The following is a 55,973-nucleotide window of genomic DNA, read 5'->3' as shown; positions in this document are numbered from 1 at the left end:
GCACGAAATTGAAATCATAGAGCCGCCCGGCCCAGCTTTCGATCTCGTCGCGCAGGTACAGGTCCGCCTCGGTGCGCAGGCCCCAATACAGCGTCACGGGCGGGCAGTCCTCGTTGTCCAGCAGCGACTCGAGAATCGCCTTGATGGGCGCAATGCCGGTGCCGGTGGCCATCATGATGAGCGGGCGCCAATCTTCCTCGTGATAGCTGAAGACGCCAAGCGGCGCCTCGATCTCCACCGGCGCGCCGGCGCTGGCCTGCCCCAGCCACTGGTCGGTGTAGCGGCCGCCGGGAATGCGGCGCACGTGGAAGTCGATCAGGTTGCCCGTAGGCGCCGACGCCATGGAAAAGCTGCGCGTCTCGCCGTCGGGGAGCACCACGTTCATATACTGTCCCGGCACGTAATCCAGGCCGTCGCCGGGCAGCGCCAGGGTCAGGTGGATGACGTCGTCACAGAACGCGGCGATGCGATGGATCGTGGCGGGCATGCGGCGGGGGGGAGGAAAGGTCTGCCGGCTGCTCGCCACGCTGATGCACAGGTCGGCCGTCGGACGGGCCTGGCACGCCAGCGCGTAGCCCTGCTCGGCCTCTTCCGGGGTCAGCGCCATGGGGAATTCGTCATACCGGACAGTGCCCGATTCGAGTTTGATGCGGCAGGTGCCGCAGCCGCCGAACGTGCATTCGTGCGGCAGCTTCACCGCCGAACGCTCCGCGGCTTCCAGCACGGATTCGCCTTCATCGACGACAAAGGCTTCTGCGGTTTCCAGGATGTGCACGCGGTATGCCATGGCGCCCTCGCCTATTTCTTGATGTCCGCTTCCACCAGCACTTTCATGCCGCGCGGCTCCAGCAGTTCGCCCAGCGCAGCCAGTGCCGCAAGACCTGCTTTGGTGTCTTGCTCACCGTTGCCGCCGCTCAGGCCCACGCCGCCGATCACCTCGCCATTCACCACGATGGGAAAGCCGCCGACGAACACCGCAAACTTGCCGTCGAAGCTCCACTGGATGCCGAAGGCTTCGTTGCCGGGCAGCGCGGGGCCGTTGGGCGGCGTATTGAAAAGGTGCGTCGAGCGCTTGTGCCCGGCGGCGGTGAACGCCTTGTTCCAGGCGATCTGCGGACCCGTGATGCGGGCGCCGTCCATGCGCTCCAGCGCAATCGGATAGCCGCCGTCGTCCACGATGCAGATCGACTCCAGCACGCCGATTTCCTGCGACTTGGCGATGGCGGCGCGCACCATGACGCGCGCCTCTTCAAGTTCCAGCCGATAGATCTGTTTCATGTGCAAAGCCTCTTTGGATGGATGAGCCGTCAGCCGGCGCGGTAGACGGTTTTGATCTGCGTGTAGAACTCCAGGCCCACGCGACCCGATTCGCGGAACGTGGAGGTGCTGGAATGCTTTAAGCCGCCGAACGGCGCGTTGATCAGGTTGCCGGTAGTGGTGCGGTTGATCTTCACGGTGCCTGCCTGGATATCGCGGGCGAAGCGGTGCGCGTAGCGCGCGTCGGTGGTGGCAATGGCGGCCGACAGGCCGTATTCCGTGTCGTTGGCCTGCGCGATGGCGTCTTCATAGCCGTCGACCTCGATCAGCGCGATCACGGGGCCGAAGATCTCTTCGCGGGCAATGCGCATCTGCTGCGTCACGCCGGCAAAGAGCGCGGGCGTGACGTAATAGCCGCGGTCGAAACCCGCGCCCGTCAGGCGATCACCGCCGTACAGGTGCGTGGCTTCCTGCTTGCCCACTTCGATATAGCCCAGCACGTTGTCGAGCTGGCGGGCGGTGGCCAGGGGGCCCAGGTCGAAATTGCCGTCCAGGCCGTTGCCGATGGTCAGCGTCTTGATCTTGGCGAGCAGCTTTTCCGTATAGGCGCCGCTGACCTTGCGGTCGACCAGCACGCGGCTGGTGCCGGTGCACGCCTGGCCGCTCAGCGAGAAACCGCCTTTGACTGCCAGGTCCACCGCGCGGTCCAGGTCGGCGTCGGCCAGCACGATCAAGGGATTCTTGCCGCCCAGTTCCATCTGCGTCCGGGTGGTCAGACCGGCCGTGCGATGGATCTGCTCGCCGGCGGCGGTGGAGCCGGTGAACGAAATGGCGCGCACCTGGCTCGCCCCCGTGATGCCTTCGCCCACCGCTCCTGCCGGGCCCGTCAGGAAGTTCAGCACGCCGGCCGGCAATCCGGCCTGCACGAAGGCCTCGGTCAGGCGATAGCCCGACATCGGCGCGTCGGACGAGGGCTTGAACACCACCGTGTTGCCCGTGATGAGGGCCGGTGCGATCTTGCGCGCCGGAATCGAGATGGGGAAATTCCAGGGCGAGATAACCGTCACCACGCCCAGCGGTTCGCGCTGGCTGTAGACGATCATGTCCGGATCGTCGTTGGGATAGGTCTCGCCGGTGAATGACTGGCCTTCGACCGCATAGAAACGGATCGTCTGCGCCGAACGCAAGACCTCGTCCTTGGCCAGGTTCAGGCCCTTGCCTTCTTCACGGGTCAGTTCGCGCGCGATCGACGCGGCGTTGTCTTCCAGATGCTGGGCCGCCTTGAACAGGATGGCCGCGCGCTTGGAGATCGGCGTGTCGCGCCACGCGGCAAACGCCGCCTCGGCCGCCAGGACCGCCTGCCGGGCGTCTTCGGCGTTGGAGACCTGGAATTGCCCGACGACGTCGTCCGTGTCGGCCGGGTTGCGGTTCGGCGCGGTTTTACCCGACACGCTGGGCGTCCACTTGCCGCCGATGTAGTTCAAAAAGGTCTGCTGCGAGAGATCGTTCACGGGAGCGCTTCCTTGATTGAGTCTGGGCGGGCGCGGCAAGCGCAAGGCGCCTGGGCTACGTTCAGAACATTGTATACTTTAATCATTAGGCGACGATCCGTGGAAACCCCACCTGAAGCGTCAGCAAAAAGGCTCCCGCGCGGGAGCCTTTTCGCGTCAGGTCGCGCCGTTCAACTCCAGATCAGCACAGCGCAGATCGTCGAGACGAAGAGCGCCAGCAGCACGGGCAGCAGCAGCGCGCGCACCAGCGACAGCACATTCACCCGCGCAAACCCCGCCACCGCGATCAGCGAGGACCAGGCGATCAGCGTGCCGCCGCCCGTCCAGACGGCGCCCATCTGGCCGACCGCCGCCAGCGTCGCGGGGTCTACGCCGACGACCGGACCCAGCGCGCCGGATAACGTGCCCGTGAGCGGCAGGCCTGCGAAGCCCGAGCCGTCGATGCCGGTGATCATGCCGACCAGCAGCACACCGAAGGCAACGAGGAAGTGGTTTTCCGGGATGAGATGCTGTGCGGCGGAGATCACCTCGAAGAGCAGGCCGGGCGCCTGCGCCGCCGGCACGCCCAGGATCTGCGCGGCCGTCTCATTGGCGCCCACGAAGAAGAAGCCCGCGATGGGCAGCACGGAACCCATCGCCTTGAAGGCGAACACGAAGCCGTCGGTCACGTGTTCCGGACAGACGTCCAGCATCTTGCGAGGGCCTTCGGCGGCCAGCGTCACCAGCATCATCACCACGAAGGCGACGCCGCCGACCAGCGCCGCCGCATCGCCGCCGCGCAGGGCGGGCAGCGACGGGAACAGCCGGGGCAGCACCATCACGGCGATCACGGCCAGGAATGCCAGCGGCGTCACCACCGCAAACACCTTCGACCAGCGGACACGGCGCTGCTCTTCCTCGCTCAGCGCGGGGCCGGCGGGCAGCGCGGGATCGGCGCCCATCGTGCCGCGGGCAAGTTCCGCCTTGTCGAACGACCCGGCCTGTTCCATGCGCGCCAGACTGCCGTCCTGCGCGCGGGCCTGCCAGGCCGTCAGCAGCGCGGGATCGGCCGGCACGATGTGACGGCGCACCAGCAGGTAGGCCGCCACCAGCGCGATCCCGCCGGTGATCAAGGACAACACGAGCGCGCGGTCGGCCACGACGGCGGCGCTGACGGCCGCCCCCGCCGCCTTGGCGCTGATGCTCGGCGCCACGCCGATCACGTAATCCGACGACAAGGCCATCCCCTGCCCCGCGATCGCGATGGCCATGGCGCCGGCCAGCGGCGGCAGCCCGGCCGCGATGGCCGCCGGCAGCAGGATGGCGGACACCAGCGGCACGGCGGGCGTGGGCCAGAAGAACAGCGAGATTACATAGGTACAGAGGGCGATGATCACGAACGACGAATGCCCGCCCCGCATGACCCGCCGAAATGGCTGGACCATGCGCACGTCCGCCTGCAGCGTCTTCAGGGAATTGAGAAGCGCCGTCATGAAGGTGATGACGAGAAAGATGTTGAAGAGCTCTTTGGCGGCGACGAAGCTGGCGGAAAAGATGCCGATCAGCCCGCTGATCGGATTGCCCGTGATCGCCAGCACGACCAGGAATGTACCGATGACGGAAGGCACCACGACATTGGCGCGCAGGATCATCGTCAGGATGATGGCGGCCACACTGATCAGGTAAATCCAATGAGCGGCAGTGAGCACGACGTCGGATTGCATGCGCTATTCCCCTTGTATGCGTGGCTGTTGGGTCGCCACACTCGGTATACTATATTTCGTTAGAAGCCATACCAACCGAAATATGCGCCGCCTAGGGAAATCGATAGTGCGGGTTTCAGCCTGATTTTCAGCTGAAAATCAAGGGATTACCCGGAGTTTTTGGAAATTTGCGATCAAGGTCCGAATTCACCGATAGACTATCGTATACATAAATTACAAAGCCCTCAGGCATGTTGTCCTCCCTGATAACCACCGATCTGTGGCATTACGCGGCCATGGCAGCCGTCGTGTTCGGCGCGGCCGTCGCCCAAGGCGTGGGCGGCGTGGGGTTTGCCATGTTCGCCGCACCCGTCGCCGCCATGTTCTTCCCGCAATTGGCGCCTGGCCCGCTTCTGACCCTGGGCGGCTTCATTTCGCTCTTGACCGCCCTGCGCGAGCGGGGCGCCATCGATTGGCCCGCCGTCTCCTACGCCCTGGCCGGGCGCGCCGTCGGCACCCTGATCGCGATCTACGCCATGGCGCGCTTTGCGCCCCAGGCGCTGGGCGTGCTTTTTGCCTGCATGATCCTGGCCGCCGTCGCGCTCAGCGTGGCGGGACTGAAGTTCTCCGCGACGCCGGGCCGGGTGTCCGGGGCGGGCGTGGCCTCGGGGATCATGGGCACGATGACGTCGGTGGGCGCCCCGCCCATCGCCATCGTGCTGCAGCACGCCGCGCCGCCGCGGCTGCGCGCCACGCTCGGCATGGTGCTGTTCCTGGGTTCCATTTTTTCGCTCGCCATGCTGGCGCTGGCCAAGCGCTACACGGGTTATCACGCCGGGTTGGCGCTCAGCCTGGCGCCGTTTCTGCTGGCCGGATTCGCCGTCTCCAGCCGGCTGCGCACCCTGCTGCCTCCCCGCGCGGTGCGCGGTGTGCTGCTCGTCGCCTGCGCCATGGGCGCGGTGGGCGTGCTGGTGAAGTCATTCTGGGTGCACTGATGCGGCAAACCGCCAGCGACGGACGGCTACACCCGGTAATACAATGCCGACTATATCCATTACGCCAAACCTGCTCGCCATGACAACCTCCCCCGTCAGCCCGCAAGCCGTCGAGACGCAGCATTCCTCCCCGCTGAAGATCGGCGAGCAGCACCCGCAGTTGTTTGCCGTCATCCGCGACAAGCTGCGCGAACGCATCCTGAGCGGCGAGTTCACGCCCGGCGACCGCCTGGTGGAAGGCCGCCTGTCCGAAGAAATGGGTGTATCCCGTATCCCGGTGCGCGAGGCATTGCGGGCGCTGGCCGCCGAAGGCCTGGTCACAATCGAGCCGCGGCGCGGCGCGTCGGTGTCGGTGCTGTCCGATGCCGTGGCCTACGACATGGTGGAAGTGCGCGCCACGCTGGAAGGCCTGAACGCCAAGCTGGCCGCGCAGCGCCGCGACGAAAAGACGGTGGAGCGCCTGCAGGCGTTTCTGCGCGAAGGCACGGAAGCCGCGCGCGACGAGAAACTGGACAAGTTCCTGGCGCTCAATTCGCAGTTCCATGAAATGCTGGCCACGATCGGCGGCAACGTGGTGCTGACCGACCTGATGCGCTCGCTGCGCGATCGCACCGCCCTGCTGTTCGCGCCCAGCAACATGCGCCGCGCCAAGCAGAACTGGGACGAGCATTCGCAGATCCTGAATGCCGTCATCGCGGGCAACGGCGATCTGGCGGCGCTGCTGGCCAGCCAGCACGTGCACAACGCGGCCAAGGCCTACACCGAAGCGCAGCAGCCGCCGCAGCAGGCGTCGGTGGCCTGAGCGCCTGACCCCTGACGAGCGGCTGTCACCGCCGCCGCGCCGGCGCCGGGGCGCCCCCGCCATCCGCTCATCCCGACGTGGCCGTTTCCACCGCGCCCGGCGCCGCGCCGACCACGATCCCCTTGCCGTTCTGCACCACCCACGACACCTTCACGTCGCCATTCACGAACGTCTGGCAGGCCATGCGGTAGCCGGCCTCGAAATCTTCCGGCCGCAGGTGCTTGCGCTCCTTTGGCTTGATGGCGTCGGTGTTTTCCAGCCCCTCTTCGATCCGGCATTTGCAGGTGCCGCACAGGCCGCCCCCACACTTGAACGGGATGCCGCCCTTTTCCTTGAGCGACACGCGCAACAGGTTGCTGTTTTCCGGCGCGGTGGCGACCATGCCGCCGTTGGATAGGAACGTGATCTGGACCATATATTCAGTGCTCCGCGGCGCGCACGCCGGACCGCAGCGTCAGCGTCGACGCCATGCTGCCAAAACGCGTCAGGTGCGCCAGCTCCTTGCGGGCCGCGTCCACCGACGAGAACTTCTCCAGGAATTTGGACGGCACGTGGTTGACCACGTAGGGCGGCGTTTCCTCGGTGACCACCAGCTTGATCTCACGGTCCAGGCGGGCAATGCTGAACACCGCCAGCGCGCGCCCGTAGAACACGTAGTCGTAGGTCTCGATGATGTCGGCGCCATCGCCCGCCTCGGTGCGGAAGACGCCGGGCTTGGAGGTCAGGATCACATAGGTGGATTGCGCCGCCATCATGCCTCCACGTCCTGCGACAGCTCGATGTCGCTGCTCAGCCAAAGCTGGCATGCCAGCCGGTAGCCCTGGTCGACACGGTCGCCCAGCTGCTTCTTTTCCTTCCAGTTCACCGGCGGCAGATGCTCGGCGCCGGCGATGATGCGGCACGCGCACTTGGCGCACTTGCCCATGCCGCATTCATAGCGCAGATGCGGAAACGGAAACTGCTTGATGCCGGCCCGCACCACCAGGTTGGTGTTGTCCTTCACCACGTCGGTGTAGGTCTGGCCGCCTTTATGAAACACAACGGTAGGCATGAGGTCTTCGTCCAGGTTCTGCGGTGCGGCCACCGCCCGGCCGGGCCGGGCGGGCCGGGCGGGTTCGGGCGATCAGGCGGCAAGGCCCAGTTCGGGCAGCTTGATCTCGTCCTGCACGTAGTCGGTGTAGAGCGCCGTGGTGTACAGCAGCCGCATCTGCGCGCCGATTTCGCAGATCTTCAGGCAGCGCTGCTGCAGGTCCACCGTGTTGGCGTGCTCCAGCACGATCTGGTAGCCGCGTTCGCCATGGATCTCGTCGGACACGATGTGCAGGTCGAAGAACTCCACTTCCTCGTCGGTGAAGCCGTACTTCTCGCGCAGGGTCGGCGTCTGCTTGCGGTAGATGGAGGGCACCTGCGATTCCAGACCCACCACCAGGCCGGCCACCGCGACGATCGGATCCTCGCGCATGGCCACGGCATAACACCAGCTTTGCAGCGCGCGCGTCGTGGGCGACATGTTGTCCGGATTGGTGACCCGTTCGCGGGTGGTGCCGCAGGCTTCGGCAAAGCGGATCAGCAGGTCGGTGTGGCGGTCGCCGCCGATCTCCTCTTCGTACATGTTGGCCAGCAGGAAATCCTTGGCCTCGGTATAGGTGTCCGGCGTGCGGGCGTACAGGTAGCCCAGGTAGTCGGCAAAGGGGCCGACATAGTGATAGTGGTTCTCGGCCCAGCGCGACAGATGCTCGCGGCTCAGCTTGCCTTCGGCCCAGGCGATCGAAAAGGGCGACGCGTTGGCGCTCTTGCCCTTGATCGCGTTTTCCAGCGCCGTGCGGAATTCATCTCGGTTCATCAGTTCTGCCATGACTCGCTCCAGGTCCAGTGGGAGAAATTCCAGGCCTGTGTCAGCCCGGGCATGATGAACATTGTATACCGTCTACTGTTTTGAGCCGCTAGGGCAATCCCGGAGTTCCTCGCTTAAAGAGGGACAGTTTCAACCAGATCAAGCACTTACCATCCGTGAGGCGAATTGGACCGGAGCGCGCCGAAGGCGTACAATGAATACAATTTCAACGCAATACGGAAATACCATGAACACCCGCCACCCGCTGGGCGACACCCCGATCGGTCAACAACTGCTCACCCACTACGCTCGCCGCGACGCCGTGCGCCACGCCACGCCGCTGTTCCCGTCGTCCTGGGCCGAATTGCTGGCCCCGTTCCGCAACGCGCGTCTGCAACCACTACGCGCAGCCGCACCCGCCGCACGCACGCAACGCGACGACACCGTCTGCCAAGCTGGCTGAAGGAAAAGCCCGGGACAGAGCGTCCTGGCTTGAAAAGGCCGGGATTGAAACACCCCGGCTTGAACGCCCGGGACGTCTTCCCGGACGAGCGAAGCGCCGTCAGCGCTGTTAGCCCCGTCAGCGCCGTGCGCGCAGACTGACCTGCATCCGGGCGTTCTGCTGCGCCGCATTCCGCTGACGCCGGGCATTGCCGCCGGCAAGCATCAGCACAATCGCAAAGCCTACGGAATAGGCCAGCACGTCCCACCAATCCGGCACGCTGCCGAACACCACGCGCAACACCGGCTGCTCGATGCGCCAGCCAAAGTGCCGCGCCAGGTATTGGCCCAGTTCGACCGCATACCCCGTGAACAGCGCCGCCAGCGCCAGCGGCAGCACGCCCGCTCGAACAAAGCTGCGGTACAGCAGATAGGCCCAGCCCACCGCCACCACGTCCCCCACGAATCCACGCAGGAAGGGATAGGGCGCGCCCACGGTGGCGATCAGCGCCAGCACGGCGGTCACGGCAAGCAGGGCGGCGAACGCGCGCCCGTTGAAAGTCAGAGTCATTGAATCAGCAAACGTAAATAGTGAAACAGGGAGGGGCGCGGCTGCGTTCGCGGCGGCTGCGCATCGCTGCCTGAATTCGCGCAAGAATCCGCACACGCAGCGCTGCTACGCCCGCGCGCCGGCCGGTAACAAGGCCAGCGCGCAGGTTACCGGAAAAGCGCGGGCCGCCCTCCTCGGCCGCCTGCCTTGGGCGTACCATGGAGCGACCCCGACCCAGCCCAGAACGGGCGCGATCCTCGCGTCCGGCCACGTTCCCATGCTGCAGCCCGTTTCGGCTTCGACCGATCTGCCGGCGGCCCCTCCGGCCGCGCCCGCGCCTGTCCTCCAGGTCAGCACGCTTTCCCCCCTCGCCTTTCCCGCCTTTCGCATCATCTGGATCGCCAACCTGTTTGCCAACCTGGGCACCTGGGCGCAATCGGTGGCCGCCGCGTGGGTCATCACCACGGAGCAGAGCAGCCCGCTGATGGTCGCGATGATCCAGGTGGCGGCGGCGTTTCCGCTGGTCGCCCTGTCGATCCTGACCGGGGTGCTGGCCGACAACCACGACCGGCGCCGCGTCATGCTTGCGGGCATGCTGCTGGAGCTGGCGGGCGGCGTCTTCATCACCATCCTGGCCTTCGCGGGGCTGCTGCACCCCATCACGCTGATTGCATCCGTGTTCTGCATCGCCATCGGCAGCGCGATCGTCACGCCCGCATGGCAGGCCGCCGTGGGCGAACAGGTGCCGCGCGAGCACGTCGGCAGCGCCGTGCTGCTGAACAGCGTCAACTTCAACGTCGCGCGGGCGGTGGGGCCGGCCATCGGCGGCCTGCTGCTGGGCGCGTTGGGCACGTCCTGGGTCTTTCTGCTGAACTGTTTCTGCTACGCCGGGCTGATCTGGGCGATCTGGCGCTGGAAGCGCGACCTGCCCGTGCGCCGGCTGCCGCCCGAAGGCCTCTTTGAAGGCGTGGTCGCCGCGCTGCGCTACACGCAGCATTCGACGGTGACGCGCGTGGTGATGCTGCGCTCGTTCGCCTTCGGCCTGTCCGCCAGCGCGCTGTGGGCGTTGTTGCCGCTCTTGGCGCACGAGCACGAAAGCGGCAGCGCGCTGCTTTACGGCTACATGCTTGGCGCGCTGGGCGTGGGCGCCATCCTGGCCAGCGTGGTGGTGCGCCGGGCGCGCGCGGCGTGGGGATCCAGCGGCCTGATCAGCGTGGCCGCCGCGCTCCTGGCCGCCTGTCTGCTGGCGCTGGGCCTCACCGATACGCTGTGGGTTGCGTTTCCGGCGCTGCTCCTGTCGGGCGGCTGCTGGATCGGCGTGCTGGCCACCTACAACACGACCGTGCAGCTTCTGGTGCCGGACTGGGTGAAGGCGCGCGCGCTGGCGCTGTATCAGACCGCGATCTTCGGCGGCCTGGCGGCGGGCTCGTTCATGTGGGGTCACTTCGCGGGCACGATGGGCGTGTCCGGCGCGATGTCGGCCGCCGGCATCATGCTGGGCGTGACCGTGGCGCTGCTGTACCGCTCGCGTCTGCCGGAACAGGTGGACGCGCGGTCGCTGACGCGCGCCGACGACACCGAACCGGCCATGGCCGCCGCCGGCTTCAATACGCAGCGCGGCGCGGTGCTGGTTGCCGTCGAATACCTGGTCACCGCAGACAAGCTTGCCGCGCTGATCCACGCCGCCCGGCCGCTGCGCCTCTTGCGGCTGCGCAATGGCGCGCAGCAGTGGCAGCTGTTCCGCGACCTGGAGCGCGAGGGCGTCTGGCGCGAGGTCTTTCTGGTGGAAAGCTGGATGCAGTACCTGCGGATGATCGACCGCATGACGCTGGCCGACAAGATGGTGCTGGACGAGGTGCGCGCCTTGCACGCGGGCGACAAGCCGCCGGTGGTGTCGCGCAACGTCAGCTATCTGGCCATGAACGAGGCGCAGGGTTTCTCGCTGCGCCGCGCCCCCGATTCCCGATGACGCGCGAGGCCCGACCATGCTTACCTCTCTGTGGCGCAATTGGCGGACCTGGCGGCGTGGCGGGTCGCAGCTTGACGTCATCCTGTCCAACGCCGACCCCCAAGCCCCGCTGGCCGAACGGAATCTGTGGCTGGTCGACCTTGGCCGCTGGCTGAACCGTCCGGACGGCGAACCGGCACGGGAAGACGGGCGCGACCCGCGTCACGCCCGCCTGCGCTACCTGTTGCAGGTGCTGGAACGCAATCCCGCTGTCGCGGCCCGCACGGCGGCCACGCTGCGCTCGGTGCTGGTGGACAACGACCCCACCGCGCTCCTGTGCGACACCGGCGTGGCGTCACGCCCCGGATTCTGGGGCGAGTTGTGGCGCCGCGTCGTCGCCTGGATGCTGCCGCCGACCGTCAATCAGGGCGATATGTCGGGCCTCTTCACGCTGCTGTTTCGCCGCGCCGGCGACGCGCAATGGATCGAATCGCTGGACGACGAGACGCTGGCGCGCGTGCGCGCGCTGCTGCGTCTGAAAGAGGACGACCCGGCAAAAGAACCCGATGCGTTGTCAGTCCCCACGCCCGAGGCGCTTGCCCGGCGGCTGGACCAGGCACTGACCAGCAGCATGCAGGTGCTCGTCAGCCAGGTGGGCGCCGTCGGACTCAGCCAGGATATCCGCTCCCGTGTGCCGGGCCGCGTCGAAGTATCGCCGTTTTTCACGCTGGAGGGCACCGCGGCAGAACTCTTCGACAGCACACCGGACACGCCGCACGAGGTGGTGGGCCAGCGCCTGAACGTGCTGCGCGCCTTGCTGGACGACTGCCGCGCGGCCGGCGACGCCGTCTATGAAGAACTCAAGCGCAATGGCGTCGCGGTCGACGTGGTCTACCAGATCGAGTGCATGAAGCTGCGCCTGGCGCGCATCGAACTGCTGCTGGGCGTGTGGATCGACCCCACCCAACGCCACCGGTACGCGCACCTGATGGCCGAGCTGATCCGGTGCACATTGGCCCGCAGCAGCATCCGGCATCTGGCGGCGTCGTCGCTCTTGCAGTTGGCGCGCCGCGTGATGGACCGCAGCGCGGAGACCGGCGAACACTACATCGCCCGCGACACGCTGGAATACATGGACATGCTGAAGGCGTCCATGGGCGGCGGCTTCGTCGTGGCGTTCACGGTGTACGTCAAGTTCATCATCACGTCGGCCCACCTGGACAAATGGGTGGAAGGCCTGCTGAACGCACTGAACTACGCCGGCAGTTTTCTGGTGATCCAGTTCGCGCATTTCACACTGGCCACCAAGCAGCCGGCCATGACCGGGCCTGCGCTTGCCCGCCGGCTGGACGCGGCCTACTCGCCCGACGGGCGCGAGGCCTTCGTCGACGACACGCTGGCGATGCTGCGTTCGAACGCCGCCGCGATCGCGGGCAACCTGGCCGTGGTGTTTCCGCTGGCCTGGGCGATTCAATGGTTGGCCATGCGGTTTCTGGAACAGCCTTTGATCGATGCCGACAAGGCGCAAGACACGCTGCAATCGTTGTCGTTCTGGGGACCGACGCCGCTGTATGCCGCGGTGACCGGCGCATTGATCTGGGTGTCCAGCCTGATCGCAGGTTGGGCCGACAACTGGTTCGCGCTGCATCGCGTGCACGACGTGATGGCGTACGGCCGGCGCACGCGCTACCTGCTCGGGGCGCGCGGCGCCGTTCGGTGGGCGGGCTTCTGGCGGCGCAACGTTTCGCAGATCGCCGCCAACGTTTCGCTGGGACTGATGCTGGGCCTGCTGCCGGCCCTTGTCAGCGCGCTGGGATCGACGCTGGAGGTCCGCCACGTGTCGCTCAGCGCCGGCCAGATCGCGGCCGCGATTGCGACGCTGGGCTGGGAGCTCGTGCATACGCAGATGTTCTGGCTGGCCGTGGCGGGCACGGTGGCGACGGGCGCGCTGAACGTCATCGTCAGTTTTGCGCTGGCCTTCAACGTGGCGCTGGCGTCGCGCGACATGCGCCGCGACGATCGCGTGTCGCTGACTGCCGGGGTGCGCCGCCGCATCCTGCGGCGGCCGGCGGCGCTATTCTGGCCGGTCAAGCCGCGCGCCACGCCCGTGCAATCCTGACGCGCTGCGCTGGGCAGGCCTGACTGACATGGTGCGCCTGAACGGACGCGGCTGCGGCGCCGCGTGTTCAGAACGTGATCGTGGCGGTGACCACGTCGCGGTACGTGCCGGGCCGGGGCGTCGTCTGCGCAGGCACGCGGCCATAGACCGTGAAGGTCTGATTGGCGCCCGTGCCCACGCCCGCCCGCGGCGCGCCGCCCGAGGCATCGCCCCACACCGTGCCGTAGGCCGCATCCTGGTAGAGCTGATAGCTCACGGTGTCGGCGGCGGTCGTGTGCTTCATTTTGCGCGCCAGCACGTTGCCGGCGACCGAGCCGCCATTCAACGCCAGGGAGAAGGCGTTGGCGTTGGTGCAGCGGACGGTGATCTGGCTGTTGGCCGTGACCGCAGCGCTCAACACGCCGCGCGGGGGAAACGCCATGTCCGTCGCGTTGATGGTGCAGTTCTTCTGCACGGTCGTGCGCACCACCAGCGGAATCGTGATGCGCTGCGTCGGCGCCGCCAGCGGGCAGTTGGACAGGCCCGACAGCAGGCCGAACAGCACGTCCAGGCGGCCGGTCGTCGCATAGGTTTCGCTGTAGACGGTATTGGCGTTGCCGACCGTCGGCACCGTAGACTGCCCGCCCGGCAGCTTGCCGTAGAACCGGAAGGTGGTCGACACGTTGCCGCCCCCCAGCAGCGGGCCGGTGAGCGTCTGCGACGTCGGTTGCCCGGCCGTCGCCGCGCCCCATATCTGCGTCCGCGCCGCGTCCGTGTACAGGTTGTAGTTCATGCGGTTCGTGCCCGCGCCCAGGGCGCGCGCCGCGATGGACGGACTGGTGTTGCCCACGCCCAGGCTGAAGCACAGCCGCGCGCCGATGGCGAGCAGCGAAAAATTGCAGGTCACGGCAACCGTTCCGTCCGCCACCGTGTCGCCCGGCAGCAGCGGATTGACCGTGCCGAAGTCCAGCGTGGCAGTCGTGCCGGCCGACAGCGCGCAGGTGTTTGCCTGCGCCGAGCCGGCGTAGCCCGCGCAGACGCCCATGGCGGCAAGCAGCAGGGCGATTCTCATGGTTGCCCCCTTTCCAACGGCTCGCACACGATCGGTCCCAGCGTCGGCAGCGGATCGGCATCCGAGTGCGCGTAATCGAACACGGCCTCGCACGACACGCCACCACCGCGCACCCGCAACCGGTTGGTCGCTGCCACGTCCTCCACGAACGTCAGGCCGTCGTAGCCCACCACCGTGCGCTTGCCGCTTTCGATGTGCGCAACCTCGGCCCCGACTGGCACGAAGGCCCCGTCCGGCAGCGTCAGGATCACCGAGGCCGCGTCGTACTTTTCCACCTTGAACGTGGTCAGCACGCCGGCGCCGGACTGCGGCACGACGACCGCCCGCGTCGAGTCCAGCCGCACGTCCACGGGCAGGTCTTCCGGGTCGATGGAGATGCGGTTGGTCTGGTAGGCGTTCAGGTCGGGCACCAGCAGATGACCGCTGCCGTTCGTGCGGCCCAGCCGGCGGTTTTCGTGCAGCACCGCGACGTCGGCCGTGCCATCGGTGGAGACCAGCGCGAAGCTGTCGTTGATGCGGCGCGACGGGATCACCGTGCTGTCCATCATCACCAGCGACCCCGAGGCCTGCACCGACGCCTGCGTGCGGCCGCCATAGTCCTGCACCAGCCCGCTGACCAACCCGTACTGGCCCAGATACTGAAGTTGGCCCTGGTTGAGCTGCATGCCGCCGCTGCGGCCGTTCTGCACTGCCCACCCCCAGCCGCCCTCGTACGGCACGCTGCTCTGCGCGTTGACGCTGTAGGTGTCCTCGCCGCCTTGGCGGCCGACAGACACGCCGGCCTGCGCGCGCTCGCCCAGCATCACCGCCAGACCCAGGAACACGCCTTCCGAATTCGATTGCGAAAAGTCCTTGTACGCGCTCAGCGTCAGGACCACGCGGCTGTGCAGGTTGGCCGTGTACGAGGCCGACCCCAGCTTTGCCATCGGCACGTCCGGCATGCGGTAGCCGATGTAGCTGAGCGCCACGCTTTGCGAGCGGCCCAGCGGCATCGACACCGTCACGCGGTCGGTCTGGCGCGGCACCGGCGCGTCCTCGCGCGAGCCCAGGTCGCCGTAGTTGCCGATCAGGCGCGTGACCTGCGTGTCCACGCTGAATTCGGGCCGCACGTACTGGTACCCCAGGCTGACCTGTCCGCCGCTGTAGTCCCCGGCGCTGCCGGAAAGCGAGCTGCTCAGCACGCCAAGCTGCCCCATCTTCACCATCGCGCCGGCGCCCGCGTTGTACAGCCCCGGGCCGGCCTCGGTGTGCGCCTCCAGCGTCAGGTTGTCGGTGTAGCCGTAACGCCCAGACGCCGTCAGCACCGGCTTGCTGTCGTAGTCGAACGAGCGCACGCTGAACTGGCGGCGCACGAAGCCCGCCTCGACCGACCAGCTGGACAGCCCCGCCGCAAGCATCCGCGGGTCGATGTACAAGGGGACCGACGTGCTGACGGTGCGGCCCAGCGCGTCGCGCGTGATCAAGGTTGCCTGGCCCGCGCCGGTGATGCCCGGAATCTGGTTGACCACGAACGGCCCCGGCGGCACGTTGCCCGAGTACTGCTGCACGCCATTGACGAACAGCGACACCGACGACGGCACGACCGACGACGCGCTCAGCGACGACACGGGAAAGGTGACCAGGTCCGGACGCAGCGCGAAGTTGCGCCCCCATTGCACGCCGGCCACGCGTACCGAGCGCGACCAGTTCAGCGACGAGGTGATCGTGTCGCCCAGGCGCAGCGTGCGCAGCGTCTCCTGATCCGAGCGCGTCCAGAATGTGTCGTAGCGCACGTATTCATCGCCGCGGCCGCCGAAGTAGGCCGTGCCCGAATTGCTGAACACGCCATTCGAATCGAAGTAACGCTGTTCGGAATACAGCGACAGCCCGTACTCGTAGTCGGTCTGCGCATAGGCGTCGTAGTTCACCACCACGCCGCGCCCGGCCGTCGCCAGCGGCGTGGCCGGCAGTCCGCGGGTATTCACCTCGTACGGCACGCGCAACGTGTCGGGCAGCACCAGATCCACCGACTGCGCCGCCGGGTTGTACACGTAGCGCAGGCCGGCCACGGCATCCAGGCTGACTTCGCGCGTCGCGGACATGCCGATCACGGACAGGTTCACGCCCAGCGAACGCAGCGCGGCGCCGCTGACGGACAGGCGGCCATGCGTGTCGTGAAAGCGCAATAGCTGGGATGTGTTGACGCCGTTGATGCTGACCTCCAGGTACACGTCACGCTCGGCGATGCTGCCGAACGAGACCAGTTGACCGGGCACATCCGCCGCCTGGGCAGGCGCACCCAGCAGGAAGAGTGCGACACCCAAGGCGCGTTGCCCGCGGAGACGGGTAGCGCGCACTGCCATAGACTGCCCTTCTGTGGTTGCCGGCGGGCCGAGCGGCAAGCCGGAACGCGGTCATGCCGTCAACGCGGGCTGACGGTGACCGTGTCGCCGTTGATCATTGCCCTGATCTTTACCGGCCCGGCCGCGTCCTGCTTTGCCGGAATGCTCCATTGGCGCGCCCGGTTGGCCAGCGCATAGCCCAGCAGCCCCTCCACCTCGGCCACGGGCTTGCCCGCCGCATTCAGGATCTGCAGCGCGGCCACCTGCGCATAGCGGCTGCCGCTGTTGGACAGCCTCACCACCCAGTCGCCGCCAGCGCGTTCCGCGCGCCACGCCAGCTCGGGTTCCGGAGATGGCGTCGTGCCGGACACGAACACCGGCACCGAATAACGCAAGCGCAGCACCACGCCATTCACGCCGGGCGAGGACGGGTCAGGAATTTCGTCGATGATGAGGCGGAACCCCTGCTGCAGCGACGGCGCGTTCTTGGACACGCGCACCAGCCGGACGAGCTGCTCGCCGCCAGGCGGCACCTGGATGATGGGTGGACTGGCCTGGATGTCGTCGGTTGGCGAGAGCACGTCGTCGCCGTCCGCCTGTTCCCAGCCGTAGATGCGCACCTGCCCGTAGATCGGCGTGGACCCGGGATTGCGCAGCATGATGCCGCTTGCACCCTGCGTGGGCGCAAGCTCGACGAGCACCGGAGAGATCTGCAGGGCAGCCGCCACCGCTGCGCCGCCCCAGCCTGCCAGGCAGGCGGCAAGCAGCGCCCGAAAAAGCATCCGCATCGGGCGGCCCCCTTAGAAGTAGACCGTCGCGGTAACCGTGGAAGAGTAGGTGCCGGGCGCCGGCGTGGTCTGCGCGGGCACGACGCCGTTCACCTGGATGGGCTGCGCGGCGCCGGTGCCGGTGCCGCCCACTCGCGCTGCAACGTCGGCATCGCCCCACACGACGGTCGTGCTGCCCGGTTTGTACAACTGATAAGCCACCGTCGCGGTATTGGCGCCGGTGCCGCTCAGAAATCGCTGGGCTTCCGTCGACCCCGTGCCCGTGCCCGCATTCAGGCCGACGGTATACGGGGTGGTATTGCTGCACGTAACTGACAGGTTGGTATTGCCGGTAACCGCGGTATTCAGCACGCCCTGACTGCCGAAACTGAGGTCAGTCGCGGAAATGACGCAATTGGCCGTAATGGTAAGCGTGACGTTGAAATTGGCGGTGGCGGTCTGAGCGAGCGCTATGCCGGGCGCTGCACCACCGATAAACAAACACAGCGTCGCTGCGCGCAAGGTCGGGCGTTTCATGAGGTATGCCTCCACGATATACGGTTGCACCATCAATCCTGCTGCGGATAATCGTACGTCCAAATATTGGTATGCGGCACCAAATAGTTTCATATACCAGGGGCATTTATTACGATTATTAACGAATCGGCCTGGGATACCGCACCGCAATAATTAACCTCTTCTTAGAAACCGTGGGAATTTCCGCTGTACATATTGTTGTGATTGAATTTCCATAGCAGTTTCATTAAGTGACAATTACCGCCTGATTATCCAATCGGATAATCGCCGCGCATGACAGGTTTAATCGGGCGCGCACATCCTGAATTGCCGCCCTGACCCGAGCCCACCCTGGCGCGCATGCCGTCAGACGAAAAGCCCGAATTCAAACAGCGCATTAGAATCAGTGCCTACGAATCCGGACGCACCGGCCGGACGCCCTCGCAGCGCAGCCCATTCATGCTCTCGTTCTCCCGCAGCACCGTCTATCCGGCCGGCGTCGGCCTGCCCGCCGCCGAACGGCTGGGCGCACTCATCGCCGTCATGCTGGCGGTCTGCATGGCCAGCCTGGATACGGCCATCGCCAATACCGCACTGCCGACCATCGCGCGCGACCTGCAGGCCAGCGAGGCGGGTTCCATCTGGGTCATCAGCGGCTATCAGCTGGCGATGGTGGCCGGCTTGCTGCCGGCGGCCGCGCTGGGCGAAATCCTGGGTCACCGGCGCGTCTACATCGTCGGGCTCGCGGTATTCACGCTGGCCTCGCTGGCAAGCGGCCTGGCGCCGTCGCTGCCCGTGCTGGTGGCCACGCGCATTCTGCAAGGGCTGGGCGCGGCGGGCGTGATGAGCGTGAACGGCGCGCTGCTGCGCTTCATCTACCCCTCGCACATGCTGGGCCGCGGCCTGGGCCTGAACGCCATGGTGGTGGGACTGTCGTTTGCCGGGGGGCCGACCGTGGCGTCGGCCATCCTGCTGCTCGGGTCCTGGCACTGGCTGTTTCTGGTCAATTTCCCCATCGGCATCCTGGCGGCGGTGCTGGCCCTGCGCGGCCTGCCCGACACCACGCGCTCCGGTCACGGATTCGACGGCCTGGCCGCGCTGCTGTGCGCGATGGCGCTGGGGCTGCTTGTCCTGGCGACCAATGAACTTGCGCACGGCGCCCCGTGGCCGCGCGTGGCGCTGGAGGGCGGCTTGGCAGCGGCCAGCCTCTGGCTGCTGATGCGGCGCCAGGCCGGTCACCCCGCGCCCATCCTGGCAGTGGACCTGCTGCGCCGCCCCCTCTTTGCGTTGTCCGCGGCCACCGCCGTGTGCGCGTTCGCCGCCCAGGCGCTGGCCTTCGTGTCGCTGCCGTTCCTGTTCCAGTCGGTGCTGGGCTACAGCCAGGTCCAGACGGGTTTTCTCATCACGCCATGGCCCGTCGTCGTGGCCATCATGGCGCCGATCGCGGGGCGGCTGTCCGACAGCTATCCGGCGGGCATGCTGGGCGGCGTAGGGCTTGCTTTGCTGGCGCTGGGCATGGCGTTGCTGGCGCTGATGCCGGCCGACCCGTCGGTGCTGGACATCTCATGGCGCATGGCGATCTGCGGCGCGGGCTTTGGTTTTTTCCAGTCCCCCAACCTGCGCGCCATCATGACCTCGGCCCCGGCGTCGCGGGCGGGCGGCGCCAGCGGGATGATCGGCACGGTGCGCCTGCTGGGCCAAGCCACGGGTGCGGCCTTGGTCGCTGCGTGCTTCAACGTCTCGACCACGCACGGCGCCATCGCGGCCCTGTGGCTGGGCGGCCTGTGCGCCGGGCTGGCCTGCATCGCCAGCTTTGCCCGCCTGCGGTTCGACGCGAGTGAACCGGTGCAGACTACGGCGTCGCGCTGATACGCCAGCAGTCCGATGACAACGTCATCACGCAACACTATTGCCGTTCGTGTCGATATATTCGGGCGGTGCGACGTCATATTCGTAAGATGTGCAACATCCGCTAAATAAGGTTCTGGCGGGGCCGTTGTCCTTATGCAGGCTTGCTGCACCTTTGGGACGACGCGCATGACACAGTTTCTGAAAGACATCACCATCCGCCGCATGATCCTGGGCACCTTGCTCGTGATCAGCCTCTTCATCGCCGGTTTGTCGGCCATCAGCGTCCATGGGCTGCGCAGCGCAGAGGAAGCGCTCGCAGCCAGCAACGAACTCCTGCACGAGGTATCGGCGCTTTCCCGCGTCAACGACCAGATCATGCGCGCGCGGCTGCGGCTGTCGCGCCAGCTGGAATACGTGGCCGGCGGCCAGAAAGACCAGGCCGCGGCCGAAGGGCGCAGCATCGACACCGCGCTGACCGAAGCGAAGAAGCATCAGGCGCAATTCATCGAGCTGGCCCGGCGCGACGCCCCGGCGGCGTTGCTGGACGCCATGCGTTCGGGATTTGACGCGCTGGCCGACGGCATTGCCGTGCAGCGCCGGCATCTGGATGCGGGCGAGGTCGACAAGGCGCGCGCCCAGGCGTCCGGGCCGGTGGTCACCGCCAGCCGCAGCTTCGGCAAGAGCATGGAGGAATACGAGGCGTACGCGCAGGCGCGCGAAGTCCAGCTGCTGGCCAATTCCGACGCCAACCGCCGCCAGGCCTATATCGGCATGGGTGTGGTGCTGGGCATCTGCCTGCTGCTGCTGATCCTGGGCGACCGCTACGTCGTGTATTTCGTCAAGCGTCCGCTGGATTCGCTGAAGGGCCACTTCCAGCGCATCGCGGGCGGCGACCTGACCACGCCGATTCCGTCGTTCGGCAGGAACTGCGTGGGCCAGATCATCCCGTTCCTTCAGGACATGCAGGCGAGCCTGGTGCGCACCGTGCACGCCGTGCGCGACGGCGTCGTCGAGATCAACACGGGTTCCAGCGAGATCGCGGCGGGCAACCAGGACCTGTCCAGCCGCACGGAACAGCAGGCAGCGTCGCTGGAGGAAACCGCGGCCAGCATGGAACAACTGCTATCCACCGTGACCAGCAACGCTGAAAATGCCCGCATGGCCAACGAGATGGCCGCCACCGCGTCCGAGGTGGTGCAGCGCGGCGGCGACGCCGTACAGGCCGCGGTCAGCACGATGCGCAAGATCGCGCAGGATTCCAGCCGCATCGAGGACATCGTCGGCGTGATCGACGGGATTGCGTTCCAGACCAACATCCTGGCGCTGAACGCGGCGGTGGAAGCGGCCCGCGCGGGCGAGGAAGGCAAGGGCTTTGCCGTGGTGGCCGCCGAGGTCCGGTCGCTGGCGCAGCGCAGCGCCAGCGCCGCCAAGGAGATCAAGCAATTGCTGGACGCCTCGGGCGCCACGGTGCAGGCCGGCTCGGCGCAGGTCGAGGCGGCGGGCCTGACGATGACCGAGATCCTGGAGACCATCGAGCGGCTGACGATGCTGGTGAACGACATCGCCACCGCGTCCAACGAGCAGGTGACCGGAATCGACCAGGTCAATACCGCCGTCACGCAGATGGACCAGGTCACGCAGCAGAACGCGGCGCTGGTCGAGGAAGCCGCGGCGGCCGCGTCGTCGCTGGAAACGCAGGCGCAGCGGCTGCAGGCGGCGGTCAGCGCATTCCGGCTGCCGGCGCAGGGACAGGGCGCCGCGCAGCAGGCGGTGCCTGCCTACGGCCAGCCGGCGCTATTGCCGGCCTGATGGGTTATTCCTTCACGTAGCAGGGATACAGCGCCTGCTGCGCCCGCGACCGGGCGGGGTCCACCTCGAACGCAACGATGGACTCCGTATCGGTGCTTTGCGCCAGCGGCTCGCCCCCTGGCTGGAACGCAAACGCCACGCCGCCGAACACCTGTCCCTCGGGCGTGCGCCCGGCGCGGTTCGAACTGACAACATAGCAGCCGGACACCAGCGCGGCCATGGCGCCCGCCGTCAGCCAGCGGCCGCTAGACGCGCCGCTGGCGCGCGGCACGACGATCAGCTCGGCGCCGTCTCGGCCATAGCGGCGCGCGCGTTCGTTGAACATCAGCTCGGTGCACAGCAGCACGCCGACGCGAATGCCGCCCACGTCGGCGACCTCGAACCCGTCGCGCGCGCTGTGAAACCAGGCCGCCTCGAAAAACCCCGGTTCCTGCGGAAAATACTGTTTGTGATGCAGCGCCGCATAGTGTCCGTCCTGCAACGCGAACGCTTCATTGGCAAGCCGTCCGCCGGCAAACACGGGGCGGGACGACACGATGGCTGGCACGTTCAGCGCCGCCAGCGCGGCAAGACCGGCCTCGTGGATACGCACGGACTCGGCAGCCAGCGCGGCGTCATAGGACGGCAACGCCGCCAGCCAGGGGCCGAACGGCATCTCGTTGGTGACCAGCAGGTCGGGCGCCAACTCATGGATGCGCTCGGCGATGCCTTCCCAGTTCGCGCCTTCCGGCATCAAGCCGGCCGGGCCTTCCATCATGCAGATCCGCATGCACACCCCTTTTTCGAAGCGCCGTTGATGCGCTGTTGTCGTGGCTTTGGTGGCGCTGATGCGTTGTTTACATCCACGCGGCGCGCATCAGCCCGCGCGCGGCGACAGTTCAATGACACACGCGTCGACGCCGCGTTCCGCGCTAAGACGATACTGGCCAAACCCATCCCGTCCTTCGGCGTGCAGGCAATCGTAGCGCGAGGCCAGCCGATGCTGCGCGCCGTCCAGCTCCACCGTCAGGTCTCCGCCGGCATTGAACACCAGCACGCTCGTCGCGCTGCTGTGAAACACCCAGGGCCCTACGCCACTCACCCATTGCAGACGGGCGTGCCAGAGGTTGGGCGCGTAGATCAGGTTGAAGTCGCGGATGGGGCCGTCGAGCAGGCGGCACGCCACCTGCGCGTCACCGGAAAACGCATACGCGACGCGCGGCGCCAAAGGCGGCTGGCGCTGCCCGTCCACCGTCAGCTCGATACCGCGGCCTTCCAGCACGGTGATGATCCGCTGATATCCGCCAAAGGCAGAAAAACTGCCATCCTGCGCTACGTCGGCCAGCGAGAGACGCCAGCCGAACGACGCGGTATGGCCGCCCGGATTGCAGGCGACTTCCTGGGTCGTCCCGCCGCCGTTGCGCCAAGGCATGCGGGGATAGTCCGCGGCCCGGTACAGCCGCACGTCAGAGGGGATCATGGCCACGGATTATTCCTGTTGGATCGGGCGGAAGACAGGCGAAATTATAGGTGGCCGATGCGGGTGGCCGACGCAGGCGACGGCGTCGGCCCGCGCTCCGCCTGGACGCGCCCCCTCGAAATCCGTATACTCCCCCCCTGTATCGAATCGGAGCCTGCCGTGCCGCACTCCCCAGAAGAAAAGAAACGCGTTGTCACGCGCCTGCGCCGCATTCAGGGGCAGGCGTTAGCATTGGAACGCGCGGTGAACGAAGGCACGGAATGCGGCGCGCTGCTGCAGCAGCTGGCGGCGCTGCGCGGCGCCACGAACGGCCTGATGGCCGAAGTGCTGGAAAGCCATCTGCGGGAAACCTTCCTGCAGTCTACTCAGGCGAATCCGCCCGACCCCAGGCCAGAGACCGAATCGCAGATCGATGACCTCATGCGCATCGTCCGTTCCTATCTGAAATAACCCCATCTACGTGGAGCATCGCTATGAAATCACGCGCAGCAGTCGCATTCGGCCCCGGCAAGCCCCTGGAAATCGTTGAAATCGACGTCGCGCCGCCGCAGCGCGGTGAAGTGCTGGTGCAGATCACGCACACGGGCGTCTGCCACACGGACGCCTTCACGCTGAGCGGCGACGATCCCGAAGGCCTGTTCCCGGCCGTGCTGGGTCACGAAGGCGCGGGCGTGGTGGTGGAAGTGGGCGAAGGCGTGACGTCGCTGAAACCCGGCGATCACGTGATTCCGCTCTACACGGCCGAATGCCGCGAGTGCAAGTTCTGCCTGTCGGGCAAGACCAACCTGTGCCAGAAAGTGCGCGCCACGCAGGGCAAGGGCGTCATGCCGGACGGCACCTCGCGCTTCAGCTACGAAGGCAAGCCGCTTTATCACTACATGGGCTGCTCGACGTTCAGCGAATACACCGTCGTCAACGAAATCTCGCTGGCCAAGATCAACCCCGCCGCCCCGCATGAAAAAGTCTGCCTGCTGGGTTGCGGCGTGACCACCGGCATCGGCGCGGTGCACAACACCGCCAAGGTCAAGGAAGGCGACACCGTTGCGGTGTTCGGGCTGGGCGGCATCGGCCTGGCGGTCATCCAGGGCGCAGTGCAGGCCAAGGCCGGCCGCATCATCGCCGTCGACACCAACCCGAACAAATTTGTGCTGGCCAGCGCCATGGGCGCGACTGATTGCATCAATCCCAAGGACTACGACAAGCCCATCCAGGAAGTCATCGTCGAACTGACCGACGGCGGCGTGGACTTCTCGTTCGAATGCATCGGCAACGTGCACGTGATGCGCGCCGCGCTGGAATGCTGCCACAAGGGCTGGGGCGAAAGCATCATCATCGGCGTGGCCGGCGCCGGTCAGGAAATCAGCACGCGTCCGTTCCAGCTGGTGACGGGCCGCGTGTGGCGCGGCTCAGCGTTCGGCGGCGTCAAGGGCCGCACGCAGCTGCCGGGCATGGTCGAAGACGCAATGAGCGGCAAGATCGACCTCGACCCCTTTGTCACGCACACGCTGCCCCTGGACCGTATCAACGAAGCCTTCGATCTGATGCATGAAGGTAAGTCGATCCGGACGGTGATCCACTACTGACGTAAGCGTTCTCGCGGTAGACGCGTTCGGTATTGCCGACGAAGGTCGCCAGCGAGAACTCCTTGAGCGCCGTGCTGCGCGCATCCACGCCCATGGCGTGCAGCACGCCGCGGTTCGCCAGGATGTCCGACAGCGTCCGGGCCACCGATTCCGGGGACCCGGGCGGCACGATCCAGCCATTGCGGCCCTCGGTGACGTTCTCCGTCAGGCCGCCCACGCTCGACACGATGACCGGCTTGCCCGCGGCCATCATCTCGCGGCACGCGAACGAAATCGTCTCCAGCCGGGACGACAGCACAAATCCCACATCCAGCGCCGCCAGCACGGGCTCCACGTTGTCGAGCAGGCCGGTGAAGACCACCTGATCCTGCATGCCCAGCTCGGCCACCCGGTTGAGCATGTCATCGCCCGGCATCGCGCCGGCAATCAGGACGGCGACCTGGCTGCGCTGGCCGGCGGGCAGCAGCGACACCGCAGCCACCATGTCGATCCAGCTCTTGTAGTCCGCCGTGCCGGCATTGCTGCCGATCACCAGCCGGTCGCGCAGCGCGGGCGGAAGAAAACGCGCGCGCGCCTGGGCAGTTTCCGTGCGGCAGGCCGGACGGTATTTCTCGGTGTCCACGCCGTTGTGCACCACGCGCAGATCCTCGTTGCGGAACACCGACTGCTTCATGCGCCGGAACGTGTGGCTGCACACGCAGATGACGCGGTTCGTGCCCCACTTGGCGCGCAGGCGCACGCCCAGGCTGTTGGCATCGCGGTCGTTATGCTGCGTGTACACGATGAACGGGCGCTTGCGTCCCATGCCCATGGTGGCCAGCATGCAGAGCCGGTGATCGGCCGAACCATTGACGTGGATGACATCGAACTGTTCCTGGCGGACCAGGTTGCGCAGGCGGCGCAGCGCGGCAAGCTGTTCGAACAGCTTGCCCTTGAATTCGAGATCAACGGTGCGCAGACCGGGCAGGGCCTCGGCTTCGGCCAGCAGGCGGCTCTTGCGCGGCGCGCCGATCGTTACCTGCGATTTCTGGCACAGGATGCGGGCCAGCGACATCACGTACGTCGTGTGACCGCCGCCATCGCCCTGGTGGAAATTGGTGTAGAGGATCTTCATGATTCTGGTCTCGTCGGCGGTTGCGAGGAGGGGTCTTCCAGCAAACAACTCCAATGCCGTTTTTCAAATATGTCGTCGCCCAGCCGGCTCAGCAGCGACAGGTTGTAGACCTGGACACCGCGCGCCCGCAGCAGCTTGCCGGCCTGCCGGAACGCGGGTTCGATGTGTCCCGCAAACTGGCGGTCCAGCGCGGTGGGCAACTGCGCGCCGGCGCTTTCGTAGAAACGCGGGCCCGCCGTGGCCGTCAGGTCCAGCCCATGCAGGTACACCGTCTTGGCGCCCAGCCAGGCCAGCAGCTGCAACGCCGTGTAGGCCACCGTTCCGCCGCCAAACAGGCCGCGGGCGGCATTCAGGCTGAAGCCGTGCGCGTGCATCGGATGATGCGCATCGAACAACACCAGTTCCTCGTCAGCGCGCAGTTGCGCCTCAAGCGCCGCAGGTTGCGCACGCGGCCGTTGCGCGCGCTGATGCACTTCCTCGAACAGTGCGATGCGGCAACGCACTGCCCGATCGTCGAACAGCAGCGCAATCCAGCGGTAGACCTCGGGCGTCACAAATAGCACCAGGTCCTGCGCCAGCACCTCGGCCACCAGGTCGCGGCGCTTCTTCACGAACCCCGCGTCCAGCATGGCGTAATAGTCAAACCGCAGCGCCGGATGGCGGGCGCGCAGCGCGATCGAGCCATTTACGCCCATCACGGTACGCATGCGGCACTGGGCGTAGTCGATCTGCGCGACAGAAGGGCCGCTGAGAATCAGGTGCGCATCGCCGCCGATGCCTCGCGGCAATTCGGCCAGCGGGAGGGTCTTGGGGCCGCGCACCCCATGCAGATTGCAGCCGGTCAGACGTTCCGGCCCGTCGCGGCGCACGGTCACGAAGGGCCAAAGCGTTTCGTTATGACGGTCCGCCCTGGACCGCGTGTAGCGGTACAAGTAGCGCAGCCCCTTGGTCACGGGGCGCGAGCGCAGCAAGCGGGGGACGAGCGCAAGACGGTGCATGATGGTTGCGCGGGTGCCGCGGCGTAGCCTTACAACGGGCTGATTCTACGCAGCGCCATTTGGGAAAGCGCGAGGGGATTATGTGAGATGTAACCCTTTGAAGACTTGGACAATCCGCCCCCAAATATTCCTGATGCGGCGTCTGCTGCGACCCCTTCTTTTACGGCAGGAAAAAATCCCACTCGCCCCCACGGGATGCCTAGGCGGCATGAGTGACATGACTCGTGCCGATGGCGTCCCCCGTATGGACGACACGTTTGGCGGCGATTACGTTTTGCGCCAAAGAAGTCGTCGTCTGATATTGTTCCGCCATCCTTCCTTCGCTTTCCTTGTTCCCTCATGAGCGCCATCCGCCCCGACCACCCCGACCTGCAGGACGCCATCGCGGATGCCATCAGCACGGCCACGCGCGGCGCCGGCCGCGTCAACATCCTGGTTGCCGGCAAGACGGGCGTGGGCAAGAGCACGCTGCTCAACGCGGTGTTCCGCGGCGATCTTGCCCGGACGGGCGCGGGCAAGCCCGTCACCCAGACCACGCAGGAATTCACCCGGCCGGGCCATCCGCTCACGATCATCGACACGCGCGGCCTGGAAGTCGGCGACTACGAGGGTTCGCGCGCGCAGCTTGCCGAGCTGATCCAGGAACGCTCGGCATCCGACGACCAGGACCGGCACCTGCACGTGGCGTGGCTGTGCATCCAGGACAGCAGCCACCGCGTCGAGGACGCGGAAATCGAGCTGTGCGACATGCTGGACAAGGCCGGCATCCCTGTCGTGGCCGTGCTGACCAAAGCGCGCAAGAACAGTCCGTTTGTCGACGAGGCGCGCAAGCTGTTGCCGCGCGCCCGGCAGGTCGTCGCCGTGCGCGCGTTGCCGGAATGGATCGACGAACTGGACGCCGAACTGCCGCCCATGGGGCTGGACCGCCTGATCGAGGTAACGGCCGAGCACGTGCCCGAGGCGCAGCAGCGCGCTTACGCCAACGCGCTATCCACCCGCAACAAGAAGGCCCTGGAAGTAAAAAAAAAGCGGGCTGAGATCGAGGTGAACGTGGCGGCGGGCCTGGCCGCCTCAGCCGCCGCCGCACCCATTCCGTTCTCGGACGCCTTTGCGCTGGTGCCGATCCAGGTCGGCATGATCGCCAAGATCGGCATCACCTTCGGCATGGAACTGAACACCACCGCGATCACCACGCTGGTCACGTCCACGCTGGGCGCGTCGGCCGCCACGCTCATCGGCCGCTCGGTGGTCTCGGGCATGCTGAAGTTCATCCCCGGCGCAGGCAGCGCCGTCGGCGGCACCATCGCGGCCACCACGGCCGGCGCCATCACCAAGCTGCTGGGCAATGCCTACATCGCGGTGCTGCACGACTTCTGCCTGAAGAACCCAGGCAAGGACATCGACGTCGCCATGATCGCGCAGGCATTGAAGCAACGCGTCAAATTCTGATCGCGGACCGATGCAATGAAATGCGTTTGTACGACACGATTCGATAGATTGGTCTTTTTCGTGACAGTAAGGTAAATATTGCCGGCTTCACGACGTAAATCCGTATAACCCCTAGTTCTTCAGGGCACACCCGCGCAGACGCGTTGCCCCAACGCGGCCGGAGCGCGAGCCCGCCGCATCCAATGATCCTCGCCAATTCCGACGTCATGTACCGCCACTTGGTGCAAGGCGTCGTCGACTACGCCATCTACATGCTCAACCCGGATGGCACCGTCGCCAACTGGAACGCCGGCGCGCAGCGCGCCAAGGGCTACACCGCCGCCGAAATCGTCGGCCGCCACTTTTCCTGCTTCTACACCGAGGAAGACCAGGCACGCGGCGTTCCGCAGCGCGGCCTGGCCACCGCGCGTGAAACCGGCAAGTTCGAAGCCGAAGGCTGGCGCGTGCGCAAGGACGGCACGCTGTTCTGGGCGCACGTCGTCATCGACGCCATCCACGACGACACGGGCACGCTGATCGGCTTTGCCAAGGTCACGCGCGACAACACCGAACGCCGCGAACGCGAACAGCAGTTGTTGAAGGCCAAGCAATTGGTCGAGCACTACAACAGCGAGCTCACGTCCATGTCGACCTTTCTGCAGGCGGTGGTGTCGCACATCCCCTCCTGCGTGCTGGTGCTGGATGCCGTGTCGCGCAAGTTCCTGCTGGCGAACCGGCAGGCCGAAGAAACGTTTGGCGGCAAGCCCGGCGGCCTGCAGGGCCAGACCGCGCAAGAAGCCCTGCCTGAACTGGTGTGCGCGTTCTTCGACCGCCTGACCAACGACGCGCTGCGTTCGGACGGCGCCATGCGCGAAGAGGAAGAAGAACTGGCGACCGCGCGCGGCCCGCGCACGCTGCATACCAAGACGCTGGCGTTTCACAGCAACGACCCGCGCTCGCGCTACGTGCTGCTGATCGCGGACGACGTCACCGACGAGAATGCCGCGCACGCGCAGGTGCGCTACATGGCGCACCACGACACGCTGACGGGCATGCCCAACCGCCGCCTGTTCCGCGACCGGCTGCTGAGCGCGCTGGGCGCAAGCCGCGAGCGTTCGACCGCGGTGCTGTGCCTGGATCTGGACAACTTCAAGAGCGTGAACGACACGCTGGGCCACCAATACGGCGACGAACTGCTGCGCCTGTTGGCCAAGCGCCTGCCCAAGCACCTGCGCGAACAGGACACGCTGGCGCGGCTGGGCGGCGACGAATTCGCCATCGTGCTGCCCAACATCGCCGAACAGGACGACGTGCGCAAGCTGGCCGAGCGCCTGATCGAGGCGGTGCGCCAGCCGTTCGAGATCGCCGGGCACACCGTGCCCGTCAGCGTGAGCATCGGCATCGCCATATCCGAATCACAGGCGCTGTCGGCCGACCACCTGCTGCGCTACGCGGACATGGCGCTGTACGAGGCCAAGCGCAACGGCCGCAACTGCCTGGCTTTCTTCGAGCCTGAAATGGAAGCCGCCGCGCTGCGGCGCCACGAGGTCGAGATGGATCTGCGCCAGGCGATCATCTCGCATCAGCTGCAGCTCTATTACCAGCCCATCATGGACGTGAGCCACGTGCGCATCGTGGGCCGCGAGGCGCTGATGCGCTGGCAGCATCCGAAAAAGGGTCTGATCATGCCGCAGGACTTCATCCCCATCGCGGAAGAAACCGGCCTGATCCACGAACTGGGCGCCTTCACGCTGCACGAGGCCTGCGTCGAGGCGATGCGCTGGGACGACCACGAAACCGTGGCGGTCAACCTGTCGGCCAGCCAGTTCACCAACGGCGCGCTGGTGTCGTTGGTGGAGTCCGCGCTGACCAAGTCCGGGCTGCCCGCGCGCCGGCTGGAACTTGAGATCACCGAATCGGTGCTGCTCACCAATTCCTCCGGCAACCTGGCAACGCTGCACCGCTTGAAGGAACTGGGCGTCAAGGTGGCGCTGGACGACTTCGGAACGGGTTATTCGTCGCTGGGTTACCTGCGCACCTTCGAGTTCGACAAGATCAAGATCGACAAGTCGTTCACGCAGGACGTCGAATCCAGCCGCGAGGCGCTGGCCATCATCCGCGCCATCAACGGTATCGGCCGCAGTCTGGACATTCCGACGACGGCCGAGGGTGTGGAAACACCGGCGCAGCTGGAACGCCTGACGGCGGAGGGCTGCTCGCACTTCCAGGGCTATCTGCTGGGTCGACCCGTATCGCACGGCGACACCGCCGCCGATGCGGCGCCGGCGAGGAATGGACCCGGTGCGGCCCCCTGAAATAAGACGTCTGCGGCGGGCGCCGCAGACCTATACTTTGAAAACACCGGCCGCGATGCGACGCGCCATCGCGCCGGTGTGTTGCGCCTGGCGCGCCGGCTGTTCAAGCACGCAATGCCTTTGCAGGCATGCGCGGGGAGAGCCCCATGACACGCAAATACATCGATTGCCGCGAGTATCCGAGCGAGATGAACTGCTCGGTCGCCTTGTCCGCGGACTCGGACGAGGAGTTGCTGGAAGCCGCGGTGCAGCACGCCACCACGGTGCACAAGCACGCTGACTCGCCCGAACTGCGCTCGCAGCTCAAGTCCCTGTTCCACAACGGCACGCCGCCCGCCGAAGCGCCCCGCCGAGGCTGACGGCAACGCCTGCGGGCGCGCCGGGGCCGGCAATTTCTGTCCGGTACGGCGCGCCCGCCTTCCTTCCCCGTATTGCGACGGCGTTACGCCGACCGCGCTACTCGTTCTGACCCGCCTCGGCCACCCAGCACAGCGTGTTGACCAGCGCCATCTGTTCCGGCGTCTGGCAGCGCACCGACAACAGGGCGGGGCTGGCGACCAGGATCGCCAGCGCCTTGGCCCGCGACACCGCCACGTTCAGGCGGTTCCTGCTGAACAGAAACTCCATGTCGCGCGGCATGGTCTCGCCGCTGGAGGTGGCCATGGAAATGATCACCACCTGCGCTTCCTGGCCCTGGAACTTGTCGACGGTGCCTACTCGCGCACCCTCGGGCAGCGCCTGCCGCAAGGTGTTGACCTGCACGTTGTAGGGCGCCACCACCAGCACGTCGTCGGGCGTCATCGGCACCGCGCGCCCGTGCTTGTCCAGATAGCGCTGCCGCATCAGGCTGGCGTACAGCGCGGCGACTTCGCGCGCTTCCTCGTCGCTGGACTGCGCGTTGCCCTCGTGCACGACCGGCACGTACCGGATGCCGCTGGCGGCCAGCGCGTCCGCAGCGTCCGCGCCCAGCACCAGGCCCTGGCCAGCGGCCGATTCCGCGGCGCGCAGCCGGCCGTCGTAGATGGCGTCGGAAATGAAGCCGCAGATCGCCGGGTGCATGCGATAGGACGTGTCCAGGAAGATGCCCCGATCGGCCGCGATCGTGGCGTGGCCGTTCAAGAGGTATTCCAGCGTGGATTCGCCCGAGCGGCCAGGGTGCGTGCCCTTGGTCGGCTGGCCAAGCTGCATCTGGTCGCCCAGCAGCACGATGTTGCGCGCGCATTGGCCCAGCGCCACCAGATTCGCCAGGCTGACCTGTCCGGCCTCGTCCACGAACAGGTAATCGAACTGCTGCTGGAAGTCGGCCCGGCTGAACAGCCACGCCGTGCCCGCCACCAGTTGATGGCGCGCCAGGTCGATCTTGTCGTTGGCAAAGACGTCTTCGATGAAGTCGCCGTTGAAGCAGGAGTCGTCGCCCTCCTTGCCCGACTTCTTGGCGCCGGTAAACGAAAGGCCGGCCTCGCGCGCCGCGCGTTCCAGGCCGGCCAGCAGGTTGTTGATGGCGTGATGGCTGTTGGATGTGACCGCGATGCGCTTGCCCTGGCGCAGCAGGTTCACCAGCACGCGCGAGCCGGTGTAGGTCTTGCCCGCGCCGGGTGGGCCTTGCAGGAAGAGGGTGGTCTGGTCCATGCGGCCGACGATGTCCACGACCTGATCCAGCAGCGTCGCGCCCGGGTCGGCCAGCGGGGTGCCGGGCGGTACGCCGTCAATGCGCGGCGGTTCGTGCTTGAGCAGCGCATCCACCGCGCGAAACGGCGTGCTGGCGCCATCGTCCGAGGCGAGCAGCGCGTCGCCGTAGCGGAACATGGCGTTGGCCAGTTCGTCGATGCTGACCGGCCTGCCCGGCCCGAGCGACAGGCGCTGCGGCGGCGTCGCCTTGCGCGACAGGGTGAAGGTGGCGACGCCGGCCGCAGGATCCACCGTCAGCCGGCTGATCGCCGGCCCGCCGCGCACGTCCGTACAGGCCGACCCGGTGCGCAGCTTGGTCTGCTGCGCGGGAAACCGGTAGGTGTAGCGCAGTGACTGCGCCACCGGTTCGGGCGCCACAGTGTCGTCACGCACCAGTCCGGCCAGGCATTCGTTGTCTTCCATCAGTTCGGCATCGGTGGCCTCCATGCGGGCGAACATGGCCCACCATTCCGGCTTCTGTTCGCGGCGATGAAAATCCAGCAACTGGTAGACCAGCGCGCGATAGCGGTCGCGCGCTGACCAGTCCAGCTCGTCGGCGGGCAGGGAGCCAAGCAGCGCGGCGCGGTACGGCTCCAGGCGCAGTTCGGCTGCGGTCTTTTCGCCGACCTGAAACCGGGCGGCGTCGATCTGCTGCTGCGAGTCTCGGCGGTTCGCCCACGGCATGCCGTCAGGACGCAGCGCGCACAGCCATTCGCGCAGCTTGTACGTGGACAGCACGTCGTCGCGGTTGTAGTCGGCGATGTCCTGCAGCAATTGCGCCTCGCCGGTGCGCTTCCAGCGCTCGTAGTAGACGATGCTGGCGCCGGCGTTGGTCACGCCGCCCTCGCGCTGCGGCAGGTAGAAATGTTCGATGTTCTTGATGGAGTACCCAGGCTCGGACACGCGCACGCCTTCGCGCACGACCTGGTACAGATCCACCAGCTTGTTCATGCGCAGCAGGTTGTCGACCTCTGCCTCGCGCGTGGCGTGCACGGACATCAGCTTCTTGATCGCCGTCGCCTCGTAGGGCGCGTAGTGATAGATGTGCGCATCGGGATGGCGGTGCAGCCGCGCCACGACGTAATCGATGAAGGCCTCGAAGGCCAGCTTCTCTTCGCCGCGGTTATGCGCCCAGAACGGCACGAAACGCTCTTGGCCGTCGTCGATGACGTACAGTCCGAACAGGTACTCCAGCCCGCCTTCCTCCAGCGGATCGCCTTCCATGTCGAAGAACATGTCGCCCGCGTCGGGCTGCGGCATGCGTTCAAAGCCGCGCAGCGCGGTGTCGTCCGGGTCTTTGGCGATGCGGTCCCAATGGCGGCCGCCGTCGGTCCGGGCGCGCAGCTGCAGCGCCGCCTGCGATCGCAGCTTGGAGAGGATGGCGGGCTCCAGGCGCGCCACGGCCGCATCGGGCGCCAGCGTGCCCAGTTGTTCCAGCGTGCGGATGCCCTGCGCGTTCAGCTTGCGGATCTGCTGCCGCGTGATGTTGGCGACCAGCGACAGGTGATCGTCGTCCGCGCGGCGCGCCTTGCACAGCGGATCCCAGCGGCACTGGGCGCATTTCTCACAGGGGTCGGGATACGTGGACGCAGCGTCCCGCTGATCGACGTGCGCCTCGAAGCGGCGCATGACCTGGCGGAAGTAATGGGCATAGTCGGCCACGCGCAGGGACACCTCGCGGCCGCTGCCCAGCACCACGTGCATGTGCAGCGGCGCCGCGCCCTGTTCCAGGCCCAGCAGCCATGAATAGAACGAGAGCTGGATCGCGAACTTGGCGCGCGCCGACCGCGCCAGCTTGGTGTCGCTGGCCTCGTAGCTGTAATCGCCCAGGCGTGAAGGGCGTTCGGTCTTAAGCAGGAAATCGGCATGGCCGATGTATTGGCCATGCCGAAACGCCGCCTGGTAGATGACATCCGCGCCGTCGGCCATGGCCTCGCGCGTCCGGGCCTGGCGCGCGGTCAGCCCGTCGCCCGCATCGCTGACGTCGACGATGTGCCGGCCGCTCGCGCGCAGCCGTTCAAGATACGCGCGCTCGTGGTCCAGCCCCTTCTGCTGGATCAGTTCGAGCTGCTCGTCCTCTGGCGCGGCCGGCAACGGCGATTCGAGGTTGAGCAGATCCAGCGTGGTGAGGTGCTCGCATTCCAGGAAACCGACCAGGTCGGAGGCGGAAAACAACAGGCGGTCGCCGGTTTTTTGCATGGTGCGTAAATAGGCCGGGCGCAATTTGCGGAGGCCAAGAATAGCAAAACAAGAATTTGGACATTATCCGGCCAATACCTGAGTAATCCCTTGAAATCCGTTCCGATTAATTCAACCCTGAATTGTCCGAATGCAGTTTCATAATCCAGGCTGTTTCAGTAAATGGAAGCGACATGCCTGGTTTGTTCGATACGTTTAACTGCAGCCTTGGCCGCGCCGCGGCCCATTCAAACGGCGGGCGGTTCGCATGAAACTTCGCTCCCTCGATATCCCTGATCCCTTGGTGGAAACGCTGCGCGCGGCGCGCCTGATCGTCGTCGTGACGGGATCGGGCCTGAACCCCGCCAGCCGCCTGCCACAAACCCGCGATGGCATGCGCGGCCTGTGGGCGCGCTACGATGCCGCGGCCCTGGCGACCGATGCCGGCTACCGCAACGATCCGTCGCTGGTGTGGGCCTGGCACGAGGAACGGCGGCGCCGCGCGCTGCTGGCCACGCCCAACGCGGCGCACCGCGCCATTGCGGCGCTGGCCGGTCGCGTGCCGGGCACGTTCGTGGTGACGCAGAACGGCGACACGCTGCATGAACAGGCGGGCAGCCCGCGCATCCTGCATCTGCAGGGCCGGTTCGACCAGCCGCGCTGCTCGGGCTGTGGCATGCCCCACACGCTGACCGCCCCGCCGGACAAGTCCGCGCGGCACGGCCCGTATCCCGCGCCGCCCGCCTGCCCTATCTGCGGCGAACTGGTGCGCCCAGGGCGGTTGTGGCACGGCGAGGCGCCCGCGCCCGCCGTCTGGCGGGTGGCCAAGGGGCTGGTGGCCAACGCCGATCTGATCTTGACAGCGGGCACGTCGTGCCAGACATCCGCTGCGGCCGAGCTCTGCTACGAGGCGGTCGGATGCGGCGCGCAGCTGGTGCAGATCAATCCCAACCCGACAACGCTGGATCGCGTGGCGACGCACAGCATCCGGGGCGCGGCAGAGAAAGTGCTGCCGCTGCTGCTGGCGCGCGCCTGGCCCGCCGATTGACGCCGCGGGCGGCGGACTAGAGGTAGCGGCGCGCCAGTTCGCGGGCCTCTTGGGCAAAGCGGTCGCGGATGTCTTCGGGTTCCAGCACCTCGATCGAGGACGCGTGCCCGTGCAGCAGTTGCCACAGCATGACGGACGGGCGCACGGTGGCTGTCAGCGTGAAGCCGCGCTCGTCCTCGTCGATCATCTGGTCCGCCGACAACCAGAATTCGCGCAGCGGATGACGCTGGCGCCGGCCATCGTCCAGCACCGGTTCGGTGGCGTGCAGACGGATGCGGGTTTCCTCGCCCGGATCGAAGTTCAGCGCTTCCTCGCGGCGTACGAAGTCCTGCAGGTCGAACGTGGGATCCAGGTCCGCCGCCTCGTCCAGCAGGCGGACCTCGGACAACCTGTCCATCCGGAACAGGAAGCGCCTGCCCGGCTGGCGCGCCCCCCACGCCACCATGTACAGCACGCCCGCGCGGTCGACCATCGCCAGCGGCGTCATAACGTACAGGCGGTCGGCGGGCTTCTTCTCGCCGAAGGGCGTGTTGCGGAACGACAGCTTGCGGTTGAAGTACAGCGCGCCGCTGACCTGGCGGTAGACCTCGGCAGACACCGTGGGCAACACGGTGGGATGGGTGCCGTCGATGCGCAGGATCTTGCGCGCCCAGTCGTGTGCCGGCCCGATCCCGGGCTGGGAGCGGTGCGTTTCCAGGTAGCGCCACGCGCTGTCGAAGGTGGTCTCCAGATCGTCCAGCACGACGGCCGGCAGGTGGCGGTCGGCCACCTGCTTGAGCGCGCACATCGCCATTGCCATGTTCGCGTTCATGTTCTGGATATGGAAATCGGCGCGCTGGATGGTGCGATACCAGAGCTTGCCGCGCGTGGCGCCCACGCTGCCGACGCTGTCCAGCTTGAGCAGCGTGCGGCGGATCTGCTTGTCGCCGGGCACCGGGTTCTGCAGCGCGGCCAGCCGGTCGCGGATTTCCGCCATGCCCATGCCCATCGCCATCGCATCGGTTTCTTCGTTCTGGACATACGGAAGGATGCGCAGCAGGTTGTCGACGAGCGTCTGGTTATGTCCCATGGCAGATGCAGCAAATTAACCCGTTAAATACCGCCCGCATTCTATCTGTAAAAGCGGCGCATATTGTTTTGCCGGGGTGTAGATAATGCGGGCCGCGTAGTTTGGGCGACGGCGCTGCATTATGTCGGTTGTGCCAAAAATAAAATGGACATACGACAACCTGCCTGCCATCGGTCAATCGGCCACGATGTCGGCAAGCGGAACCGGACGGCCGAACAGCCAGCCCTGGCCCACTGCGGCCGGTTGGCGGGCGAGCAGATAACTGGCCTGCGCCTCGGTTTCAATGCCCTCGATGATGAGGCTGATGCCCAGCTCCCGGGATATTGCGATGACGTGGTCGATGATCAGGGTGCCCGCGTCCTCGGCGCCGATCGCGCTGGTGAAGCTGCGGTCCAGCTTGATGGCGTCGGCCTGCATTTCGGCCAGATAGTTCAGGTTGGAATGCCCCGTGCCGAAATCGTCGATGAACACCTTGAAGCCCTTGCCGCGCAAGGTCTTGACCATTGCCAGCACATGGCCATCAGACAACGGCGTGCCTTCGGTGATTTCCAGCGCGACGTTGCCGGGCTTCAGACCGCGCTCGCTGACCGCGTCCAACAGGAAGTTCCGGTAACCCGCGTCTTTCAAATCGGCCGCCGACACGTTGATGCTGACGTAGAGCGCGGGATTGCCGCGCAGGCGCTCGTGCAGGTCGCGCAGCGCCTGCGAGGTCACCAGCCGGGACAGCGCGCGGCCCAGCCCCATGGCTTCGGCCAGCGGCACGAACAGCAGGGGCGACACATCGCGGCCACGGGCGCGCCACCGTGCCAGCGCCTCGAAACCCGCCAGTTGCCGGGAGGCAAGCTGGCGCAGCGGCTGGTAGTGGACCTGGATGTCGCCGCCCAGGATGGCCTTGCGCAGCTCGCTCTTGGCGCTGCCCGCGTGCATGCGCCACATGACGCAAAGACCCGCCAGAAAGGCAAGGGCCAGGGCGCCGACCACGGACAGCACCATCGCCGGAAGCTGGAACCAGGCGTCGGACCGCAGCCGCGACACGACGCAGATGTCGGGGCCGCCGTCCGGCGCGCACAGCGAGGCGCGCCGTTCAGGCGCGAAACCCTGGTCGTCCACGTTCTCGCGCGGCATGTCCAGGTCGTGCGCGCGGCCGAAGCGCCGGTACACATGGTCGCCGTCACGCGTCACGATCTTGGCGTCGATGCCGGAACCCGGTTCCGGAAAGCCGTCGAACGCGCCCGGGGCGGTGAACACGATGATGTCGCGCATCGCCGCCATGTCGCCGATGATGCGGCGGTCGACGATATTGGCGGCGCCCACCCAGAGCTGCAGCCCGCTGGCCAACGTGAAGGCCGGCGGTGGCAGGGTCAGCGGATCGGGCAGCTTGCCCCACGCCGCGGAACAGCGCAGCATGCCGCCCAGCGTGCGGCCGATGTCGCGGATATAGGTGGAATTGAAGAGCAGCACGCGCAGGGTCGCCACATCGGCTTCGGAACACAGCGGGCCGCCTTGCGTGGCCGCAGCCATCAGGCGATGGCTTTCCTGGGCCACCCGCAACGCGTGCGCAAGCAGCCGGGCGTTATGCCCGGCTAGTTTGTCGTCGGCCTGGTTCAGTTCGATCTGGCGTCCAGCCAGCACCCCCGCGAGGAATCCAAGCGCCGACAACAACAACACGAAAGCCGCAATTCTGGAACGTGACATGGGGGACCGGTGCACATGGGCGGCGCGTGGCATGCAATTCTGCGCGTAAGGCAATGTAACCGAACTTCCCGCAGCCTAAACGGCAAATTCGCCCCTCCTGACCCGCTAATTGTGGCTTTCGGAAATAGGCGCGTTGCTAGGAAAGCCGGTGGGCAGTCCGCGCCAAAGTGCCTCTGAATCACCGGATCTACGGGGAAACCCGATATAAAACTTTGCGCGACGCCCATGATCCCGCGTTATGCACAGGGCCGGATGCGATGGCGCGCTTTCTCGGGTTTTTCCATTTAGATCAGTGGGTTGCATGCCGGGACGAGGCCAATGCAACGCGGCGCTAGACGGCCAGACCGCGGTTTCCGATCCGCCTGAGCGCGGGCATGCTTGCGCCTTCGGCCTTGAACGCGCCTCCGCGTGGCGGCCCCTTCGCGAGAATTCTGGAGATCTCCGTGACCCCCTCTTCCCCGTCCCGCAAAATGGGCCTGGCCGTCGCCCAGATGGGCGCCGTCAATCTGGCCGACACCCGCGCGGTGGTCGTGCGCCGCCTTGTCGAGATGATGCGCGAAGCCGCCGCCCGCCAGGCCGAATTCGTCGTGTTTCCCGAACTGGCGCTGACGACGTTCTTCCCGCGCTACTGGATGGACGACGCCGAAGCGGTGGAGCGCTATTTCGAAAAAACCATGCCGAACGCCGACGTGCAGCCGCTGTTCGACACGGCGCGCGAGCTGGGCATCGGCTTTTACCTGGGCTATGCCGAACTGACGCCGGAAGGCCGCCAGTTCAACACGGCCATCCTGGTGGACCGCAGCGCCAAGATCATCGGCAAGTACCGCAAGATCCACCTGCCGGGCCACTCGGACCACAAGGTCGACGCCCCCTTCCAGCATCTGGAAAAGAAGTTCTTCGAAGTGGGCGACCTGGGCTTTGGCGTGTGGGAGACCAACGACGTCAAGATCGGCATGTGCCTGTGCAATGATCGCCGCTGGCCCGAGACCTACCGCGTCATGTCGCTGCAAAGCGCCGAACTGATCGTGCTGGGCTACAACACGCCGTCGCTGAACATCCACTGGAACGAGCCCGCGCACCTGCGCACCACCACGCACGAGATCGTGCTGCAGGCCAGCGCCTACCAGAATGCGGTGTGGATCGGTGCGGCAGCCAAGTGCGGGCACGAGGACGGCCATCACATGATCGGCAGTTCGATGATCGTCGCGCCGTCCGGCGAGATCGTGGCCCGCGCCAGCGGCGAGGAAGACGAAGTCATCACCGCGCGCATCGACCTGGGAATGGGCCAGACTTTCCGCGACCACGTGTTCAACTTCGCCAAGCATCGCAGCCCGCATCACTACAAGCTCATCGTCGAGCGCACCGGCGCGGGCGATCCGCTGCCCCGGCCCGACGTGGATTGACGCCGTTCGCCTGCGGTAAGCGACCCATTGCCCGCGTCATCGCGGGCAATTTTCTTTTGGCGGCCGCGCCCCGCACGCTGCTAGACTGCCCGAGGCCCCTTGATTGACCGACCACGCAGGCAACGATCCGATGCGCTTAATCGACACCGAACAGACCCGCAACGCCCTGTCCTTCGACACCGTCATCCCCGCCCTGCGGGACGCCTTCCGCGAAGACGCCACGGTGCCCGCCCGCCACGTGCACGCCATCCAGTCCGGCAACGCGCACGGCACCTCGCTGATCATGCCGGCGTGGAGCGACCGCGGGTATTTTGGCGTGAAGATCATCAACATCTTTCCCGAGAACACGCATCAGGGCCTGCCGGGCCTGCACGCCACGTACAACCTGTACAGCGCCACCACGGGCGTGCCCGTTGCGCAGGTCGACGGCGATATCGTCACCGTGTACCGCACTGCGGGTGCGGCGGCGCTGGGCGCGGACTACCTGGCGCGCGCCGATGCCCGCACGCTGCTGATCGTGGGATCCGGCCGCATTGCCGGCCTGGTGGCGCAGGCCATGCGCACGGTGCGCCCGATCCAGCGCGTGCTGGTGTGGAACGTTCGGCCGGCAGGCGCCGAGACGCTGGCGGCAACCCTGCGCGAGCAGGGCTTCGATGCGCAGGCGGTCACTGACCTGCAGGCAGCCGCCGGGCAGGCCGACATCGTCAGCTGCGCCACGCTGTCCACCGAACCGCTTATCCACGGCGCGTGGCTGCGCCCCGGCACGCATTTGGATCTGATCGGCAGCTTTAAGCCGGAAATGCGCGAGACGGACCCCGCGTGCTTTGACGGCACCACCGTCTATGTCGATACCGACGAGGCGCCGACCAAGTCCGGCGACCTGCTGTCGGCATTCGACGCCGGCGTGCTGACGCGCGAAGGCATCAAAGGCAACCTGCACCAGCTCGCCAAAGGCGAGGCCCCCGGACGGCGCAACGACCAGGAGATCACGGTATTCAAGGCGGTGGGCAGCGCGCTGGAAGACCTGACGCTGGCGACGCTGGTGTACGAATCCGTGCGGGACGCGTAGCGGACCGTCACGTGCCCGCCAGCTCCACCGGCAGATGCTCGCGCATGATCTCGATGAAGCGCCGCAGGCGCGCCGGCTGAAAGCGCGACGGCGCATAGACCAGGAAGACGGGCAGGGCGTCCGCACGCCACTGCGGCGCCAGGTGCACCAGGCGGCCGGCGGCCAGATCGGGTTGCATGGCCCACGCCGATCCCAGCGCCACGCCCAGCCCCTGGATGGCCGCGTTGCGCAGCGCGTGCAGGCCGTCGGTGGACAGGCGCGGCTGGATGTCGAAAGACTGTCTGTCGCCGCTGCCGCAGTGCGTGAGGGTCACCTCGGTGCGATAGAAGGTGCGCAACGCCAGCCATGGCAGGCGCGCCAGATCCGACGGATCCTGCGGAACCGGCCCGCCCGCAAGCAGGTCCGGTGACGCCACGACGATGCGCGGCACCTCGCCCAGCTTCACCGCAATCACTGACGGATCGGTCACCGCCCCGACGCGGATCGCACAATCCACGTTCTCGGCGATCAGGTCCGGCATGCGGTCATGCAGCAGCCATTCCACCCGCATGTTCGGATAACGCTTCAGATACTTCGCCAGCGGCTCGATGAACTGATCCTGGCCGAACACGTGCGGCGCCACCACACGCAGCATTCCGGCCGGGTCATCGTCCGCGCCGCGCACCTCGCTCTCGAAGGATTGCCAGCTGGCCAGCAGCTCCTTGCCGCGCTCGTAGCAGCGCTGGCCGTCTTCGGTCAGGCGGATGGCGTGGGTGGAGCGCTTCAACAGGCGTACGCCCATGGTGCGTTCCAGCAGTTGCAGGCGGCGGCTGACGGTAGGCTGAGTGCCGCCCATCTGGGCGGCGGCGGCGGACAGGCTGCCGGCCTCGACGATGCGCACGAAGGTTTCGATCAGCAGCATGCGGTCGGTGCCGGCTGCGGCGGGGAGGGCGGAGGCGGTCATACGCCTATCGTATAACGTCTGTACCCGAAGGTCGGCTACCAAAACCCCGGCGGCACGCCCAGAATCTGCCCCGTACCCAAAGCCACCGGACACCACCATGTCATCCCCCACTTCCCACCCCTCCCTATCGCGCGGCCTCGTCTTCCTGCTGGCCGTGGGCGCCGGCCTGGGCGTCGCCTCCCTTTACTACAGCCAGCCGATGCTTGGCGTGCTGGGCGCGGATATCCACGCCAGCGCAGAAACGCTGGGCTGGATTCCGACGCTGACGCAGTTGGGCTACGCCTTCGGCATCCTGATGCTGGCGCCGCTGGGCGACCGCTATGACCGCAAGCGCATCATCCTGATCAAGGCGGCAGTGCTGGCCCTGGCGCTGCTGCTGGCCGGCGCGTCGCCGACGATCGGCCTGCTGCTGGCCGCCAGCTTCGCCATCGGCCTGTCCGCCACGCTGGCGCAGGACATCGTCCCGGCCGCCGCGCATCTGGCCCCGGCCGACCAGCGCGGCAAGATCGTCGGCACCGTCATGACGGGCCTGTTGCTGGGCATCCTGCTGTCGCGGGTGGTCAGCGGCTTCGTAGCGGAGCAGTTCGGCTGGCGCATGATGTTCGCGGCCGCCGCCGTCAGCATCGTGGCGCTGGGCGCGGCCCTGTGGCGCGGCCTGCCGCGGTTCGAGCCGTCGACGCGGCTGGCCTACAGCGCGTTGCTGGGTTCGCTGCTGACGCTGTGGCGCCAGCACCCCGGTCTGCGCCGCGCCGCCACCGCGCAGGGTCTGCTGTCCTTGGGCTTCAGCGCCTTCTGGTCGACGCTGGCAGTGATGCTGCACGACGCGCCGTTTCACCTGGGCGCGGGCGCTGCCGGCGCGTTCGGTCTTGCCGGCGCCGCGGGCGCCCTGGCCGCGCCGCTGGCTGGCCGCGTGGCCGATACACGGGGGCCGCTGGCGGTCGCCAGCCTGGGCGCAGGCCTGACGATGGTGTCGTTTGCCGCGATGATCTTCCTGCCCTTCCTGCCCACGCATGCCGCGCTGTGGCTCATCGGCGGCGCCGCGGTCGGCTTCGACCTGGGCATCCAGACCTCGCTGATCGCGCATCAAAGCATCGTCTACGGCATCGATCCGGCCGCCCGCAGCCGCCTGAACGCCATCCTGATGACGGGCGTCTTCATCGGCATGGCCGCCGGCGGCGCACTGGGCAGCCTGGCGCTGGCCCACTGGGGCTGGACCGGCGTGACGCTGACCGCAGCCGGCGCCGCGGCCGCCGCCCTGGCCCTGCGCCTGTGGCCCGCCAGCAACCGCAACGGCGAGGCCAGCCGCTACGCGGCGTGAGGATCGGGCCGGCGTATCACCACGCCGGCCCTTGCCGCTACACCAGCACCGACACCGTCTGCGTGTTGGTGTATTCCAGCAGTCCGTCCAGCGCGTTTTCCACCCCCACGCCCGACTGCTTGTGCCCGCCAAAGGGCACGTCGGGCGACATGACGTGGATGTGGTTGATCCACACGGTGCCGGTCTCCAGCCGCCGCGCAATCGATTGCGCCAGGGCCACATCCTTGGACCACACCGAACCGCCCAATCCGTACTCGGTGTCGTTGGCCCGCCGGATCACCTCATCGATATCGCGGTACTTCAAGAGCGGCAGCACCGGCCCGAAGGCCTCTTCGACCACGCTGCGCGCATCGTCGGGCGGATTGTCCAGGATGGTGACCGGCACGAAGTAGCCCTTGCCCTCCGGCACCTCGCCTCCCGTCAGAAAGCGCACGCCGGTCCGGTGCGCGTCGGAGATCAGGTCCTTCACGCGTTCGAACTGCGCGCGGTTCTGGATGGGGCCGAGTCCGGTGCCGGGCTGCGAACCGTCACCCACGACGACGTTGTGCGCCTCGCCCGCCAGCGCGTCGGCAAACGCGTCATAGATGGACTCGTGCACGTACAACCGCTTGGTCGCCAGGCAATACTGCGACGAATTGCGGAACGCGCCCCAGAACAGCTTGGCCGCCGTTTCCTTCACATCGACATCGGGCAGCACGATGGCCGCGTCGTTGCCGCCCAGCTCCAGCGTCACCCGCTTGAGCCGGCTTGATGCGCTTTGCATGACGCGGCGGCCAGTCACGGTGGAGCCGGTGAAGGCGATCTTGTCGATGCCGGGATGCTCGGTCAGCCACGGCCCAAGACGGTCGCCGCCGCTGACCACGTTCAGCACGCCGGGCGGCAGCAGGCCGCGAAACAGTTCGCCCATCTTCAATGAGGTCAGCGGCGTGTACGGCGAGGGCTTGAGCACCACCGTGTTGCCGGCCAGCAGCGCGGGCGCGATCTTCCATATGGCCAGCGTCATCGGAAAATTCCACGGCGCAATGGCGGCGACCACGCCGATGGGCACGCGACGCGTTTCGAACCGATGGCCTGCGCCGCTGTCGTGATGCGCCACCGGCAGATCGCGCGCGGCAAAGGCGCGCAGCCAGGCAACGCAGCGGCCCACTTCTGCGCGCGCGTCCGCGTGCGGCTTGCCTTGCTCGCGCGTCAACAGACGCATGAAGCCGTCGGCGTGCTGTTCAAGTGCATCGGCCATCTTGCGCAGCGCCGCCTGGCGCTCGCCGATAGGGCGGTCGCGCCAGGGGCCGAACGCCGCGCGGGCCGCCGCGATGGCGGCGTTCAACTGGTCCAGCGACGCATCGGGCACGGCCGCGATGCGCTCCTCGGTGGCCGGGTTGAGCACGTCGAAGGTCTGCGGCGACGTCTCCGCGCGGCCGTTCACCGTCATCGTGTAATCGGAATCCAGATTGATGCTCATGGTTGTGTTGCCTGTTCAAGAGTGACCGGGGATGCTTCAGGAACCGTGCCGTCGGTGGGCGTGAGCAGCAGCCGGCCCACCACGCGGCCCGCGGCCAGATCCGCCAGCGCGGACTGCGCGTTGTCCAGGCAGCGGCACGCGGTCGGAATGGCGATGGGTTTGCGTTCGCGCACCAGCGCCATCAACGCGCGCAGTTCGTCCAGGTTGCCGATGTACGAACCCTCGATGCTGATGGCGCGCATGGGCACCAGCGCGGGCGACAGCGACAGCTCGCCGCCAAAGAGGCCCACCAGGATGAGCTGGCCGCCCTTGGTCAGCAGGTCCAGGCCCAGTTGCACGGTGCTGGCCGCGCCCACGCAGTCGATCACGGCCCACACCGCGCCCGCCGCCTGCCGAACCTGCGCGGCGGCATCGGCTGCGCCGGGGTCGATGACCGCATGCGCGCCCGCGGCCAGCGCCGCGCCCCGGCGCGCGCCGTCCGGCTCCACCACGACGACGTTGCCGCATCCCATCGCGCGCAGCAGCGTGACGCCCATCAAGCCCAGCCCGCCCGCGCCGATCACCACCACCGATTCCTCGGCCAGCACGTCCTCGGGAATCTTGCGGATGGCGCTGTACGTGGTCAGGCCCGAGCACGCATAGGGCGCGGCCTGTTCGGGCCGCAGTTCGCCGATATCGACCAGGTAGCGCGCGTGCGGGGCCACGATGTGATCGCTGTAGCCGCCGGGGCGGAAGATGCCCAGAAAGCGCGGCGACGCGCACAGGTTCTCGCGGCCGCGTCGGCACACCTTGCAGTCGCCGCAGCCGATCCAGGGATAGACGAGGTAACGCTGCCCCGGCTGCACGTCCCCCGGCACGTCCGGCCCGGTGGCAACGACTTCGCCCACGGTCTCGTGCCCCAGCGTCAGCGGTAGCGTCACGCCGCGCTGCTGCATGCTCAGCCGCTTGCTGCCGCCCAGGTCGTACGAGCCTTCCCAGGTGTGGACGTCGGTGTGGCAGACGCCCGCGGCCAGCACGCGCAGCAGCACCTCGCTGCCCTGCGGCGCGGGCGTCGCGCGTTCGGCGCGCGCCAGCGGTTCGCCAAACGCCGTGACCTGATAGCTGATCATTCCGCGCCTCCGGACTTGGCGAGCGCGCAGCCGCCCTTGTCCAGCGGACGGAACGCCACGTTGCCGGGAATCACCGCAACCTGCTTGTACAGGTCCCACTCGCTCTTGGAGTCCGCCGGCTTCTTCACTTCAAACAGGTACATGTCGCGCACCACGCGGCCGTCCACGCGCAGCTTGCCGTCCTTCGTCATGAAGTCGTTGATCGGCATCTCGCGCATCTTCGCCATGACGGCGTCGGCGTCCTTGGTGCCCGCCGCCTTGACCGCGTTCAGGTAGTGCGTGACGGCGCCATACGTGCCCGCCTGCGTCATGGTGGGCTTGCGGCCAACCTTGTCCTGAAAGCGCTGCGACCATGCGCGCGTGGCGTCGTTCTGATCCCAGTAGAAGGCTTCGGTCAGCAGCAGCCCCTGGCCCAGCGGCAGGCCGATGGATTTGACGTCGGACAGGAAGGCCAGCAGCGCCACCAGCCGCTGCGAGCTGCCCGGCCGGCCGATGCCGAAGTCCGCGGCCTGCTTGATCGCGCTGATGACGTCGTTGCCGCCCAGCGCCAGGCCGATAATGCCGGCCTTGGAGCTTTGCGCCTGCAGCAGGTACGAGCTGAAGTCGGGCGTGTTCAGCGGCGAGCGCACCGCGCCCAGCACCTTGCCGCCGTTGCGTTCGATCACCGCCGACGCATCGCCCTGCAACGCGTAGCCGAACGAATAGTCCGCCGTCATGAAGAACCAGTTCTTGCCGCCCTGTTCCGTGACGGCCGCACCGGTGCCGTTGGCCAGGGCGTAGGTGTCGTAGGTCCAGTGCACCGTGTAGGGCGAACACGCCTTGCCCGTCAGTTCGGACGTGGACGCGCTGGTCACCATGACGACGCGTTTCTTCTCGCGGCCCAGTTCGCTGATCGCCAGCGCCAGCGCGGACGTCGGCAGGTCGGTGATCATGTCCACCCCGTCCTGGTCGAACCACCGGCGCGCGGCGGCGCTGGCCACGTCCACCTTGTTCTGCCCGTCGGTAAAGACCAGCTCGATCGGCTTGCCCAGCACCGAGCCGCCGAAGTCCTGCACCGCCATGCGCGCGGCCTCGACCAGCCCCTTGCCGCCGATGTCCGAGTACGCCGAACTCATGTCGGCCATGATGCCTATCTTCACGGGAGCCGCAGCGTTCTGCGCGTGCGCGCCGCTTGCGGCCAGGATCGCGCCCGCCAGCGCGAACGTCAGTTTGGGGATTGCCATGGACTTGTCTCCGTTATCGGTTTACGCCGTCTTTGCGGCGGTGTGCGTATTGCTCCGGGGAGCGTCCTTTTGTATCGTAGGCACGCGATTTCGCCTTCGTCCAAAGCGACGATTTTTCGCGCGCATCGCGGGTTTTCCCGCAACGATCCCCGCAAACCGCAGTCCTCGAACAGGCAGCCCATGCGTCATTCGTTCTCGATGGAACACGCGCTGGCCAGCGGCAAGCTCAATGCCCCGGCCGCGCATGGCGATCACGTCGCCCGGCTTGCGCTGTGCGAGGCGATCTGCCGTCCGGAAGGACCCAAGGTGGTGGTGGCGCGCGGCCCTGCGGGCTACGGCAAGACCACGTTGCTGGCGCAATGCCAGGCGCGTCTGCAAAGCGCGCCGATGCGCACCGCCTGGCTGACGCTGGACCGCGCCGACAACGACCTTTCGCGCTTTCTGCGTTGCCTGATGGCGGCGCTGGGTGCGCTGTCCGACGACGCCAGCGCGGCGTTCGCCGCCCACGATTCGGAGGACACGCTGGCGCTGGCGCTGGTCGAGGCCGTGGCGTCGCACGAGGCGCCGTTCGCCCTGGTGCTGGACGAGTTCGAAGCCATCACCGCCCCCGCAGTGCTGGACCTGGTGCAGGACCTGATCGGGCGCCTGCCCGCGCACGGCCGGCTGTTGATCGGCTCGCGGCACACGCCCGGACTGGCGCTGGGCCGCTTGCGCGCGGCCAATCAGCTGCTGGAGATCGACACCGCGCAACTGTGCTTTTCGGTGGACGAGGCCACGCAGTTCTTCGCGCGCCGCCAACCCATGCTGACACCTGCCGAGGTCGAGCTGCTGCATCGCAAGACCGAGGGCTGGGCGGCCGCGCTGTGCTTGGCGTCCGCCTCGCTCGCGCGGCAGCCGTCGGCCGCCGCCTTCATCGAACGGTTCTCCGGCAGCGACCAGTCCGTGGCCGACTATCTGGCGCAGGACGTGCTGGCCAGCCAGACGCCCGCGCTGCGGCGCTTCCTGCTGCGCACCAGCATCCTCAAGCAGCTCAGCGCGCCGCTGTGCCAGGCCCTCGTGCCCGACCTGGACTGCGCGGACCTGCTGCAGCAACTGGAAGACGGCCACGTGCTGCTCACGCGCACCGCCACCGACGAACGTCATTACCGCTATCACAGCCTTTTCGCCAGCTACCTGCAGTCGCAGCTACGCGCGCAGGCGCCGGGCGACATCGCGCACCTGCACCTTGCGGCCTCGCGCTGGTATGAGGCGCAGGGCCGGCCCGTGCCGGCCATCGACCACGCCATCGACGGCGGCGACTTCCGCCGAGCGCTAGCGCTCTTGCAGACGCACGCCGAGCCGCTGCTGGCCGAGGGCCGGATGCGCCTCTTGTCGCGCTGGCTGGGCCAGTTGCCCGCCGCCGTGCTTGCCACGCGGCCGCTGCTGCAGGCCATGCAGATATGGGCCACCTGTTTCACGCGCGGCCCCGGCGAGGCGTCCGCCTTGATGGCGGACCTGAAGCTGGCCGGCAGCGCCGATCCCGCGGTGCAGGCGCACGTGCGCGCGCTGCAGCCGCTGCTGTTGTCCATGATGGATCGCCAGGAAGAAGCCTACGCCGCCGGGATGCCCAGCGTCGCCTCGCTGGGAGACGCCCTGTCGTTCACCGACACCGCGCTGGCCAACGCCATGGCCAACGTCAGCGCCGTCCTGGGCCGCTACCACGAAGCGCGCGCGCTGCTGGACACCGCGCGGCGCGCGCAAAGCCGCAGCGCCAGCACCTTCAACCTGATGTACTCGGAAGCGGTCGAGGGCATCATCGACCTGCAGGAAGGGCGCATGCGCCAGGCGGGCGCGCGCTTTCGCATGGCGGTGCGCGCCACGCGCAAGGGCGCCTACGGACAGGCCAACGGCAACGCCTGGGCCGGCGTGCTGTATGCCGCGTGGGTGTATGAGACCGGCGACCTCGCGCAGGCTGCCCGGCTGCTGCAGGTCTATGTGCCGCTGGGGCGCGACGTCGGCTTGCCGGACCATCTGATCCTGGGCTATCTGATGCAGGCGCGTGTGGCGTTCTATGAAGGCGATGCCGAACAGACCTTCTACCTGCTGGGCGAACTCGAGTATCTGGGCCACCAGCGCGGCCTGCCGCGCATCGCGGCCAGCGCCCGCGTCGAGCGCGCGCGCGTGCTGCTGATGCAGGGCCATCCGCAGGCCTCGCGCGACGAACTGCTGCGCGCCGATGACGCCGACCTGTGGCGCCGCGTGGAAGCGCTGCGGCTGCCGGCCAACGACCTGTTGTATCCGCGGCTGGGACGTTTGCGGTGCGCGGCGTATGACGGCGATCCCGCCGCCGCGCTGCGTGAACTGGATCAGGACATCGCAAAGGCGTTGGCAGCGCGGCGCGTGCGGCGCGCATACAAGCTTCAGTTGTTTCGCGCGGTGGCGCTGTCGCGGATGCAGGACGATGGTGCGGCCGCCGCGCAGCTTGCGCCGCTGTTGCAGACGGCGCAATCCGAAGGCCTGTGCCGCGTGCTCGTGGATGAGGGCGCGGCGCTGGCCGGCCTGTTGCAACGCCATGCCGCGTCAGCGGCCGGCAATGCGTGGTTGGCGTCAGAGGGCGCGCGTGCGTGGTGGCAGCGCTACCTGGCGCAGGTCGGTCCCTACGCAGCCGCTCCGATCACACCGGCCGCCGAATCGCCGTGCGCGGAAGGCCTTACGCCCAAGGAGCTGCGCGTGCTGCGCCTGTTGGCCGAGGGTCATTCCAACAGCGCCATCGCGCGGCAGCTCTTCGTTTCCGAGAGCACCGTGCGCACGCATCTGCGCCACCTGAACGTCAAGCTCAGCGCCGACAGCCGGACGCAGGCGGTGGCGCGGGCCCGCAGCGCGGGCCTGCTCTGACCGAGCCGGGAGTGACTCGGTCCAACGCGGCCCGGCCTGACGCGGCGCGCCAATCGCGGCACGCGCGGACCTGACTTATTCCGGCGTGTTGATCTGATCCGCCGAGATGATCTCCGCCACCAGCACCTGCCCCGGACCGTCCAGGTAATACTCCTCCTTGGCCGGCTCGCGAAGCTTCATGTAGGCGTCCTCGCCGATCTGCATGGTGTGGCCGGCAGCCAGCTCAGCGCCGCTTTCCAGCATGTAGCCCATGATGTTGTTGAACATGGTCGAGTACATCTCGCCCTCGTCATGGCCCGTCGCGAGCGCCGCGAAATCCGGCAGGCCGAACGCATCGCCGCCATAGGTGCGCATCCACACGCCCTGCACGCCTTCCACTTCATACTTCACGAAGCCGCAATACAGCATGTTCAGCGGCAGCGTGCGCAGGAGGTCCATGCTTTCGTCGCCCAGCGACTCGTCGGCAAACACGCCGGCCGGCAGCGACGTGTGCGCATGCTCGTTCAGCACCGCCAGCGCCTTGAAATTAGCCAACGCCCCCGCCACCGCGGCCATCGCCACGTACTGCTCCAGCGGATCGGTCTCGTAGCCCGCGTAATACAGGATGATGTGGCTCACATGCGCGCGGACCTCGTCCTTCACCGTGGCCGGATAGTGAGACGGCGCCACGCAGGTTTCCAGCGCGTCCTTGGGGTAGGGCGCATTGAAGCCCACCAGACGCACGACGTGCTTGTCCCAGCCGACCATGCCCAGGAATTCCGGCATGTCGGGCGCGATTTCGGCTCGGGCCTGTTGCATCGTCGGGTGATACGCGCGCAGCGCATCGGTCAGCGCCGCCTCGGAAATCGCCAGCGGCGCGGCGAACAGGACCTGCAGGCTCAACGGCTGCGCGATGTCCGGATTCGCCAGCAGGGCGTTGGAATCCGCGGAATCGGCGGCGTCGGTGGAGGCTTCCTTGCGGCCGAAGAAACGGGAGAAGAGGCTCATGCGTGTCCAGGGTTCAAAATAAAAACGGGGACAGTATAAGGATCCCGCTGGCGCATGCATCGCCGAGGTCGCCATTGGATACATCTTCGCGCGCCCGCTACTCCTCGAATCCGCGCGTCCCCACCGTCTCGACCACGAAATCAATGAAGGACTTGATGCGCGACGAGATCGCGGTATTCCGGTAGTACACCGCGTTGATCGGCTGCCGCACTTCCAGCAACTGCTTCACAAACAGCGGCTGCAACGCGCCGCTTGCGCGGTCGCCGCGCGTCATGAAGTCGGACAGGCACACGATGCCGCCATCGTTCAGCGCCAACTGGCGCAGCGTCTCGCCGCTGTGGGCGCGCACCTGCGGCTTGATATGCACGGGCTGCCCGTCCGCATCCAGCAGCGGCCATTCATTCAGCGGTTCCAGCTGGGCAAAGCCCAGCAGCACATGCGAGGCCAGATCCGCTGCGCGCCGCGGCGTGCCGTGCCGCGCCAGATAAACCGGGCTGGCCAGCACACGCACGCGGCTCGTGCCCAGCGCCACCGCGTGCAGCGACGAATCCTTCAGACGCCCGATGCGAAACGCCAGATCGGTGCGCCGCTCCAGCAGGTCGATGTTGCCTTCGTTGCTGGTGAGTTCCAGCTCCACCTGCGGATAGCGCTTGCGATAGGCCGGCACCAGCGGCGCGATGACGTGCAGCATGAAGGGCGACGCCGCATCCACGCGCAAAAGGCCCGCGGGCTGGTTGCGGCGCAGGTTCATCAGCTCTTCGGCCTCCTCGACCGACGCGATGATCCGGCGCGCCTGCTCCAGGTAGGCCTTGCCTTCTTCGGTCAGCGCCAGCCGCCTTGTCGTGCGCCGCATCAGCGTGGTCTGCAGCTTTTCTTCCAGCCGGCTCATGGTGCGGCTGGTGGCGGAGATGGTCTGGCCCAGCACGTCGGCGGCGGCGGTGATGGAGCCGCTGTCCACGATGGCGATGAAGACCTGCATTTCGTCGAGGGTGGTTTTCATATTTGACGTTTTATCAAAAGTATTTCGCCGATACCGGTATTTTTCCGCAAGGATACGGCGGGCACACTACGTCCATTCCCGAACACTGCACGTTCGGCCACGCACACCCCCAGGAGTTTTACATGAGCATCCCCGCCTTTGGCGTCGGCACCTTCCGTCTGCAAGGCCAGACCGTCATCGATTCCGTGCGCAACGCGCTGGACGTCGGTTACCGCGCCATCGACACCGCGCAGATCTACGAGAACGAAGCCGACGTCGGCCAGGCCATCGCCGAGTCCAACGTGGCCCGCGAAGACCTGTTCATCACCACCAAGATCTGGGTGCCCAATTACGCGAAGGACAAGCTCGTCCCCAGCCTGAAGGACAGCCTGGCCAAGCTGCGCACCGACTACGTGGACCTGACGCTGATCCACTGGCCCGCGCCGGACAACGGCGTTTCCGTCGACGAATTCATGACCGCGCTGGCCGACGCCAAGGCGCAAGGTCTGACCCGCCAGATCGGCATTTCCAACTTCCCCATCGCGCAAACGCGCGCCGCCATCGCCGCCGTCGGCCGCGAAGAGATAGCCACCAACCAGATCGAGCTCAGCCCCTATCTGCAGAACCGCACGCTGACCGCTTTCCTGAAGGAACAGGGCATTCACGTCACCTCGTACATGACGCTGGCATACGGCAAGGTGCTCAAGGATCTGGTCATCGGCCAGATCGCGCAGCGCCACGAAGCCACGCCCGCGCAGGTCGCGCTGGCCTGGGCCCTGCAACTGGGCTATGCCGTGATCCCGTCGTCGACCAAGCGCGACAACCTGGCCAGCAACCTGCTCGCCCAGGACCTGCGCCTGACGGACGAAGACATGGCGCAGATCGCCGCGCTGGAACGCAACGGCCGCGAAGTCAGCCCGGAAGGGTTGGCCGCGGAATGGGATTAACCCGAAGCGGACAGAACCGAACGCGACTGAACTGAACGGAATTCAACCATGCACACGACTGATCCGCTGTTCCAACCCCTGGCGCTGGGCAGCCTGACGCTGCCCAACCGCATCGTCATGCCGCCGATGACACGCTCGCGCGCCACGCAGCCCGGCGATTGCGCCAACGCGCTGATGGCGCGCTATTACGCGCAGCGCGCCGGCGCCGGCCTCATCGTCAGCGAGGGCACGTACATTTCGCCGATGGGCAAGGGCTACGCCGGCACGCCCGGCCTATGCACGACCGCCCAGGTGGCCGGCTGGCGCGGCGTGACCGACGCCGTCCACGCCGCCGGCGGTCGCATCTACGCCCAGCTCTGGCACGTGGGCCGGCTGAGCCACACCAGCCTGCTGGGCGGAAAGGCGCCGGTGTCGTCGTCTGCGATTCAGGCAGAGGGCGTCAACGTCTTCATCCAGAACGAAGACGGCAGCCCCAACTTCGTGCAGGCCTCGGCGCCGCGCGCGCTGTCGGCAACGGAGATCCAGGGCATCGTCGAGGAATACCGCCAGGCCGCGCGCAACGCGATCGCGGCCGGGTTTGACGGCGTCGAGCTGCACGCGGCCAACGGCTATCTGGTCAATCAGTTCCTGGATTCCGAGGCCAACAACCGCACCGACGCGTACGGCGGCTCGCTGGAAAACCGCATCCGCTTCCTGGACGAAGTGGCGCGCGCGCTGGTCGAAACCCTGGGCGATCCGGCCCGCGTCGGCATCCGTCTGGCGCCGCTCACGACGCTGAACGGCTGCGTGGATGCGGACCCCGTCGCCACGTACACCGCGGCCGCCAAGCGCATGGGCGAGATCGGCGTGGGCTACATCCACATCGCCGAAGCCGACTGGGACGACGCCCCCGACATGCCGCTGTCTTTCAAAGAGGCGCTGCGCCGCGTGTATCCCGGCGTGCTGATCTACGCCGGCAAGTACACGGCCGAGCGCGCACGCGATGCGCTGCAGGCAGGCTGGGCGGATCTGATCGCCTTCGGCCGGCCATTCGTGGCGAACCCGGACCTGCCCGACCGCCTGCGCAACGACGTACCGCTGGCCGAGCATGACAGGAACACATTGTTCGGCGGCGATGCGCGCGGGTTGACGGACTATCCGGTGTCCGGGGCGCGGTAAATCCACACGCCCCAAACGAAGCCGCCCGCGCGCCAGAATTGGCGCGCGGGCGGTAAGCCGTCATCCGGCCGGTTTACTGGGCTTCGTAGCGCGGCGAGCGCGGCCCGTACAGCATGCCGCCAGGCGTGCCGGCGCTGAGCAGTTGCGCGTTCGTCATGCCGGCCACACTGTAGCTGCGGTCCGTCAGGTTGTTGACCACCTGATCCACCACGGCCTGAACCAGCATGCCGATCAGGCCGCCGTTGCTGTTGTTGTTGGCATGCACCACCTGCTTGGAGCCGCTCCAGAGCTTGGCGCCGTTGCGCAGGTCGAGCAATTCAGCGTCGATCGAGACCGTGACGGTGCTGGCCAGGACGGCGTAGCTGGCGCCGTACTGCTTGACCGTCATGTACAGCGCCGCATCGGCGCCGAAGATCTCGCGCAGCTTCACGGCGGGCAGCTCGTGGATGTCGTCGGGCGAAGTCAGGCCGTTCTGCTTGAACGTTTCTTCCATGACGCCAACCGGAATCACGTAGTAGCCGGATTCGGCGAGCGGGCGCGTGGCCTGCGACAGCACGGCCGCGGTGGCCGACACGTCGACCGACGTATTCAGCGGCGGCAGCACCAGGATCGACGCCGGCTTGCTTTCGCGAAACGCGGTGTAGTCGACGTTGTTTTGGGGCGGCGCCACGCAGCCGGTCAGCAGCGCCACGATGGCCACGAGGCCGGCGCGCATGAGTTTGTTCATCATCACGATCCCTTCTTCAACGTGCCGGCCTCGGCGGGCGCGGCCGGCGCGGCGGCAGCGGGTTTGACCGAAGCGGGCGAACCTGCGGCGGGCGATCCCGCGGCGGGCGAACCCGCAGCCACCGTACCTGCCGCCTGCGCGGCAACCGTCTGCAGCTTGCCCGCGTTGCGCAGCAGGAAGTCCATGAACGGCGCGGCTTCCGGGAAGGCCGCCTTCTCGCCCTGCATCTGCTCGACGCCCTTGTCGCCGTCGCCCATCTTCATGTAGAGCATGCCCAGATGCGCACGGAAACCGGGCGGCAGTTCGGCGTTGGACGCGCGCGCCGTCTCGATGTTCTGTTCCATGGCGAGCGTCTGGGTCGCGTAATCGCCGCCGTCGTCCTTCAGGTAGGAATAGACCGAGCCCTGATAGGACTGCCAGCTATACATGGACTTGGGCTGCTGCACGCAGGCCGACAGCACGCCGGCAAGGGCGGCGATCGCCAGTGCGCGGCCCGCGCGCGCGGCGCCCGTGCGAGGTTGGTGGGTATGAATGGTCATCCCGGCCTCCGTCAGTTGCGGGCGGGCTGCCAGGCGCCCTGTTCGATGCCGTCGACCAGGCGGTCCACGGCTTCACGGATGGCCAGGTCCAGCACCTTGCCGTTCAGCGTGGAGTCGTAGCCGGCGGTGCCGCCAAAGCCCACGACTTCACGGTTGGACAGGCTGTATTCGCCGGCGCCGGACGCGGAATAGACCACTTCCGAGGTCGTGGCATCCACCACGTTCAGGTCGACCTTGGCGTAGGCCACCTGTTCCTTGCCGCGGCCCAGGATGCCGAACAGTTGCTGGTCGCCGGTGACCTTGCGGCCGAAGGCCGTCACGTCGCCCGTGACGACGTAGCGCGCGCCCTTGATCTGGGCGGCCTTCTTGTTGAACGCGGCTTCCTGGGCGATTTCGGACAGGTTGTCGCGGTCCATCACCTGGAATCGGCCGCTGCGCTGCAGGTGGCTGACCAGGATCGTCTTGGCTTGGCCGCCCAGGCGGTCCACGCCGTCCGAGAACACGCCGCGCAGGTAATTGGTGCGGTTGTCGAACTTGCCGACGGAAATGGGGCTGCGCACGCCCGCGTACGGCTTGCTGGCCGCCGCGACGGCCGGCACGGCCACGGCTTGGGAACGCTCGGTGGCGCAACCCGCCACCACGGTGGACAGCAAGGCCAATGCCCCGATCTTTACAACCTTGTTCAACATCTTTTTCTCCAGGCCGCTCCTGGCGCCATTTGCGGCGGGCGGCATCCGTCCATTGAATTGAACCCGGAGTATATGTACTGAATTACTTAGATACTATTTGAAATAAAGCCCAAATTCGGGTCCTTTTTGACGCTCAACAAGGAAACTGCGGATTACCGCCTAACCAATAAGTATGGTTTTCGGGCGCCCGACGCCCAGCGCGGCGGCGCCGGGCCATACACTGCCTCATCGCAGCGCGCGCCAGCCTTTGCACGGCCCTTCGGTCAGCGCGCCAACGACGGGAGCCCCTCCTGGTATGAACGATCCAACGCCCGACGATCCCTCCTGGCTGCGCCCGCGGTTTCTCCTGGCGGTCGTCCTGACCGGCCTGTTCGCCGGTCTGGGCGGCATGCTGCTCGGCATGTTGCTGCACGCCGTCCAGCACCTGGCGTACGGCTACGGCGGCGGCCACATCATCAGCCACGAATCCTTTCTTGAAGGCGTGCAGGCCGCCAGCGGCCCGCGCCGCGTGCTGGCGCTGGTGCTGTGCGGCCTGGCGGC

General features: G+C 67.0%; 49 protein-coding genes (2 of these 49 only partly in view). 20 read left to right on the top strand and 29 right to left on the bottom strand.

Annotated features, from left to right (window positions below):
- The 4 genes from AC6CIE_RS14575 to AC6CIE_RS14560 form a co-directional block, all read right to left on the bottom strand.
- Positions 1 to 787 carry the 5' portion of a 2Fe-2S iron-sulfur cluster-binding protein gene (locus tag AC6CIE_RS14575; protein ID WP_498092627.1) on the bottom strand. Its footprint begins 221 nt before the window's first position, so only the first 787 of its 1,008 coding nucleotides appear in the window; the start codon lies at positions 785 to 787; its stop codon lies off the left edge, out of view.
- Positions 788 to 798: 11 nt separating this feature from the next.
- Positions 799 to 1,278, bottom strand: coding sequence for a GlcG/HbpS family heme-binding protein (locus AC6CIE_RS14570; RefSeq protein WP_056319338.1), 480 nt, complete (start codon positions 1,276 to 1,278; stop codon positions 799 to 801).
- Between the two features lie 29 nt (positions 1,279 to 1,307).
- Positions 1,308 to 2,768: an aldehyde dehydrogenase family protein gene (locus AC6CIE_RS14565; protein ID WP_498092625.1), complete on the bottom strand. Its 1,461-nt coding sequence runs from the start codon at positions 2,766 to 2,768 to the stop codon at positions 1,308 to 1,310.
- Positions 2,769 to 2,938: 170 nt separating this feature from the next.
- Complete coding sequence (locus AC6CIE_RS14560) at positions 2,939 to 4,471, bottom strand: hypothetical protein (RefSeq protein WP_279975293.1); 1,533 nt, start codon at positions 4,469 to 4,471, stop codon at positions 2,939 to 2,941.
- A 230-nt stretch (positions 4,472 to 4,701) separates the two neighbouring features.
- On the opposite strand from AC6CIE_RS14560, the gene AC6CIE_RS14555 reads away from it, so the two are divergent.
- Both AC6CIE_RS14555 and AC6CIE_RS14550 read left to right on the top strand, forming a co-directional pair.
- Positions 4,702 to 5,445 carry a sulfite exporter TauE/SafE family protein gene (locus AC6CIE_RS14555; RefSeq protein WP_498092623.1) on the top strand — a complete coding sequence of 248 codons (744 nt, stop codon included), beginning with the start codon at positions 4,702 to 4,704 and terminating at the stop codon, positions 5,443 to 5,445.
- Between the two features lie 79 nt (positions 5,446 to 5,524).
- Positions 5,525 to 6,247 (top strand): GntR family transcriptional regulator, encoded by a 723-nt coding sequence (locus AC6CIE_RS14550; RefSeq protein WP_105237069.1) that lies wholly within the window; start codon positions 5,525 to 5,527, stop codon positions 6,245 to 6,247.
- 67 nt (positions 6,248 to 6,314) lie between these two features.
- Here the strand turns inward: AC6CIE_RS14550 and AC6CIE_RS14545 are convergent, their stop codons facing one another.
- From AC6CIE_RS14545 to AC6CIE_RS14530, 4 genes are all read right to left on the bottom strand, one after another.
- A complete protein-coding gene (locus AC6CIE_RS14545; RefSeq protein WP_498092621.1) occupies positions 6,315 to 6,662 on the bottom strand; it encodes a 2Fe-2S iron-sulfur cluster-binding protein in 348 nt (115 codons plus the stop codon).
- Between the two features lie 4 nt (positions 6,663 to 6,666).
- Positions 6,667 to 7,002, bottom strand: a complete 336-nt coding sequence (locus tag AC6CIE_RS14540; protein ID WP_254594973.1) for a ferredoxin — start codon at positions 7,000 to 7,002, stop codon at positions 6,667 to 6,669.
- A complete protein-coding gene (locus AC6CIE_RS14535; RefSeq protein WP_056566926.1) occupies positions 6,999 to 7,298 on the bottom strand; it encodes a 2Fe-2S iron-sulfur cluster-binding protein in 300 nt (99 codons plus the stop codon). The genes AC6CIE_RS14540 and AC6CIE_RS14535 overlap by 4 nt, the downstream gene beginning before the upstream one ends.
- A 72-nt stretch (positions 7,299 to 7,370) precedes the next feature.
- Complete coding sequence (locus AC6CIE_RS14530) at positions 7,371 to 8,102, bottom strand: iron-containing redox enzyme family protein (RefSeq protein ID WP_056319353.1); 732 nt, start codon at positions 8,100 to 8,102, stop codon at positions 7,371 to 7,373.
- 226 nt (positions 8,103 to 8,328) lie between these two features.
- Between AC6CIE_RS14530 and AC6CIE_RS14525 the strand changes: the two genes are divergently transcribed.
- Complete coding sequence (locus AC6CIE_RS14525) at positions 8,329 to 8,544, top strand: hypothetical protein (RefSeq protein WP_343736801.1); 216 nt, start codon at positions 8,329 to 8,331, stop codon at positions 8,542 to 8,544.
- A 117-nt stretch (positions 8,545 to 8,661) separates the two neighbouring features.
- On the opposite strand, the gene AC6CIE_RS14520 is transcribed toward AC6CIE_RS14525, so the two are convergent.
- The gene (locus tag AC6CIE_RS14520; RefSeq protein ID WP_498092619.1) at positions 8,662 to 9,093 is read right to left on the bottom strand and encodes a ribosomal maturation YjgA family protein; all 432 of its coding nucleotides are present in this window, start codon (positions 9,091 to 9,093) and stop codon (positions 8,662 to 8,664) included.
- 256 nt (positions 9,094 to 9,349) lie between these two features.
- Between AC6CIE_RS14520 and AC6CIE_RS14515 the strand changes: the two genes are divergently transcribed.
- On the top strand, positions 9,350 to 11,041 hold the full coding sequence (locus AC6CIE_RS14515) for an MFS transporter (protein WP_498092617.1): 1,692 nt from the start codon (positions 9,350 to 9,352) through the stop codon (positions 11,039 to 11,041).
- A gap of 16 nt (positions 11,042 to 11,057) precedes the next feature.
- A complete protein-coding gene (locus AC6CIE_RS14510) occupies positions 11,058 to 13,139 on the top strand; it encodes a site-specific recombinase (protein WP_498092615.1) in 2,082 nt (693 codons plus the stop codon).
- 67 nt (positions 13,140 to 13,206) lie between these two features.
- Here the strand turns inward: AC6CIE_RS14510 and AC6CIE_RS14505 are convergent, their stop codons facing one another.
- From AC6CIE_RS14505 to AC6CIE_RS14490, 4 genes are read right to left on the bottom strand one after another with little or no spacing between them, the layout of a single operon-like run.
- Positions 13,207 to 14,190 (bottom strand): Csu type fimbrial protein, encoded by a 984-nt coding sequence (locus tag AC6CIE_RS14505; RefSeq protein WP_239215299.1) that lies wholly within the window; start codon positions 14,188 to 14,190, stop codon positions 13,207 to 13,209.
- Positions 14,187 to 16,532, bottom strand: coding sequence for a fimbria/pilus outer membrane usher protein (locus AC6CIE_RS14500; RefSeq protein ID WP_498092613.1), 2,346 nt, complete (start codon positions 16,530 to 16,532; stop codon positions 14,187 to 14,189). The genes AC6CIE_RS14505 and AC6CIE_RS14500 overlap by 4 nt, the downstream gene beginning before the upstream one ends.
- Positions 16,533 to 16,591: 59 nt before the next feature.
- Entirely contained in the window at positions 16,592 to 17,299 is a 708-nt protein-coding gene (locus AC6CIE_RS14495; protein ID WP_498092611.1) for a fimbrial biogenesis chaperone, read from the bottom strand.
- 12 nt (positions 17,300 to 17,311) lie between these two features.
- Complete coding sequence (locus tag AC6CIE_RS14490; RefSeq protein WP_175123769.1) at positions 17,312 to 17,815, bottom strand: Csu type fimbrial protein; 504 nt, start codon at positions 17,813 to 17,815, stop codon at positions 17,312 to 17,314.
- Between the two features lie 438 nt (positions 17,816 to 18,253).
- Between AC6CIE_RS14490 and AC6CIE_RS14485 the strand changes: the two genes are divergently transcribed.
- Both AC6CIE_RS14485 and AC6CIE_RS14480 read left to right on the top strand, forming a co-directional pair.
- Entirely contained in the window at positions 18,254 to 19,663 is a 1,410-nt protein-coding gene (locus tag AC6CIE_RS14485; protein ID WP_343737614.1) for an MFS transporter, read from the top strand.
- Between the two features lie 168 nt (positions 19,664 to 19,831).
- Positions 19,832 to 21,454: a methyl-accepting chemotaxis protein gene (locus tag AC6CIE_RS14480; RefSeq protein ID WP_498092609.1), complete on the top strand. Its 1,623-nt coding sequence runs from the start codon at positions 19,832 to 19,834 to the stop codon at positions 21,452 to 21,454.
- Between the two features lie 4 nt (positions 21,455 to 21,458).
- Here AC6CIE_RS14480 and AC6CIE_RS14475 read toward each other — a convergent pair whose 3' ends face one another.
- Both AC6CIE_RS14475 and AC6CIE_RS14470 read right to left on the bottom strand, forming a co-directional pair.
- Positions 21,459 to 22,223: a carbon-nitrogen hydrolase family protein gene (locus AC6CIE_RS14475; RefSeq protein WP_498092607.1), complete on the bottom strand. Its 765-nt coding sequence runs from the start codon at positions 22,221 to 22,223 to the stop codon at positions 21,459 to 21,461.
- Between the two features lie 87 nt (positions 22,224 to 22,310).
- Positions 22,311 to 22,913 (bottom strand): HutD/Ves family protein, encoded by a 603-nt coding sequence (locus AC6CIE_RS14470; RefSeq protein ID WP_498092605.1) that lies wholly within the window; start codon positions 22,911 to 22,913, stop codon positions 22,311 to 22,313.
- Positions 22,914 to 23,072: 159 nt separating this feature from the next.
- Between AC6CIE_RS14470 and AC6CIE_RS14465 the strand changes: the two genes are divergently transcribed.
- Together AC6CIE_RS14465 and AC6CIE_RS14460 are read left to right on the top strand one after the other, a co-directional pair.
- Entirely contained in the window at positions 23,073 to 23,363 is a 291-nt protein-coding gene (locus AC6CIE_RS14465; protein ID WP_175123774.1) for a metal/formaldehyde-sensitive transcriptional repressor, read from the top strand.
- Positions 23,364 to 23,386: 23 nt separating this feature from the next.
- Positions 23,387 to 24,496 (top strand): S-(hydroxymethyl)glutathione dehydrogenase/class III alcohol dehydrogenase, encoded by a 1,110-nt coding sequence (locus tag AC6CIE_RS14460; protein ID WP_056319378.1) that lies wholly within the window; start codon positions 23,387 to 23,389, stop codon positions 24,494 to 24,496.
- Here AC6CIE_RS14460 and AC6CIE_RS14455 read toward each other — a convergent pair.
- Both AC6CIE_RS14455 and AC6CIE_RS14450 read right to left on the bottom strand, forming a co-directional pair.
- Positions 24,435 to 25,610 (bottom strand): glycosyltransferase family 4 protein, encoded by a 1,176-nt coding sequence (locus tag AC6CIE_RS14455; RefSeq protein WP_175123775.1) that lies wholly within the window; start codon positions 25,608 to 25,610, stop codon positions 24,435 to 24,437. The two genes, AC6CIE_RS14460 and AC6CIE_RS14455, sit on opposite strands and share 62 nt — an antisense overlap.
- Complete coding sequence (locus AC6CIE_RS14450; RefSeq protein ID WP_286897195.1) at positions 25,607 to 26,608, bottom strand: WaaZ-like lipopolysaccharide core biosynthesis protein; 1,002 nt, start codon at positions 26,606 to 26,608, stop codon at positions 25,607 to 25,609. The genes AC6CIE_RS14455 and AC6CIE_RS14450 overlap by 4 nt, the downstream gene beginning before the upstream one ends.
- Before the next feature lie 339 nt (positions 26,609 to 26,947).
- Here AC6CIE_RS14450 and AC6CIE_RS14445 point away from each other — a divergent pair, with 339 nt between their 5' ends.
- The 3 genes from AC6CIE_RS14445 (at position 26,948) to AC6CIE_RS14435 (ending at position 30,710) form a co-directional block, all read left to right on the top strand.
- Entirely contained in the window at positions 26,948 to 28,057 is a 1,110-nt protein-coding gene (locus AC6CIE_RS14445) for a YcjF family protein (RefSeq protein ID WP_175123777.1), read from the top strand.
- A 182-nt stretch (positions 28,058 to 28,239) separates the two neighbouring features.
- On the top strand, positions 28,240 to 30,351 hold the full coding sequence (locus AC6CIE_RS14440; RefSeq protein ID WP_498092603.1) for a putative bifunctional diguanylate cyclase/phosphodiesterase: 2,112 nt from the start codon (positions 28,240 to 28,242) through the stop codon (positions 30,349 to 30,351).
- A 146-nt stretch (positions 30,352 to 30,497) separates the two neighbouring features.
- The gene (locus AC6CIE_RS14435; protein ID WP_056565214.1) at positions 30,498 to 30,710 is read left to right on the top strand and encodes a DUF1059 domain-containing protein; all 213 of its coding nucleotides are present in this window, start codon (positions 30,498 to 30,500) and stop codon (positions 30,708 to 30,710) included.
- Between the two features lie 97 nt (positions 30,711 to 30,807).
- Here AC6CIE_RS14435 and AC6CIE_RS14430 read toward each other — a convergent pair whose 3' ends face one another.
- Positions 30,808 to 34,218: a TM0106 family RecB-like putative nuclease gene (locus tag AC6CIE_RS14430; RefSeq protein ID WP_498092601.1), complete on the bottom strand. Its 3,411-nt coding sequence runs from the start codon at positions 34,216 to 34,218 to the stop codon at positions 30,808 to 30,810.
- Between the two features lie 247 nt (positions 34,219 to 34,465).
- Here AC6CIE_RS14430 and AC6CIE_RS14425 point away from each other — a divergent pair, with 247 nt between their 5' ends.
- The gene (locus AC6CIE_RS14425; RefSeq protein WP_498092599.1) at positions 34,466 to 35,245 is read left to right on the top strand and encodes a Sir2 family NAD-dependent protein deacetylase; all 780 of its coding nucleotides are present in this window, start codon (positions 34,466 to 34,468) and stop codon (positions 35,243 to 35,245) included.
- Positions 35,246 to 35,261: 16 nt separating this feature from the next.
- Here AC6CIE_RS14425 and AC6CIE_RS14420 read toward each other — a convergent pair whose 3' ends face one another.
- On the bottom strand, positions 35,262 to 36,314 hold the full coding sequence (locus AC6CIE_RS14420; RefSeq protein WP_452003874.1) for a helix-turn-helix transcriptional regulator: 1,053 nt from the start codon (positions 36,312 to 36,314) through the stop codon (positions 35,262 to 35,264).
- A gap of 174 nt (positions 36,315 to 36,488) precedes the next feature.
- On the bottom strand, positions 36,489 to 38,009 hold the full coding sequence (locus AC6CIE_RS14415; RefSeq protein ID WP_239215271.1) for an EAL domain-containing protein: 1,521 nt from the start codon (positions 38,007 to 38,009) through the stop codon (positions 36,489 to 36,491).
- Positions 38,010 to 38,479: 470 nt separating this feature from the next.
- Here AC6CIE_RS14415 and AC6CIE_RS14410 point away from each other — a divergent pair, with 470 nt between their 5' ends.
- Together AC6CIE_RS14410 and lhpI are read left to right on the top strand one after the other, a co-directional pair.
- Entirely contained in the window at positions 38,480 to 39,412 is a 933-nt protein-coding gene (locus tag AC6CIE_RS14410) for an N-carbamoyl-D-amino-acid hydrolase (protein ID WP_175123973.1), read from the top strand.
- A 130-nt stretch (positions 39,413 to 39,542) separates the two neighbouring features.
- Positions 39,543 to 40,481, top strand: a complete 939-nt coding sequence (lhpI, locus tag AC6CIE_RS14405; RefSeq protein ID WP_367353508.1) for a bifunctional Delta(1)-pyrroline-2-carboxylate/Delta(1)-piperideine-2-carboxylate reductase — start codon at positions 39,543 to 39,545, stop codon at positions 40,479 to 40,481.
- Between the two features lie 7 nt (positions 40,482 to 40,488).
- Here the strand turns inward: lhpI and AC6CIE_RS14400 are convergent, their stop codons facing one another.
- Entirely contained in the window at positions 40,489 to 41,424 is a 936-nt protein-coding gene (locus AC6CIE_RS14400) for a LysR family transcriptional regulator (RefSeq protein ID WP_367351292.1), read from the bottom strand.
- Between the two features lie 97 nt (positions 41,425 to 41,521).
- Between AC6CIE_RS14400 and AC6CIE_RS14395 the strand changes: the two genes are divergently transcribed.
- A complete protein-coding gene (locus tag AC6CIE_RS14395; RefSeq protein WP_239215269.1) occupies positions 41,522 to 42,742 on the top strand; it encodes an MFS transporter in 1,221 nt (406 codons plus the stop codon).
- 37 nt (positions 42,743 to 42,779) lie between these two features.
- Here the strand turns inward: AC6CIE_RS14395 and AC6CIE_RS14390 are convergent, their stop codons facing one another.
- From AC6CIE_RS14390 to AC6CIE_RS14380, 3 genes are read right to left on the bottom strand one after another with little or no spacing between them, the layout of a single operon-like run.
- Positions 42,780 to 44,201 carry an aldehyde dehydrogenase family protein gene (locus AC6CIE_RS14390; RefSeq protein ID WP_286940443.1) on the bottom strand — a complete coding sequence of 474 codons (1,422 nt, stop codon included), beginning with the start codon at positions 44,199 to 44,201 and terminating at the stop codon, positions 42,780 to 42,782.
- Complete coding sequence (locus tag AC6CIE_RS14385) at positions 44,198 to 45,310, bottom strand: alcohol dehydrogenase (protein WP_498092596.1); 1,113 nt, start codon at positions 45,308 to 45,310, stop codon at positions 44,198 to 44,200. Before AC6CIE_RS14385 ends, AC6CIE_RS14390 begins: the two co-directional genes overlap by 4 nt.
- Positions 45,307 to 46,533, bottom strand: coding sequence for an ABC transporter substrate-binding protein (locus tag AC6CIE_RS14380; protein ID WP_239215266.1), 1,227 nt, complete (start codon positions 46,531 to 46,533; stop codon positions 45,307 to 45,309). The genes AC6CIE_RS14385 and AC6CIE_RS14380 overlap by 4 nt, the downstream gene beginning before the upstream one ends.
- A 180-nt stretch (positions 46,534 to 46,713) precedes the next feature.
- Here AC6CIE_RS14380 and AC6CIE_RS14375 point away from each other — a divergent pair, with 180 nt between their 5' ends.
- The gene (locus AC6CIE_RS14375; RefSeq protein WP_498092594.1) at positions 46,714 to 49,407 is read left to right on the top strand and encodes a winged helix-turn-helix domain-containing protein; all 2,694 of its coding nucleotides are present in this window, start codon (positions 46,714 to 46,716) and stop codon (positions 49,405 to 49,407) included.
- 75 nt (positions 49,408 to 49,482) lie between these two features.
- Here the strand turns inward: AC6CIE_RS14375 and AC6CIE_RS14370 are convergent, their stop codons facing one another.
- Both AC6CIE_RS14370 and AC6CIE_RS14365 read right to left on the bottom strand, forming a co-directional pair.
- Positions 49,483 to 50,394 carry a DUF4261 domain-containing protein gene (locus AC6CIE_RS14370; protein ID WP_498092592.1) on the bottom strand — a complete coding sequence of 304 codons (912 nt, stop codon included), beginning with the start codon at positions 50,392 to 50,394 and terminating at the stop codon, positions 49,483 to 49,485.
- A 97-nt stretch (positions 50,395 to 50,491) separates the two neighbouring features.
- Positions 50,492 to 51,394, bottom strand: a complete 903-nt coding sequence (locus AC6CIE_RS14365) for a LysR substrate-binding domain-containing protein (RefSeq protein WP_498092590.1) — start codon at positions 51,392 to 51,394, stop codon at positions 50,492 to 50,494.
- Between the two features lie 122 nt (positions 51,395 to 51,516).
- On the opposite strand from AC6CIE_RS14365, the gene dkgB reads away from it, so the two are divergent.
- Both dkgB and AC6CIE_RS14355 read left to right on the top strand, forming a co-directional pair.
- Positions 51,517 to 52,320, top strand: a complete 804-nt coding sequence (gene dkgB, locus AC6CIE_RS14360) for a 2,5-didehydrogluconate reductase DkgB (RefSeq protein ID WP_498092588.1) — start codon at positions 51,517 to 51,519, stop codon at positions 52,318 to 52,320.
- A gap of 48 nt (positions 52,321 to 52,368) precedes the next feature.
- Positions 52,369 to 53,478 carry an alkene reductase gene (locus tag AC6CIE_RS14355; protein WP_498092586.1) on the top strand — a complete coding sequence of 370 codons (1,110 nt, stop codon included), beginning with the start codon at positions 52,369 to 52,371 and terminating at the stop codon, positions 53,476 to 53,478.
- A 73-nt stretch (positions 53,479 to 53,551) separates the two neighbouring features.
- Here AC6CIE_RS14355 and AC6CIE_RS14350 read toward each other — a convergent pair whose 3' ends face one another.
- Genes AC6CIE_RS14350 through AC6CIE_RS14340 form a run of 3 tightly spaced genes read right to left on the bottom strand, consistent with a single transcriptional unit; the run spans position 53,552 to position 55,433 of the window.
- A complete protein-coding gene (locus tag AC6CIE_RS14350; RefSeq protein WP_175123793.1) occupies positions 53,552 to 54,208 on the bottom strand; it encodes a DUF799 domain-containing protein in 657 nt (218 codons plus the stop codon).
- Entirely contained in the window at positions 54,208 to 54,744 is a 537-nt protein-coding gene (locus AC6CIE_RS14345; RefSeq protein ID WP_498092584.1) for a DUF4810 domain-containing protein, read from the bottom strand. Before AC6CIE_RS14345 ends, AC6CIE_RS14350 begins: the two co-directional genes overlap by 1 nt.
- An 11-nt stretch (positions 54,745 to 54,755) precedes the next feature.
- Positions 54,756 to 55,433 carry a CsgG/HfaB family protein gene (locus AC6CIE_RS14340; RefSeq protein ID WP_175123795.1) on the bottom strand — a complete coding sequence of 226 codons (678 nt, stop codon included), beginning with the start codon at positions 55,431 to 55,433 and terminating at the stop codon, positions 54,756 to 54,758.
- Between the two features lie 295 nt (positions 55,434 to 55,728).
- On the opposite strand from AC6CIE_RS14340, the gene AC6CIE_RS14335 reads away from it, so the two are divergent.
- Positions 55,729 to 55,973, top strand: the 5' end (the start) of a protein-coding gene (locus AC6CIE_RS14335) for a chloride channel protein (RefSeq protein ID WP_498092582.1). 1,060 nt of this gene lie beyond the right edge of the window; 245 of the gene's 1,305 nt are visible here — the first part of the coding sequence; its start codon is at positions 55,729 to 55,731; the stop codon falls past the right edge of the window.

The sequence above is a fragment of the Achromobacter sp. GQ309 genome (assembly GCF_059759315.1).
This window is presented reverse-complemented; position numbering and strand designations above follow the sequence as displayed.

Bases quoted from the DNA above. Each gene is read 5' to 3' on its own strand.
- AC6CIE_RS14380 (WP_239215266.1), bottom strand. From the start codon at position 46,533: ATGGCAATCCCCAAACTGACGTTCGCGCTGGCGGGCGCGATCCTGGCC.
- AC6CIE_RS14475 (WP_498092607.1), bottom strand. From the start codon at position 22,223: ATGCGGATCTGCATGATGGAAGGCCCGGCCGGCTTGATGCCGGAAGGC.
- AC6CIE_RS14420 (WP_452003874.1), bottom strand. From the start codon at position 36,314: ATGGGACATAACCAGACGCTCGTCGACAACCTGCTGCGCATCCTTCCG.
- AC6CIE_RS14510 (WP_498092615.1), top strand. From the start codon at position 11,058: ATGCTTACCTCTCTGTGGCGCAATTGGCGGACCTGGCGGCGTGGCGGG.
- AC6CIE_RS14485 (WP_343737614.1), top strand. From the start codon at position 18,254: ATGCTCTCGTTCTCCCGCAGCACCGTCTATCCGGCCGGCGTCGGCCTG.
- AC6CIE_RS14440 (WP_498092603.1), top strand. From the start codon at position 28,240: ATGATCCTCGCCAATTCCGACGTCATGTACCGCCACTTGGTGCAAGGC.
- AC6CIE_RS14425 (WP_498092599.1), top strand. From the start codon at position 34,466: ATGAAACTTCGCTCCCTCGATATCCCTGATCCCTTGGTGGAAACGCTG.
- AC6CIE_RS14390 (WP_286940443.1), bottom strand. From the start codon at position 44,201: ATGAGCATCAATCTGGATTCCGATTACACGATGACGGTGAACGGCCGC.
- AC6CIE_RS14395 (WP_239215269.1), top strand. From the start codon at position 41,522: ATGTCATCCCCCACTTCCCACCCCTCCCTATCGCGCGGCCTCGTCTTC.
- AC6CIE_RS14340 (WP_175123795.1), bottom strand. From the start codon at position 55,433: ATGTTGAACAAGGTTGTAAAGATCGGGGCATTGGCCTTGCTGTCCACC.
- AC6CIE_RS14385 (WP_498092596.1), bottom strand. From the start codon at position 45,310: ATGATCAGCTATCAGGTCACGGCGTTTGGCGAACCGCTGGCGCGCGCC.
- AC6CIE_RS14445 (WP_175123777.1), top strand. From the start codon at position 26,948: ATGAGCGCCATCCGCCCCGACCACCCCGACCTGCAGGACGCCATCGCG.
- AC6CIE_RS14375 (WP_498092594.1), top strand. From the start codon at position 46,714: ATGCGTCATTCGTTCTCGATGGAACACGCGCTGGCCAGCGGCAAGCTC.
- AC6CIE_RS14495 (WP_498092611.1), bottom strand. From the start codon at position 17,299: ATGCGGATGCTTTTTCGGGCGCTGCTTGCCGCCTGCCTGGCAGGCTGG.
- AC6CIE_RS14350 (WP_175123793.1), bottom strand. From the start codon at position 54,208: ATGATGAACAAACTCATGCGCGCCGGCCTCGTGGCCATCGTGGCGCTG.
- AC6CIE_RS14545 (WP_498092621.1), bottom strand. From the start codon at position 6,662: ATGGTCCAGATCACGTTCCTATCCAACGGCGGCATGGTCGCCACCGCG.
- AC6CIE_RS14400 (WP_367351292.1), bottom strand. From the start codon at position 41,424: ATGACCGCCTCCGCCCTCCCCGCCGCAGCCGGCACCGACCGCATGCTG.
- AC6CIE_RS14370 (WP_498092592.1), bottom strand. From the start codon at position 50,394: ATGAGCCTCTTCTCCCGTTTCTTCGGCCGCAAGGAAGCCTCCACCGAC.
- AC6CIE_RS14525 (WP_343736801.1), top strand. From the start codon at position 8,329: ATGAACACCCGCCACCCGCTGGGCGACACCCCGATCGGTCAACAACTG.
- AC6CIE_RS14500 (WP_498092613.1), bottom strand. From the start codon at position 16,532: ATGGCAGTGCGCGCTACCCGTCTCCGCGGGCAACGCGCCTTGGGTGTC.
- AC6CIE_RS14490 (WP_175123769.1), bottom strand. From the start codon at position 17,815: ATGAAACGCCCGACCTTGCGCGCAGCGACGCTGTGTTTGTTTATCGGT.
- AC6CIE_RS14520 (WP_498092619.1), bottom strand. From the start codon at position 9,093: ATGACTCTGACTTTCAACGGGCGCGCGTTCGCCGCCCTGCTTGCCGTG.
- lhpI (WP_367353508.1), top strand. From the start codon at position 39,543: ATGCGCTTAATCGACACCGAACAGACCCGCAACGCCCTGTCCTTCGAC.
- AC6CIE_RS14345 (WP_498092584.1), bottom strand. From the start codon at position 54,744: ATGACCATTCATACCCACCAACCTCGCACGGGCGCCGCGCGCGCGGGC.
- AC6CIE_RS14535 (WP_056566926.1), bottom strand. From the start codon at position 7,298: ATGCCTACCGTTGTGTTTCATAAAGGCGGCCAGACCTACACCGACGTG.
- dkgB (WP_498092588.1), top strand. From the start codon at position 51,517: ATGAGCATCCCCGCCTTTGGCGTCGGCACCTTCCGTCTGCAAGGCCAG.
- AC6CIE_RS14555 (WP_498092623.1), top strand. From the start codon at position 4,702: ATGTTGTCCTCCCTGATAACCACCGATCTGTGGCATTACGCGGCCATG.
- AC6CIE_RS14505 (WP_239215299.1), bottom strand. From the start codon at position 14,190: ATGAGAATCGCCCTGCTGCTTGCCGCCATGGGCGTCTGCGCGGGCTAC.
- AC6CIE_RS14355 (WP_498092586.1), top strand. From the start codon at position 52,369: ATGCACACGACTGATCCGCTGTTCCAACCCCTGGCGCTGGGCAGCCTG.
- AC6CIE_RS14540 (WP_254594973.1), bottom strand. From the start codon at position 7,002: ATGATGGCGGCGCAATCCACCTATGTGATCCTGACCTCCAAGCCCGGC.
- AC6CIE_RS14560 (WP_279975293.1), bottom strand. From the start codon at position 4,471: ATGCAATCCGACGTCGTGCTCACTGCCGCTCATTGGATTTACCTGATC.
- AC6CIE_RS14570 (WP_056319338.1), bottom strand. From the start codon at position 1,278: ATGAAACAGATCTATCGGCTGGAACTTGAAGAGGCGCGCGTCATGGTG.
- AC6CIE_RS14415 (WP_239215271.1), bottom strand. From the start codon at position 38,009: ATGTCACGTTCCAGAATTGCGGCTTTCGTGTTGTTGTTGTCGGCGCTT.
- AC6CIE_RS14365 (WP_498092590.1), bottom strand. From the start codon at position 51,394: ATGAAAACCACCCTCGACGAAATGCAGGTCTTCATCGCCATCGTGGAC.
- AC6CIE_RS14455 (WP_175123775.1), bottom strand. From the start codon at position 25,610: ATGAAGATCCTCTACACCAATTTCCACCAGGGCGATGGCGGCGGTCAC.
- AC6CIE_RS14460 (WP_056319378.1), top strand. From the start codon at position 23,387: ATGAAATCACGCGCAGCAGTCGCATTCGGCCCCGGCAAGCCCCTGGAA.
- AC6CIE_RS14410 (WP_175123973.1), top strand. From the start codon at position 38,480: ATGGGCCTGGCCGTCGCCCAGATGGGCGCCGTCAATCTGGCCGACACC.
- AC6CIE_RS14470 (WP_498092605.1), bottom strand. From the start codon at position 22,913: ATGATCCCCTCTGACGTGCGGCTGTACCGGGCCGCGGACTATCCCCGC.
- AC6CIE_RS14435 (WP_056565214.1), top strand. From the start codon at position 30,498: ATGACACGCAAATACATCGATTGCCGCGAGTATCCGAGCGAGATGAAC.
- AC6CIE_RS14550 (WP_105237069.1), top strand. From the start codon at position 5,525: ATGACAACCTCCCCCGTCAGCCCGCAAGCCGTCGAGACGCAGCATTCC.
- AC6CIE_RS14450 (WP_286897195.1), bottom strand. From the start codon at position 26,608: ATGCACCGTCTTGCGCTCGTCCCCCGCTTGCTGCGCTCGCGCCCCGTG.
- AC6CIE_RS14430 (WP_498092601.1), bottom strand. From the start codon at position 34,218: ATGCAAAAAACCGGCGACCGCCTGTTGTTTTCCGCCTCCGACCTGGTC.
- AC6CIE_RS14480 (WP_498092609.1), top strand. From the start codon at position 19,832: ATGACACAGTTTCTGAAAGACATCACCATCCGCCGCATGATCCTGGGC.
- AC6CIE_RS14530 (WP_056319353.1), bottom strand. From the start codon at position 8,102: ATGGCAGAACTGATGAACCGAGATGAATTCCGCACGGCGCTGGAAAAC.
- AC6CIE_RS14515 (WP_498092617.1), top strand. From the start codon at position 9,350: ATGCTGCAGCCCGTTTCGGCTTCGACCGATCTGCCGGCGGCCCCTCCG.